General features: G+C 68.5%; 54 protein-coding genes and 1 pseudogene (2 of these 55 only partly in view). 17 read left to right on the forward strand and 38 right to left on the reverse strand.

Annotation, left to right across the window (positions count from 1 at the left end; all coding sequences use genetic code 11):
- Both ABD736_RS13450 and ABD736_RS13455 read left to right on the forward strand, forming a co-directional pair.
- Nucleotides 1-608: the 3' portion of an ABC transporter ATP-binding protein gene (locus ABD736_RS13450; protein WP_344792376.1), read on the forward strand. 217 nt of this gene lie to the left of the window's left edge; 608 of the gene's 825 nt are visible here — the last part of the coding sequence; the start codon falls outside the window, past its left edge; its stop codon occupies nt 606-608.
- A complete protein-coding gene (locus ABD736_RS13455; protein WP_344792377.1) occupies nt 605-1,627 on the forward strand; it encodes an iron-siderophore ABC transporter substrate-binding protein in 1,023 nt (340 codons plus the stop codon). The genes ABD736_RS13450 and ABD736_RS13455 overlap by 4 nt, the downstream gene beginning before the upstream one ends.
- 97 nt (nt 1,628-1,724) lie before the next feature.
- Here ABD736_RS13455 and rbfA read toward each other — a convergent pair whose 3' ends face one another.
- The 4 genes from rbfA to nusA form a co-directional block, all read right to left on the reverse strand.
- On the reverse strand, nt 1,725-2,171 hold the full coding sequence (gene rbfA, locus ABD736_RS13460; protein WP_344792378.1) for a 30S ribosome-binding factor RbfA: 447 nt from the start codon (nt 2,169-2,171) through the stop codon (nt 1,725-1,727).
- A 63-nt stretch (nt 2,172-2,234) separates the two neighbouring features.
- Nucleotides 2,235-5,006, reverse strand: coding sequence for a translation initiation factor IF-2 (infB, locus tag ABD736_RS13465; RefSeq protein WP_344792379.1), 2,772 nt, complete (start codon nt 5,004-5,006; stop codon nt 2,235-2,237).
- Nucleotides 5,007-5,093: 87 nt separating this feature from the next.
- Nucleotides 5,094-5,351, reverse strand: a complete 258-nt coding sequence (locus ABD736_RS13470) for a YlxR family protein (RefSeq protein WP_344792380.1) — start codon at nt 5,349-5,351, stop codon at nt 5,094-5,096.
- A 54-nt stretch (nt 5,352-5,405) separates the two neighbouring features.
- Complete coding sequence (nusA, locus tag ABD736_RS13475) at nt 5,406-6,452, reverse strand: transcription termination factor NusA (RefSeq protein ID WP_344792381.1); 1,047 nt, start codon at nt 6,450-6,452, stop codon at nt 5,406-5,408.
- 120 nt (nt 6,453-6,572) lie between these two features.
- Between nusA and ABD736_RS13480 the strand changes: the two genes are divergently transcribed.
- Nucleotides 6,573-7,175, forward strand: coding sequence for a gamma carbonic anhydrase family protein (locus ABD736_RS13480; protein WP_344792382.1), 603 nt, complete (start codon nt 6,573-6,575; stop codon nt 7,173-7,175).
- A gap of 359 nt (nt 7,176-7,534) precedes the next feature.
- Nucleotides 7,535-8,371 (forward strand): hypothetical protein, encoded by an 837-nt coding sequence (locus ABD736_RS13485; protein ID WP_344792383.1) that lies wholly within the window; start codon nt 7,535-7,537, stop codon nt 8,369-8,371.
- A 40-nt stretch (nt 8,372-8,411) separates the two neighbouring features.
- Here ABD736_RS13485 and ABD736_RS13490 read toward each other — a convergent pair whose 3' ends face one another.
- The 5 genes and pseudogenes from ABD736_RS13490 to ABD736_RS13510 all read right to left on the reverse strand — a co-directional run bounded on the left by ABD736_RS13490 (nt 8,412) and on the right by ABD736_RS13510 (nt 12,865).
- Nucleotides 8,412-9,434 (reverse strand): LLM class flavin-dependent oxidoreductase, encoded by a 1,023-nt coding sequence (locus ABD736_RS13490; RefSeq protein WP_344792384.1) that lies wholly within the window; start codon nt 9,432-9,434, stop codon nt 8,412-8,414.
- A gap of 83 nt (nt 9,435-9,517) precedes the next feature.
- Entirely contained in the window at nt 9,518-10,054 is a 537-nt protein-coding gene (locus ABD736_RS13495; protein ID WP_344792385.1) for a hypothetical protein, read from the reverse strand.
- On the reverse strand, nt 10,041-10,673 hold the full coding sequence (locus tag ABD736_RS13500; RefSeq protein WP_344792386.1) for a DUF5343 domain-containing protein: 633 nt from the start codon (nt 10,671-10,673) through the stop codon (nt 10,041-10,043). Before ABD736_RS13500 ends, ABD736_RS13495 begins: the two co-directional genes overlap by 14 nt.
- 136 nt (nt 10,674-10,809) lie before the next feature.
- Nucleotides 10,810-11,070, reverse strand: a pseudogene (locus tag ABD736_RS13505) (LLM class flavin-dependent oxidoreductase); the annotation flags it as partial.
- 28 nt (nt 11,071-11,098) lie between these two features.
- Nucleotides 11,099-12,865: a proline--tRNA ligase gene (locus ABD736_RS13510; protein ID WP_344792387.1), complete on the reverse strand. Its 1,767-nt coding sequence runs from the start codon at nt 12,863-12,865 to the stop codon at nt 11,099-11,101.
- Between the two features lie 58 nt (nt 12,866-12,923).
- Here ABD736_RS13510 and ABD736_RS13515 point away from each other — a divergent pair, with 58 nt between their 5' ends.
- Complete coding sequence (locus tag ABD736_RS13515) at nt 12,924-14,348, forward strand: RNB domain-containing ribonuclease (protein WP_344792388.1); 1,425 nt, start codon at nt 12,924-12,926, stop codon at nt 14,346-14,348.
- Nucleotides 14,349-14,475: 127 nt separating this feature from the next.
- On the opposite strand, the gene ispG is transcribed toward ABD736_RS13515, so the two are convergent.
- Nucleotides 14,476-15,609, reverse strand: coding sequence for a flavodoxin-dependent (E)-4-hydroxy-3-methylbut-2-enyl-diphosphate synthase (gene ispG, locus ABD736_RS13520; RefSeq protein WP_344792948.1), 1,134 nt, complete (start codon nt 15,607-15,609; stop codon nt 14,476-14,478).
- 62 nt (nt 15,610-15,671) lie between these two features.
- Entirely contained in the window at nt 15,672-16,973 is a 1,302-nt protein-coding gene (locus ABD736_RS13525) for a M50 family metallopeptidase (RefSeq protein WP_344792389.1), read from the reverse strand.
- A 101-nt stretch (nt 16,974-17,074) separates the two neighbouring features.
- Here ABD736_RS13525 and ABD736_RS13530 point away from each other — a divergent pair, with 101 nt between their 5' ends.
- On the forward strand, nt 17,075-18,010 hold the full coding sequence (locus tag ABD736_RS13530; protein ID WP_344792390.1) for a thioredoxin domain-containing protein: 936 nt from the start codon (nt 17,075-17,077) through the stop codon (nt 18,008-18,010).
- A gap of 67 nt (nt 18,011-18,077) precedes the next feature.
- Complete coding sequence (locus ABD736_RS13535; RefSeq protein WP_344792391.1) at nt 18,078-19,016, forward strand: NAD-dependent epimerase/dehydratase family protein; 939 nt, start codon at nt 18,078-18,080, stop codon at nt 19,014-19,016.
- A 236-nt stretch (nt 19,017-19,252) separates the two neighbouring features.
- Here the strand turns inward: ABD736_RS13535 and ABD736_RS13540 are convergent, their stop codons facing one another.
- From ABD736_RS13540 to ABD736_RS13550, 3 genes are read right to left on the reverse strand one after another with little or no spacing between them, the layout of a single operon-like run.
- A complete protein-coding gene (locus ABD736_RS13540) occupies nt 19,253-19,531 on the reverse strand; it encodes a hypothetical protein (RefSeq protein WP_344792392.1) in 279 nt (92 codons plus the stop codon).
- Between the two features lie 56 nt (nt 19,532-19,587).
- A complete protein-coding gene (gene dxr, locus ABD736_RS13545) occupies nt 19,588-20,676 on the reverse strand; it encodes a 1-deoxy-D-xylulose-5-phosphate reductoisomerase (protein WP_344792393.1) in 1,089 nt (362 codons plus the stop codon).
- A 32-nt stretch (nt 20,677-20,708) separates the two neighbouring features.
- Entirely contained in the window at nt 20,709-21,803 is a 1,095-nt protein-coding gene (locus ABD736_RS13550; protein ID WP_344792394.1) for an FKBP-type peptidyl-prolyl cis-trans isomerase, read from the reverse strand.
- A 92-nt stretch (nt 21,804-21,895) separates the two neighbouring features.
- Here ABD736_RS13550 and ABD736_RS13555 point away from each other — a divergent pair, with 92 nt between their 5' ends.
- Together ABD736_RS13555 and ABD736_RS13560 are read left to right on the forward strand one after the other, a co-directional pair.
- Nucleotides 21,896-22,804, forward strand: coding sequence for a hypothetical protein (locus ABD736_RS13555; protein WP_344792395.1), 909 nt, complete (start codon nt 21,896-21,898; stop codon nt 22,802-22,804).
- Between the two features lie 21 nt (nt 22,805-22,825).
- Nucleotides 22,826-23,632 carry a lysophospholipid acyltransferase family protein gene (locus ABD736_RS13560; RefSeq protein WP_344792396.1) on the forward strand — a complete coding sequence of 269 codons (807 nt, stop codon included), beginning with the start codon at nt 22,826-22,828 and terminating at the stop codon, nt 23,630-23,632.
- A gap of 52 nt (nt 23,633-23,684) precedes the next feature.
- Here ABD736_RS13560 and ABD736_RS13565 read toward each other — a convergent pair whose 3' ends face one another.
- A complete protein-coding gene (locus tag ABD736_RS13565; RefSeq protein WP_344792397.1) occupies nt 23,685-24,158 on the reverse strand; it encodes an OsmC family protein in 474 nt (157 codons plus the stop codon).
- A gap of 118 nt (nt 24,159-24,276) precedes the next feature.
- Here ABD736_RS13565 and gabT point away from each other — a divergent pair, with 118 nt between their 5' ends.
- The 3 genes from gabT (at nt 24,277) to ald (ending at nt 27,956) form a co-directional block, all read left to right on the forward strand.
- Nucleotides 24,277-25,638, forward strand: coding sequence for a 4-aminobutyrate--2-oxoglutarate transaminase (gene gabT, locus ABD736_RS13570; protein ID WP_344792398.1), 1,362 nt, complete (start codon nt 24,277-24,279; stop codon nt 25,636-25,638).
- Complete coding sequence (locus tag ABD736_RS13575) at nt 25,635-26,696, forward strand: asparaginase (RefSeq protein ID WP_425555030.1); 1,062 nt, start codon at nt 25,635-25,637, stop codon at nt 26,694-26,696. The genes gabT and ABD736_RS13575 overlap by 4 nt, the downstream gene beginning before the upstream one ends.
- Before the next feature lie 141 nt (nt 26,697-26,837).
- Nucleotides 26,838-27,956, forward strand: a complete 1,119-nt coding sequence (gene ald, locus ABD736_RS13580; protein ID WP_344792399.1) for an alanine dehydrogenase — start codon at nt 26,838-26,840, stop codon at nt 27,954-27,956.
- 8 nt (nt 27,957-27,964) lie between these two features.
- Here the strand turns inward: ald and ABD736_RS13585 are convergent, their stop codons facing one another.
- The 4 genes from ABD736_RS13585 to ABD736_RS13600 form a co-directional block, all read right to left on the reverse strand.
- The gene (locus ABD736_RS13585) at nt 27,965-30,817 is read right to left on the reverse strand and encodes an FtsK/SpoIIIE domain-containing protein (protein ID WP_344792400.1); all 2,853 of its coding nucleotides are present in this window, start codon (nt 30,815-30,817) and stop codon (nt 27,965-27,967) included.
- 101 nt (nt 30,818-30,918) lie between these two features.
- Nucleotides 30,919-31,515, reverse strand: a complete 597-nt coding sequence (locus ABD736_RS13590; RefSeq protein WP_344792401.1) for a hypothetical protein — start codon at nt 31,513-31,515, stop codon at nt 30,919-30,921.
- A 39-nt stretch (nt 31,516-31,554) separates the two neighbouring features.
- The gene (locus tag ABD736_RS13595) at nt 31,555-32,409 is read right to left on the reverse strand and encodes a PP2C family protein-serine/threonine phosphatase (RefSeq protein ID WP_344792402.1); all 855 of its coding nucleotides are present in this window, start codon (nt 32,407-32,409) and stop codon (nt 31,555-31,557) included.
- A 92-nt stretch (nt 32,410-32,501) separates the two neighbouring features.
- Complete coding sequence (locus ABD736_RS13600; protein ID WP_344792403.1) at nt 32,502-33,935, reverse strand: gamma-aminobutyraldehyde dehydrogenase; 1,434 nt, start codon at nt 33,933-33,935, stop codon at nt 32,502-32,504.
- An 89-nt stretch (nt 33,936-34,024) separates the two neighbouring features.
- Between ABD736_RS13600 and ABD736_RS13605 the strand changes: the two genes are divergently transcribed.
- Nucleotides 34,025-34,507 carry an Lrp/AsnC family transcriptional regulator gene (locus ABD736_RS13605; protein ID WP_344792404.1) on the forward strand — a complete coding sequence of 161 codons (483 nt, stop codon included), beginning with the start codon at nt 34,025-34,027 and terminating at the stop codon, nt 34,505-34,507.
- 43 nt (nt 34,508-34,550) lie between these two features.
- On the forward strand, nt 34,551-35,963 hold the full coding sequence (locus ABD736_RS13610) for an aspartate aminotransferase family protein (protein WP_344792405.1): 1,413 nt from the start codon (nt 34,551-34,553) through the stop codon (nt 35,961-35,963).
- A 129-nt stretch (nt 35,964-36,092) separates the two neighbouring features.
- On the opposite strand, the gene ABD736_RS13615 is transcribed toward ABD736_RS13610, so the two are convergent.
- The 7 genes from ABD736_RS13615 to ABD736_RS13645 form a co-directional block, all read right to left on the reverse strand.
- Nucleotides 36,093-36,845 (reverse strand): HAD-IIB family hydrolase, encoded by a 753-nt coding sequence (locus ABD736_RS13615; RefSeq protein WP_344792406.1) that lies wholly within the window; start codon nt 36,843-36,845, stop codon nt 36,093-36,095.
- Nucleotides 36,846-36,978: 133 nt separating this feature from the next.
- Entirely contained in the window at nt 36,979-38,061 is a 1,083-nt protein-coding gene (locus tag ABD736_RS13620; RefSeq protein ID WP_344792407.1) for a DUF4192 family protein, read from the reverse strand.
- A 115-nt stretch (nt 38,062-38,176) separates the two neighbouring features.
- Nucleotides 38,177-40,165 (reverse strand): ABC transporter ATP-binding protein, encoded by a 1,989-nt coding sequence (locus ABD736_RS13625; RefSeq protein ID WP_344792408.1) that lies wholly within the window; start codon nt 40,163-40,165, stop codon nt 38,177-38,179.
- Nucleotides 40,162-41,892, reverse strand: a complete 1,731-nt coding sequence (locus ABD736_RS13630) for an ABC transporter ATP-binding protein (RefSeq protein ID WP_344792409.1) — start codon at nt 41,890-41,892, stop codon at nt 40,162-40,164. Before ABD736_RS13630 ends, ABD736_RS13625 begins: the two co-directional genes overlap by 4 nt.
- On the reverse strand, nt 41,886-42,533 hold the full coding sequence (locus ABD736_RS13635; protein ID WP_344792410.1) for a TetR/AcrR family transcriptional regulator: 648 nt from the start codon (nt 42,531-42,533) through the stop codon (nt 41,886-41,888). The genes ABD736_RS13630 and ABD736_RS13635 overlap by 7 nt, the downstream gene beginning before the upstream one ends.
- Nucleotides 42,534-42,702: 169 nt before the next feature.
- On the reverse strand, nt 42,703-43,677 hold the full coding sequence (locus ABD736_RS13640) for an aldo/keto reductase (protein ID WP_344792411.1): 975 nt from the start codon (nt 43,675-43,677) through the stop codon (nt 42,703-42,705).
- Nucleotides 43,678-43,711: 34 nt separating this feature from the next.
- A complete protein-coding gene (locus ABD736_RS13645; RefSeq protein WP_344792412.1) occupies nt 43,712-44,770 on the reverse strand; it encodes a dipeptidase in 1,059 nt (352 codons plus the stop codon).
- Nucleotides 44,771-44,890: 120 nt separating this feature from the next.
- Between ABD736_RS13645 and ABD736_RS13650 the strand changes: the two genes are divergently transcribed.
- On the forward strand, nt 44,891-45,391 hold the full coding sequence (locus ABD736_RS13650) for a methylated-DNA--[protein]-cysteine S-methyltransferase (protein WP_344792413.1): 501 nt from the start codon (nt 44,891-44,893) through the stop codon (nt 45,389-45,391).
- A 49-nt stretch (nt 45,392-45,440) separates the two neighbouring features.
- Nucleotides 45,441-46,025, forward strand: a complete 585-nt coding sequence (locus ABD736_RS13655; protein WP_344792414.1) for a DNA-3-methyladenine glycosylase I — start codon at nt 45,441-45,443, stop codon at nt 46,023-46,025.
- A gap of 248 nt (nt 46,026-46,273) precedes the next feature.
- Here ABD736_RS13655 and ABD736_RS13660 read toward each other — a convergent pair whose 3' ends face one another.
- The 12 genes from ABD736_RS13660 to ABD736_RS13715 all read right to left on the reverse strand — a co-directional run bounded on the left by ABD736_RS13660 (nt 46,274) and on the right by ABD736_RS13715 (nt 56,747).
- On the reverse strand, nt 46,274-47,038 hold the full coding sequence (locus ABD736_RS13660) for a YaaA family protein (RefSeq protein ID WP_344792415.1): 765 nt from the start codon (nt 47,036-47,038) through the stop codon (nt 46,274-46,276).
- Nucleotides 47,039-47,200: 162 nt separating this feature from the next.
- Entirely contained in the window at nt 47,201-47,464 is a 264-nt protein-coding gene (locus ABD736_RS13665) for a F0F1 ATP synthase subunit epsilon (RefSeq protein ID WP_344792416.1), read from the reverse strand.
- Between the two features lie 3 nt (nt 47,465-47,467).
- A complete protein-coding gene (gene atpD, locus ABD736_RS13670; RefSeq protein WP_344792417.1) occupies nt 47,468-48,940 on the reverse strand; it encodes a F0F1 ATP synthase subunit beta in 1,473 nt (490 codons plus the stop codon).
- 36 nt (nt 48,941-48,976) lie between these two features.
- On the reverse strand, nt 48,977-49,879 hold the full coding sequence (locus ABD736_RS13675) for a F0F1 ATP synthase subunit gamma (protein WP_344792418.1): 903 nt from the start codon (nt 49,877-49,879) through the stop codon (nt 48,977-48,979).
- A gap of 2 nt (nt 49,880-49,881) precedes the next feature.
- On the reverse strand, nt 49,882-51,516 hold the full coding sequence (atpA, locus tag ABD736_RS13680; RefSeq protein ID WP_344792419.1) for a F0F1 ATP synthase subunit alpha: 1,635 nt from the start codon (nt 51,514-51,516) through the stop codon (nt 49,882-49,884).
- Nucleotides 51,517-51,566: 50 nt separating this feature from the next.
- Complete coding sequence (locus ABD736_RS13685) at nt 51,567-52,361, reverse strand: F0F1 ATP synthase subunit delta (protein WP_344792420.1); 795 nt, start codon at nt 52,359-52,361, stop codon at nt 51,567-51,569.
- Nucleotides 52,361-52,915, reverse strand: a complete 555-nt coding sequence (locus ABD736_RS13690) for a F0F1 ATP synthase subunit B (RefSeq protein ID WP_344792421.1) — start codon at nt 52,913-52,915, stop codon at nt 52,361-52,363. The genes ABD736_RS13685 and ABD736_RS13690 overlap by 1 nt, the downstream gene beginning before the upstream one ends.
- A 32-nt stretch (nt 52,916-52,947) precedes the next feature.
- Nucleotides 52,948-53,172 carry an ATP synthase F0 subunit C gene (gene atpE / locus ABD736_RS13695; protein WP_344792422.1) on the reverse strand — a complete coding sequence of 75 codons (225 nt, stop codon included), beginning with the start codon at nt 53,170-53,172 and terminating at the stop codon, nt 52,948-52,950.
- A 46-nt stretch (nt 53,173-53,218) separates the two neighbouring features.
- Nucleotides 53,219-54,016, reverse strand: a complete 798-nt coding sequence (gene atpB, locus ABD736_RS13700; RefSeq protein WP_344792423.1) for a F0F1 ATP synthase subunit A — start codon at nt 54,014-54,016, stop codon at nt 53,219-53,221.
- 203 nt (nt 54,017-54,219) lie between these two features.
- A complete protein-coding gene (locus ABD736_RS13705) occupies nt 54,220-54,693 on the reverse strand; it encodes a Cg1360 family ATP-synthase-associated protein (protein ID WP_344792424.1) in 474 nt (157 codons plus the stop codon).
- Complete coding sequence (locus tag ABD736_RS13710) at nt 54,690-55,880, reverse strand: MraY family glycosyltransferase (protein ID WP_344792425.1); 1,191 nt, start codon at nt 55,878-55,880, stop codon at nt 54,690-54,692. The genes ABD736_RS13705 and ABD736_RS13710 overlap by 4 nt, the downstream gene beginning before the upstream one ends.
- Nucleotides 55,881-55,886: 6 nt before the next feature.
- Nucleotides 55,887-56,747, reverse strand: coding sequence for an L-threonylcarbamoyladenylate synthase (locus tag ABD736_RS13715; RefSeq protein ID WP_344792426.1), 861 nt, complete (start codon nt 56,745-56,747; stop codon nt 55,887-55,889).
- Between the two features lie 143 nt (nt 56,748-56,890).
- Here ABD736_RS13715 and ABD736_RS13720 point away from each other — a divergent pair, with 143 nt between their 5' ends.
- A protein-coding gene (locus tag ABD736_RS13720; protein WP_344792427.1) for an ATP-binding cassette domain-containing protein crosses the window boundary here: on the forward strand, nt 56,891-57,159 show its 5' portion. The gene runs 679 nt beyond the window's last position; the window shows 269 of its 948 coding nt (coding positions 1-269); it begins with the start codon at nt 56,891-56,893; the stop codon falls past the right edge of the window.

Raw genomic sequence — 57,159 nt, forward strand, 5'->3', positions numbered from 1 at the left:
GTGCCGATGTGCGCGGCATCCCCGGTCGCCGCCTCGCCCGCATGCTCGGAATCCTTCCGCAGGAGCCGATCGCGCCAGAAGGCGTCACGGTCGCCGAGCTGGTGATGCGCGGGCGGCACCCGCACCAGGGCGTCTTCGGCGGCCGCAGCCCGCAGGACGAGGCGGTCGTCGCGGAGGCGCTGCGCCTCACCGACACGCTCGAGCTGGCGAGCAGCCGGGTCGGTGAGCTCTCGGGCGGCCAGCGCCAGCGCGTCTGGATCGCCCTCGCCCTCGCCCAGAACCCCGATGTGCTGCTGCTCGACGAGCCGACCACGTTCCTCGACGTCGCGCATCAGCTCGAGGTTCTCGACCTGCTCGCCGACCTGAACGAGCGGCTGGGCACCACCGTCGTGATGGTGCTGCACGACCTCAACCTGGCGGCGCGCTACGCCGACGAGCTCGTGGTCGTCGCCGACGGCCGAGTGCTCGCCACCGGCTCCCCACAATCCGTGATCACCGAACCCTTGCTGCTGCAGGCGTTCGGCCTCTCCGCCCGCGTGATCGACGACCCCGAGACGGGCTCCCCGCTCGTGGTTCCCGCGGCGACCCGACGAAAGGAACACAGATGACCACACGACGTCGACGCCTGATCGGCGCCGCTGCCGCGATCGCCGCGGCGGCCCTCGTGCTGACCGGCTGCGCGGCCGGCGGCGGCACCGGCTCAGAGCCCACGAGCTCGGCCGGGGCATCCGCGGTCACCATCCACGACGCGTTCGGCGACACCGTCATCAAGGCGAACCCGAAGCGCGTCGTGACGCTCGGCTGGGGCTCGACCGAGGCGGCGCTCGCCATCGGCGTCGACCCCGTCGCGATGCCGTTCCAGGCCTACGCGGGCGACAAGAAGGGGGTTCTGCCCTGGATCGCCGACTATGTGAAGCAGCACAAGCTCAAGCTGCCGACGGTGCTGCCGAACACGAGCGACGACCCGCCCTACGAGGCGATCGCCGCGGCGAAGCCCGACCTGATCCTCGCGCCGTACTCGGGCCTGACCGCCAAGCAGGACAAGCTGCTCAAGGCCATCGCGCCGACGGTCGCCTACCCCGACCAACCGTGGGCGACGCCGTGGAAGGACATCATCTCGATCTCGGGGAAGGCGCTCATGGAGCCCGCCAAGGCGGCGCGCGTTCTCGACGGGATCGATAAGCAGATCGCGGATGCCGCGGCCGCCCACCCCGAGTTCAAGGGCAAGACGATCGCAGAGGTCTGGGACTCGCCGCAGGAATTCGACGTCTACAAGAAGGAGGATCCGCGCGTGCAGTTCGCGCTCGACCTCGGCTTCACCTCTGCCCCGAGCGTCGATGCGCTCGCAAACGGGGAGCAGACGTTCTACTACGCGCTCAGCACCGAGAAGGTCGATCAGCTCACGAGCGATGTGCTGGTGTCCTACGGCGATACGGATGCCGCACAGCAGCGGTTCCTCACCTCGAGCTACGGCTCCGGCATGCAGCAGGTGAAGAGCGGCGCCGTCGCGCAGCTGACCGGCCCCGCCTTCATCTCGGCGGTCTCGCCGCCCACCGCGCTCTCGCTGCCGTGGGGCCTCAAGGACTATGTCGCCGCCCTGTCGAAGGCGGCGAAGGCGGCCGGCTGACGGCGGCCCTGGAAGCTCCCGGCGGTTCTGGACGCCGGGTGGATAGCGGAAGGCCCCGGGAGGATCGCTCCCGGGGCCTTCTGTTGAAGCATCCGCCTCAGTCTTCGTCGTCGTCCTCGTCGAACTCGCGCGGCTTCACGTACGGGTCCTCGTCGCCGGCGTACTGGGCGCCCTTGGCGAGCGCCGCCACCTCGGAGTCGCGGGCGGCGGCGGAGCGCAGCAGCTCGTCGATGTGGGCGGCGTTCTCGGGGATCGCGTCGGCGATGAACTCGAGCGTCGGGGTGAGCCGCACGCTGATGTTGCGTCCCACCTCGGTGCGCAGCATGCCGGTCGCAGCCTTGAGGGCTTTGGCCGAGTCGCTGCGTTCCTGCTCGGAGCCGTAGACGGTGTAGAAGACGCTCGCGTGCTGCAGATCGCCCGTCACCCGGACGTCCGTGATGGTCACGAACCCCAGGCGCGGGTCGCGCAGGCCCTTCTCGAGGCGCTTCGCGATCACGACCTTGATGCGGTCGGCCAGCTTCCTGGCGCGTTCCGGATCAGCCATGTGCACTTCCCCTTTCTGAGAGAAGAGCGCGGGGGCCGAGACCGGCCCCCGCGCGGCAGCGCGCTACGCGCGCGGCTTCTCGCGCATCTCGATCGTCTCGATCTCGTCGCCGACCTGGATGTCGTTGAACTTGCCGAGGCCGATACCGGCTTCGAAGTCGGAGCGCACCTCGGTGACGTCGTCCTTGAAGCGGCGCAGCGACTCGATGGCGAGGCCGTCGGCCAGCACCACGCCGTCGCGGATGACGCGCGCCTTGGCGTTGCGCGTGATCGTGCCGCTGCGGACGATGACACCCGCGATGTTGCCCCACTTGGACGAGCGGAACACCTCGCGGATCTCGGCGAGACCCGACTGCACCTCTTCGAACTCCGGCTTGAGCATGCCCTTGAGGGACTGCTCGATGTCGTCGATCGCGTTGTAGATGACCGAGTAGAACCGGATGTCGACACCCTCGCGGGCCGCGCGCTCGCGGGCCTTGACGTCCGGGCGGACGTTGAAGCCCACGATGATCGCGTTGTCGATCGTCGCGAGGTCCACATCGGACTCCGTGATCGCACCGACACCGCGGTGCAGGATGCGCAGCTGGACGCTGTCGTCGACCTCGATCTTGAGCAGCGACTCTTCGAGGGCCTCGACGGCACCCGAGACGTCACCCTTGATGATGAGGTTGAGCGACTCGACCTTGCCCTCCTGAAGGGCGCGGGTGAAGTCCTCGAGGCTGATGCGCTTGCGCGCCTTCGCCAGCTGGGCGTTGCGCTCGGCCGCTTCACGCTTCTCGGCGATCTGGCGGGCGGTGCGGTCGTCCTCGGTCACGATGAAGGTGTCACCGGCGCGCGGCACCGACGACAGACCCTGCACCTGGACCGGGCGGCTCGGCAGAGCCTCATCGACGTTGTCGCCGTTCTCGTCGAGCATCGCGCGGACGCGGCCGTAGGCCGTGCCTGCGACGATCGAGTCGCCGACGTGCAGCGTTCCGGACTGGATGAGCACCGTCGCGACAGCACCGCGGCCCTTGTCGAGCTTGGCTTCGATCGCGACACCGCGGGCGTCCCGGTCGGGGTTCGCACGCAGGTCGAGGCCCGCGTCTGCGGTGAGCAGCACCGCGTCGAGCAGCTCCGTGAGGCCGATGCCCTCGCGGGCCGAGACGTCGACGAACATCGTGTCGCCGCCGTACTCCTCGGCGACGAGGCCGAACTCGGTGAGCTGCTGGCGCACCTTCGCCGGGTTGGCGTCGGGCTTGTCGATCTTGTTGACCGCGACCACGATCGGCACGTCGGCCGCCTGCATGTGGTTCAGCGCCTCGACCGTCTGGGGCATGATGCCGTCGTCGGCGGCGACCACGAGGATCGCCACGTCGCTGACCTGCGCACCACGGGCACGCATGGCGGTGAACGCCTCGTGGCCCGGGGTGTCGATGAAGGTGACGGCACGCTCGGTGCCCTCGTGCTCTGTCCACACCTGGTACGCACCGATGTGCTGGGTGATGCCGCCGGCCTCACCCGCGATGACGTTCGTCTGACGGATCGCGTCGAGGAGGCGCGTCTTACCGTGGTCGACGTGGCCGACGACGGTGACCACCGGGGGCCGGGGCAGCAGGTCCTCATCGGACTCGTCCTCGCGCTCCTGGTCGAGGTCGATGTCGAAGCCCTCGAGGAGCTCCTTGTCCTCGTCCTCAGGCGAGACGATCTGGATCTTGTAGCCGAGCTCAGCGCCGAGCACCTCGAAGGTGGCCTCGTCGAGCGACTCGGTCGCCGTCGCCATCTCACCGAGGTGGAACAGCACGGTCACCAGGTTGCCCGGGCTCGCGTCGATCTTGTCTGCGAAGTCCGAGATCGAAGAACCACGGCGAAGACGGATGACCGTCGAGCCGTCACCGCGGGGAACGCTCACGCCGCCAAGCGACGGAGCTTCCCGCATCTCGAACTCTTGACGCTTCGTCCGCTTCGACTTGCGGGCGCGGCTCTTGCCGCCACCGCGGCCGAATGCGCCGGCCGTGCCGCCGCCGGGGCCACGGCCGCGACCGCCGCCACCACCGGGGCGCGGGCCGCCGAAGCCGCCTGGGGCGCCGCCGGGGCGCTGGAAACCGCCTGCACCGCCACCGGGGCGCTGGAAGCCGCCTCCACCCGGGCGACCGGGACCGCCGGGGCGGCCCTGGCCTGCACCCTGACGCTGGAAGCCCTGGCCGGGGCGCGGGGCGCCCGGACGGGGTGCGCCGGGTCGGGGCGCGCCGGGGCGCGGAGCCTGCGGGCGCGGGATGTTGCCGGGCGACGGGCGCTGGCCCATGCCCTGCTGCGACGCGAACGGGTTGTTCCCCGGGCGCGGCGTGCCGGCGGGGCGCTGGCCCATGCCCTGCTGCGACGCGAACGGGTTGTTCCCGGGGCGGGGGGTGCCCTGGGGGCGCGGCGCGGCGGGCTTCGCCGGGCCGGGAGTGGGTGCCGAGCCGCCGCGCGCGCTGTCGGACGCGGATGCCGCGGGGCGCTCGGCCTCGGGCTTCGCGGCGGCGGGCGCCTCGGTCTTGGCGGGAGCCTCGGCCTGCGCCGGCGCCTCAGCCTTGGGGGCCTCCGCCTTGCGGGCGGGTGCCGGGCGCGGAGCCGTGGGCTTGGCCGGGCCGGGCTTCGCCGACGACGCGGGCGCCTTGGCACCGGCGTCGGACGACGTCACGAGCTCGGGGTGGTCATTGACGTATGCGCGCAGCTTGCGCACAGCCGGGGGTTCGATCGTCGAGGAGGGAGTCTTGACGAACTCCTTCAACTCGCCGTTGAGGATCTCGACCGCCTGCTTGCTCTCGATTCCGAGGTCTTTGGCGATCTCACTCACGCGTGGTTTGGCAGCCACATTTCTCCTGTTCCGAGGCCCACCCTCGGTTCAGGGCAGGCGCTAGTTGTGGACGGGTCTCATTTCGAGCCGCTCATTAGTTGTCCATTAGCCGTTCAGCCTGTTCTCTAGCTGGTGGGTGATCTCGACGGTGTCGAGGACACCCTGCACTCGCAGCGCCCGCCCGAAGGCCTTGCGCTGGAGCGCCTTCTTGATGCATTCCGCACTTGGATGAATCCACGCGCCTCGCCCCGGCATGCGAGCCGACTCATCCACCACGAGGACGGAATCTTGGGCGACGACCCTCAGAAGAGAGGACCGCGGAGCGCGAGAACGGCACCCGATGCACGTTCTGACGGGTTCCATTCTAGACCCCTGTCTTAAGGCGAAACGTCGACGGCGTATTCCGCGACGCCCCTCTTACTGCGCCGAGTCCGGCTGGATGTCGATCTTGGCGCCCGTCAGCTTGGCCGCGAGGCGCGCGTTCTGGCCTTCCTTGCCGATGGCGAGCGAGAGCTGATAGTCGGGCACGAGCGCGCGCACCGCCTTGAGGTTCTCGTCGACGACGTACGCCTTCGTCACCTTGGCAGGACTGAGGGCGGATGCCACGAAGGCGGCCAGATCGGGCGAGTAGTCGACGATGTCGATCTTCTCGTTGTTGAGCTCGGCGGTGACGGCCCGCACGCGCGAGCCCATCTCGCCGATGCACGCCCCCTTGGCGTTGATGCCGGGCTCGACGGCGCGCACCGCGATCTTGGTGCGGTGGCCGGCTTCGCGCGCGAGCGAGACGATCTCGACGAGGCCGCCGGCGATCTCGGGCACCTCGAGCGCGAACAGCTTGCGCACGAGCGCCGGGTGCGTGCGGCTCACGGTGATCTGCGGGCCCTTCAGGCCCTTCGCGACGGAGGTCACGTAGACGCGGATGCGGGAGCCGTGGGCGTATTCCTCACCGGGGACCTGCTCCTCAGGGGGAAGGATCGCCTCGATGGTGCCGAGGTCGACGTGCACCATACGCGGGTTCGGACCCTGCTGGATGATGCCGGCGACGATGTCGCCCTCGCGGCCCTTGAACTCGCCGAGCACCGACTCGTCCTGGATGTCGCGCAGGCGCTGGTTGATGACCTGCTTGGCGGCGAAGGCGGCGATGCGGCCGAAGTCGCTCGGGCTGTCCTCCGCCTCGCCGATGACGTTGCCCTCGTCGTCGTACTCGGGGACGAAGACAGAGACGTGCCCGGTCTTGCGGTCGAGGTGCACGCGTGCGGGCGCCTGCTTGGGCGCGGCATCCGTATGCCCTGCGCTCTGCGCGCCTGCGGTGTGCGCGGGCGCTCCGTGGTGGTGCTGCTCGGCCTGGCCTGTGTGCTTCAGGTAGGCGGTCAGGATCGCCTGCTCGATGATGTGCACGAGCTCGTCGAAGGGGATCTCCTTCTCGCGCTCCATCAAACGCAGGACGCTGAGGTCGATGTCCATGTGCCGGCCTCCTCTGTATTGACTTTCCGGTATTCAGTTCAGCGCAAGGTAGCCCGCGCTCGCGCGCAGGCTAAACATCCACTCTAGACGAGCCCGGGCCGCTGAGCGCTAGCGTGAGGCATGCTCTACGAACATCAGGGAGCGGCGCCGCGCGTGCACCCGACCGCGGTGGTCGCGCCGAGCGCCGTCATCAGCGGCGATGTCGAGATCGGCGAGGGAGTGCAGGTGCTGCACGGGGCCGTCATCACGGCCGAGGGCGGCGGCGTGCGAATCGGCGCGAGCACGATCGTGATGGAGAACGCGGTCGTGCGCGGCGTCACCGGCAATGCCGTCACGATCGGCGACCACTGCCTGGTTGGGCCGCACGCGTATGTCTCGGGCGCGACGATCGAGCCGGAGGTTTTCCTCGCCACCGGCAGCCGTGTGTTCAACGGCGCCGTGATCGGCCGCGGCAGCGAGGTACGGATCGACGCGATCGTGCACCTGCGCACCATGCTGCCGCCGGGGACGACGGTGCCGATCGGCTGGGTCGCGGTCGGCGCTCCCCCGCTGATCACCTCGCCGAACGACCACGAAGCCATCGAGGCCCGGCAGCGGGAGCTGGACTTCCCCGAGTATGTCTTCGGGCTCGACCGGGACACCCCAGATCTCATGGTGCAGCTCACCGAGCGCTACGGCGCTCGCCTCGCGCGCCACGCGGACGACCGCGACGTGTCGGCTTGAATCGGGGGCGGCGCCCACGAGTGGAGGGCCCGACATGCGTACTCTGATGAGCATAGGCAACGTCGAGCCCTCTGACCGCGTGCCATCAAAGACGGTAGAGGCGGAATAGGGAGAGAGTAACACGATTGGTTTCGCGCAAAGTTGATTGGGTCTCGCCCGCGCGATTCGCGCCCTTCCTGGAGGCGTGTGATCAAGACACTGACCTGGCATGGTCGCTTTATGAGTGGAACGCCAAAGTTGCGTCGGCACTTTTCGAGTGTTTTCACCACACGGAGGTTCTTCTGCGAAACGCGATCATGGGGCGGCTTTCAACACTCCACCCGCTCGCATACCCTTGGCAACAAGATCTAGGCAGCGTCGTGAAGGCAGCCGAGCGCCGCATGGATTCCACGACCAAAGTCGCGTCGCCGGACTCGATCATCTCAGAACTTACGCTTGGTTTTTGGACGAACCTTCTAGAGAAAAAGCCAGCAAACGAAGAGCTGTGGCGGCAGCATTTGCGCTTCGTTTTCCCCGGATCGCCAGGTAGTCGGGAATCCGTCCACAAAGCGGTAACCGACATGCGCAACCTTCGGAATCGCTGCGCGCACCAGGACTCTTTGTTGGAATTCGATCCTGGCATCGAATTGAAAAAACTGTTGTCTCTGGTCGAGTGGATTGACCCTGCTGCGCGTACGTGGCTCGAGGGCATGGAGAGCGTCTCGAACGTCACTGGTCAGCGCCCCGTGGCGCCAGCTCGTAACGTCGTAATTGTGGGGGCAAGCGCTGAAATGGCAATCGGGATGTACGAGAAGGTGGCTGCGTACGTTTGCCCCAGCGATCGCTCATTCGCTCAAGTCGATTACATCGGGTTCTATACCAACAAGCAGATTGAGCCATATTTTCCCGCCATAGAAGAGAAAATCGTCCCCACCCGCTGGAACAAAGACGAAGCCGAGCGACTCCGTAATTCGGAGTCACCCGTGGACCAACGTCTCGGGACGGTGATGGGATACGGCCTAAAGAACGGATGGGATGCCGGTGGCCAATTCCAAGTCTTTCTCTTGAGTGCAAGAAACTCGTCGGCGACTATCACCCGCTCAGCGCCGATATTGCACAAGAAGTCAGGACGGGGCTCGGCCTTTGTCCAAAACAAACGCTATTTTTCCCGCGCGGCACTGGCCGCGGCAGTCGACACGAAACACCTAAGCGACTGACGCAGCTGGCGCATTGCCCCGAATTCGGGCTGCGCCGCGCTCAGCGCCAGCCGAGCGCGGGGGCGACGTGCGTCAGGATCGACTCGATCACGTGGGCGTTGTAGTCGACGCCGAGCTGGTTGGGCACCGTGAGCAGCAGGGTGTCCGCGGCCGCGATGGCCTCGTCCTCGGCGAGCTGCTCGACGAGCTTGTCGGGCTCTGCCGCGTAGCTGCGGCCGAAGATCGCACGGGTGCTCTCGTCGATCATGCCGATCTGATCGTGCTCGTCGCGGCCCTGGCCGAAATAAGCCCAGTCCTGGTCGGTCACCAGCGCGAAGATGCTGCGGCTCACCGAGACGCGCGGCTCGCGCTCCCAGCCCTGCTCCTTCCACGCCTCGCGGTAGAGGCGGATCTGCTCGGCCTGCTGCTGGTGGAATGGCCGCCCGTCCTCATCGTTCTTGAGCGTCGAGCTCTGCAGGTTCATGCCGAGCTCTGCGGCCCACTGCGCCGTCGCGTTCGAACCGGCGCCCCACCAGATGCGGTCGCGCAGCCCGGGTGAATGCGGCTCGAGCCGCAGCAGCCCCAGCGGGTTGGGGAACATCGGCCGCGGGCTCGGCTGCGCGAAGCCCTCGCCCTCGATGACCTTGAGGAACACCTCGGCGCGGCTGCGCGCCATCTCGGCGCCGGTCGGGTCATCGCCGGGATCGTAACCGAAGTAGCGGAAGCCGTCGACGACCTGCTCGGGTGACCCCCGCGAGACGCCGAGCTGCAGCCGCCCGCCGGCGATCAGGTCGGCGGCGCCGGCATCCTCGGCCATATAAAGAGGGTTCTCGTAACGCAGGTCGATGACGGCCGTGCCGATCTCGATCTTCGACGTGCGCGCGCCGACCGCCGCAAGCAGCGGGAACGGCGACGCGAGCTGGCGCGCGAAGTGGTGCACGCGGAAGTAGGCACCGTCTGCGCCCAGCTCCTCCGCAGCGATCGCGAGATCAATGGACTGCAAAAGCGCGTCGGATGCTGTTTGGACTCGCGAATGAGGAGAAGGCGTCCAGTGGCCAAACGAAAGGAAACCGATGTTCTTCATGTCGTCTCCGTCGCGCTCGCCGGGCGTAGTCCACGCCGGGCTTCACCCTACTGTGCGAAAGCCGCAAACCCCGCGACCAGTCATTAGTGCGGAGTTTTACCGGCCAACAGGGTGAGGTAATGCAAAACCTCGGACATGTATCCGAGCGTTGAATTTAGGTCGGGGGTGAATGAACTTGGATGGGCGCACTGATTGCGCTTGTTCAACATCGATTGGAGGGCCCTCGTCTCGTTCTTCGTGGCGAGGTGAAGGGGCTGAGCGAGCTCCAGAAGACCGAACTCGGCCTGGTACTCGCGCAGCTCCTCCATTGACGCCACGTGGGTCCAGCCCGGGCGCGCCGCACGAAGCGCCACCATCCCATCGCTTGCAAGGAGATCCTCATAGAAATCCATGAATGCGGCCCACGCCATCACGTGCGCCGCACGATATAGGCCCTGCTCCGCACAACGCAGCGCCTGCCGCATGAGTTCGTCTTGCTTAAGGTTCAGCAGCCCCAACTTGCGGTATGACTCGTCGAGCTGAATCACCCGCGAGCGCGCGCTCTCGATCTGTCCGAAAAGAGCGTGCGCCTCGGCTTCAAACGCAGCAGCGCGAGCGCGCAGGTCGTTAAGCGGAGGCATCCGGGAAGAGATGCTTCTTCATTGCGGCGAAAAACTTGTCGTAGGTATCTGCGTCGGCCGAGGCAGGCAGATGCAGCTCGATGCTGATACTTACCGAGGGTGCCGTTGGAGTCGGGACGCTCAACGCTCCTAGTGCTCCGCTGTGCGTAGCGGTCGTCTCAAGGCGTGGTTCCGACTGACTCACGGACGCTTCTGAGGGCGAGCCAAAGTCTGCCGCGCTGCAAAGCGTTCTAAACGTCTTCACCGCGTGTCCGACCTTCACCTCGTCGTAGCCAGTTTGACTACGAACCCAGTTCCGGATCGCTTCTTCGTCCTTTCGGTACGCGTCGGGATACACGGCAAAAAGGTCTGCATACGCCTGGCGAATACCCTCGGCGAGCACTTTCGGCGCCTGCTTCTTGTCTCGGTAGCTCCGCCAACGAGTCTCCGGGGTGCCTGAGGCGGACAAGAAGCCGATGTGCTTGAGGATCGGGATGATGTAGTTGTCTTGCCCGCTCTTAAATCCAACGCTCTTGAGGTACGTCCGGTCGACCTTGGTCGGGACGCCCGCGGCCTGGATATGGGTCAGAAACCGAGTGATTGAATTGGCACTCGTCGTCAGCGGCAGCTCATTCGCCACGTGCGTCTCCTTTGGCAACAGTGAAGCCGACCATAGCTCACACATGCCATACAGGCGACGCCCCCTCAAGGGGTACGCGACGACCTGAAGCCAGGCCCTACGCCATTTGCCATACGCCAAACGTCAAACGGCGCTACGGGTTCTCGTAACGCAGGTCGATGACGGCCGTGCCGATCTCGATCTTCGACGTGCGCGCGCCGACCGCCGCAAGCAGCGGGAACGGCGACGCGAGCTGGCGCGCGAAGTGGTGCACGCGGAAGTAGGCACCGTCTGCGCCCAGTTCCTCCGCAGCGACGGCGAGGTCGATCGACTGCAGCAGGGCGTCGGATGCCGAGCGGGTCTGCGAATGGGGCGACGGGGTCCAGTGGCCGAAGCTCAGGAATCCGATTCTCTTCACAGTTCGTCCAACCCGCGCGCCCGCGCCCTTATGCCTGCGTGAACTGCGCGACCGCGTCGGCGATCGCGATGGTCTCGCGCTCGCCTGTCGCGCGGTTCCACAACTCGACCTGACCGTCTGCGGCACCGCGCCCGACGACCAGCACGCGCGGAACGCCGATGAGCTCGGCGTCGCCGAACTTCACGCCGGGCGAGACCTTGGGGCGGTCGTCGTAGAGCACGTCGAGGCCGGCCGCCTCGAGCTGCGCGATGACGTCCTCGGCGATGCCGTAGACCGCGTCGTCCTTGCCCGTCGCGACCACGTGCACGTCGAAGGGCGCGACGGATGCCGGCCAGATCAGGCCCTTCTCGTCGTTGTTCTCTTCGGCGATGATCGCGAGGATGCGGGTCACGCCGATGCCGTACGAGCCCATCGTGACCGTGACGAGCTTGCCGTTCTCGTCGAGCACCTTGAGGCCGAGCACCTCGGCGTACTTGCGGCCGAGCTGGAAGACGTGGCCGATCTCCATGCCACGCTCGAGCGTGACGGGGCCCGAGCCGTCGGGCGCGGGGTCACCTTCACGCACCGCGGCGACCTCGACGATGCCATCAGCGGTGAAGTCGCGGCCCGCAACCAGGCCGAAGACGTGCTTGCCCGGCTCGTTCGCGCCCGTGATCCACGCGGTGCCGTCCGCGACGCGCGGGTCGAGCAGGTAGCGGATGCCGCTCGTGCCCTTTTCGCCGAGCACGGCCTGCTCGCCGCGCACGGGCCCGATGTAGCCCTTGACGAGCTCGGGGTGCTTCCTGAAGTCCTCGTCGGTCGCGGCCTCTACCTCACCCGGCGCAAAGGCGACCTCGGCACGCTTATCGTCGACCTCACGGTCGCCGGGGACGCCGACGACGACCAGCTCGCGCGTGCCGTCGAGGTGCGTGACAGCGAGCACCACGTTCTTGAGGGTGTCGGATGCCTGCCACTCTCGATCCTCGCGAGGATGGTCGGCGTTGGCCGCGGCCACGAGCGTCGCGATCGTGGGGGTGTCAGGGGTGTCGAAGACCTGCGCCGGCGGCAGCGTGTCGAAGGCGACGGGAGCCACGGGCTCAGTGTGGAACGCCTCGACGTTCGCGGCGTAACCGCCGGCCGACTGCACGAAGGTGTCCTCACCGACGGGGGTGGGGTGCAGGAACTCCTCGCTGCGAGAGCCGCCCATGGCGCCGGCATCCGCCTGGACGATGACATAGCTCAGGCCGAGGCGCTGGAAGATGCGCTCATAGGCGCTGCGCTGCTTCTCGTAGGAGGCGTCGAGGCCGGCATCCGTGTAGTCGAAGGAGTACGCGTCCTTCATCGTGAACTCGCGGCCGCGCAGCAGACCCGCGCGAGGGCGCGCCTCATCGCGGTACTTGTCCTGGATCTGGAAGATCGTGAGCGGCAGGTCCTTGTACGACGAGTACAGGTCCTTCACGAGCAGCGTGAACATCTCCTCGTGTGTCGGCGCGAGCAGATAGTCGCCGCCCTTGCGGTCCTGCAGGCGGAAGAGCAGGTCGCCGTATTCGTCCCAACGGCCGGTCGCGTCATAGGGCTCACGGGGAACGAGGGCGGGGAAGTGCACCTCATGGGCGCCCGCGGTTGCCATCTCTTCGCGGATGATCCGCTCGATCTTGGCCTTCACCTTGAGCCCCAGCGGCAGCCACGAGAAGACGCCGGCGGAGGTGCGCCGAATGTAGCCGGCGCGCACGAGCAGCTTGTGGCTCGTGACCTCTGCGTCGGCGGGGTCTTCGCGCAGGGTGCGCAGGAAGTAGTTGCTAAGGCGAGTGGGCACGGGTCAAGTTTTCCACATCAGCCTTCGTGGCTTGCGCGGGCCCGGATAGCCTCGTGGCATGGCGCGGCGCAGCTCTCGACTCTCGGCATCTGCGGCGCAGAGCGAGCTCGCAGAGGCGCTCGCGGCGTTGCGGGCCGAGCTCAAGGTGCCGGGAGAGTTCCCACCCGCGGTGCTGGCCGAGGCGGAGCAGGCATCCCTCGCCCCACTCGGATCGCTGCCCGACCTGACTCACCTTGAGTTCCTGACCATCGACCCGGCCGGGTCGACCGATCTCGATCAGGCCATGCACCTTGCAGTGACGGATGCCGGCTTCGAGGTGGACTACGCGATCGCCGACGTGCCGTTCTTCGTGGCGCCTGGGGGCGTGCTCGATGACGAGACACGTCGCCGGGGGCAGACGCTCTACGCGCCCGACGGGCGGATCCCGCTTCACCCGCCCGTGATCTCGGAGGGCGCCGGGTCGCTGCTGCCCGGTCAGGTTCGGCGGGCGTTCGTGTGGCGCTTCGCGCTCGCGCCCGATGGGGCGGTGAACGAGACCTCGCTCACGCGCGCGCTCGTGAGGTCGCGCAGGCAGTGGTCGTACGACGAGGCGCAGCGGGCCCTCGACGACGGCACCGCTCCCCCAGCGCTCGCGCCGCTGCCGGCGATCGGGAAGGCGCTGATCGCCCAGGAAGCCGCGCGCGGGGGCGCCTCGCTGAACACCCCCGATGAAGAGATCGTGCTGACGCCCGACGGCTACGGCGTCGAGCGACGCGTTCCGCTGCCGATCGAGGATTGGAACGCGCAGCTCTCACTGCTGACCGGCATGGCCGCGGCGACGATCATGCTCGCCGGCGGCGTGGGGATCCTTCGCACGATGCCCCCTGCCGACGACGCAGCCGTCGCCGCGTTCCGGGCGCGCACTGAACTGCTGGGGCTGCCATGGGCCGAGGGCACCGAGTACGGCGAGTACCTGCGCAGTCTCGACCGCTCTCAGCCGCGGGCCCTGGCAGTGCTGCAGGCGGCGGCCTCGCTGTTCTGCGGCGCCGGGTATGAGGCATTCGACGGCGCGCCGCCGAAGCAGCCTGTGCAGGCGGCACTCGCGGCACCGTATGCGCACGTGACCGCGCCACTGCGGCGGCTCGTCGACCGATGGGGGCTCATCGTCTGCGAGGCGCTGGCAGCGGGGAATCCGGTGCCCGACTGGGCGCGCGCGTCGCTCACCGAGCTGCCGCACATCATGAACATGACCACGTCTCTGTCGGGGCGATTGGATGCCGGCGCGCTCGACCGCGTCGAGGCGGCTGTGCTCTCGGGCAGGGTCGGCGACGAATTCGACGCGGTGGTGCTGGCGCAGAACCACACGCGAACGCGGATTCAGCTGGCCGAGCCTGCGGTCGAGGCATCCGTAGACGCGATCGTGGGAAACCCAGGCGACGCCCTGCGCGTGCGCCTGGTCTCGGCCACGATCGCGACCGGCATGCTGGTGTTCGCGCCGGTCTAAGCATCAAGCCGCGCGATCGTCGCGGCCCAGCTGAACGTCATGCCGAGACGTGCGAAAACGCGGATCCGCGCGCGTGAAAGCGCCGTTTCGGCCCGTCTCGGTGACAGGACGGCGGGCGGATGCTTCGCTAGTGCCCGACGGTGACGGAGGGCTCGCCGACCGGGGCGTCAGCGCCCATCTCGTCGGCGATGCGCTGCGCCTCGGCGATGAGGGTCTCGACGATCTCGGCCTCCGGCACGGTCTTGATGACCTCGCCCTTGACGAAGATCTGGCCCTTGCCGTTGCCGGACGCCACTCCGAGATCGGCCTCCCGAGCCTCGCCCGGGCCGTTCACGACGCAGCCCATCACGGCGACGCGCAACGGCACGGTGACGTCCTTCAGGCCCTCGGTGACGTTGTTCGCGAGCGAATAGACGTCGACCTGGGCGCGGCCGCACGACGGGCACGAGACGATCTCGAGCTTGCGCTCGCGCAGGTTCAGCGAGCGCAGGATCTGCAGGCCGACCTTGACCTCTTCGACCGGCGGCGCGGAGAGCGAGACGCGGATCGTGTCGCCGATGCCCTCGGCGAGCAGGATGCCGAACGCGGTCGCCGACTTGATCGTGCCCTGGAACGCCGGGCCGGCCTCGGTCACGCCGAGGTGCAGCGGCCAGTCGCCGCGCTCGGCGAGCAGGCGGTAGGCCTTCACCATCACGACCGGGTCGTTGTGCTTGACCGAGATCTTGAAGTCGTGGAAGTCGTGCTCTTCGAAGAGCGAGGCCTCCCATACGGCGGATTCGACGAGCGCCTCTGCCGTCGGCTTGCCGTATTTCTGCAGCAGGCTCGGCTCGAGCGACCCGGCGTTCACGCCGATGCGCAGCGAGACCCCTGCGGCCTTCGCGCGCCGCGCGATCTCGCCGACCTGGTCGTCGAACTTGCGGATGTTCCCGGGGTTCACGCGCACGCCTGCGCAGCCGGCGTCGATCGCCGCGTAGACGTAGTTCGGCTGGAAGTGGATGTCGGCGATGACCGGGATCTGGCTCTTCTTCGCGATGATCGGCAGCGCCTCTGCGTCATCGCGGCTCGGCACCGCCACGCGCACGATGTCGCAGCCAGAGGCGGTGAGCTCGGCGATCTGCTGCAGCGTGGCGTTGATGTTCGTCGTCGGCGTCGTGGTCATCGACTGCACGCTGACGGGGGCGTCACCGCCGACCAGCACCTTGCCCACCTTGATCTGGCGGGACTTCCGGCGGGGGGCGAGGACCTCGGGCGCCGTCGGCATGCCCAGATTGATTGCTGCCACGAGAGCCAGTCTAGGTAAGCGGGTGCACGAACGCTGGGTACCTACCCAGCGCTGATCGGCTTCACCAGATCGGCGTAGGCGAGCAGCAGCTCCATCGCGATCAGCACGCTGACGACGCCGAAGGTAAGCGGCAGCAGCCGCGCCATGTCGACGTGCTTCGGCTTGCGGCCGCGGCGGAAGATCGCGAAGAACCACCGCTTGCCCTGCTCCCACAGCGCACCGAGGATGTGGCCGCCGTCGAGCGGCAGCAGCGGCACGAGGTTGAACACGAACAGCGAGATGTTGAGCGCCGCGATGATCGACAGCAGCCACTCGAGCCGCGCGATGAGCGGCGTGGTGGTGTTGCTCGCGATGTCGCCGGCGAGGCGGCCGACGCCGATGAGACCCACCGGCCCGTTGGCGTCGCGCGCCTGCGTTCCGAAGGCCGCGTTCCACACCTGCACCATGCGGTTCGGCAGGTTGAGGAAGACGCCGGTCGTCTGCGACAGCTGCGTGCCGACGGCGCTCGGAACCGAGCTGACCGGCTGGCGCACGTAGCCCTGTGCGAAGGCGAAGCCGACGACCCCGGCCTGCACGGTCTTCTCGTGGCCCTGGTCGTCGGTGATCGTCTTGCTCGACAGCACCGGTTTCATCGACAGGGTCACGTCGTGCCCGTCGCGGCGCACGACGACCGAGATCTGCTTCCCGGCCGCATCGCCGATGAGATTGGATGCCTTCTCGAAGTCGTTCCCGATCGCGTGACCGTCGACGCTGACGATCCGGTCGCCTGCCTTCAGGCCGGCGAGGGCGGCCGGTGCGACCGGGTCGTCGTCGGTGCACGTCGTCGACGTGCTGGTCGCGGGCTTCAGGCACTGCGACACCGAGTCGACGACGGGGATGCTGGAGGGCACGCCCACTCCGACGGTGATGATGCCGATCACCACGATGGCGATGACGAGGTTCGCGAACGGCCCCGCGAACATGATGATGATGCGCTTCCACGGGGCCGCGGCATAGAACGCGCGGTGCTCCTCGCCCTGCGGGACGGTCTCTGCGCTCGACTGCCGTGCGCTGTCGATTAGCTGCGCGAGGCGGCCGCGACGCGGCTGCTCGCCGTCGGGCCCTGGCGGGAACATGCCGATCATCGCGATGTAACCGCCGATCGGAAGCGACTTGACGCCGTATTCGGTCTCGCCCTTCTTCCGGCTCCACAGCGTGTTGCCGAAGCCGATCATGTACTGCGTGACCTTGACGCCGAAGATCTTGGCCGCCGTCAGATGACCGAGCTCGTGCAGGCCGATCGAGACGCCGATGCCGACGACGATCACGACGATTCCGAGCAGGAACAGCAGGACGGATTCCACGCGCCGAATGTAGCTGAACCGCCTAGGAAGCTGCCGCAAGACAGCTATGTGTGACGCGGTGGTCTGGGGCAGGCATCCCTCGCTCACATAGGCTTCATCTCGTGACGAATCCCGATCGCCCGACGAAGGCCCAGCGCCAGAACGCCGCACGTGAAAAGGCCCGCATCATGCGGGAAGAAGCCAAGCGCAAGCAACGCCGCAACAGGTTCTTCCTGCAGGGGGGCATCGGCCTCGGCATCCTGGCCGTGATCGTGATCGCGGTAGTCGTGATCGTCAACGTGTCGCGGCCCACGTCGAACGCCGGGCCCAAGAACATGAAGAGCGACGGCATCGTGCTCACCAGCACGACCGAGTACGTCGCCACCCCGGGCATTCCTCACGGCGGCAAGCCCACGCCGACCACGCAGCCCGACGACGGCCGCGCGCACATCACGATCTATGAAGACCTGCAGTGCCCGGTCTGCCAGGCGTTTGAGGAGTCCAACGACTCGCAGATCGCGCAGTGGCTCGATGCTGGCAGTGCGACGCTCGAGATCCACCCGATCTCGCTGCCGAACCTCGACGCGGCGTCGCAGGGCAACCACTACTCGAGCCGCGCGGCCAGCGCGATCGGCTGCGTCGCGCAGTACTCCCCTAGCAAGTTCTTCGCCGTGAACAAGGCCTTCTACGACAACCAGCCGGAAGAGGGCGGTACCGGCAAGACCGATGCCGAGATCATCTCGACGATCAAGAAGGGCGGCGCGAGCAGCTCGGCGATCAGCTCGTGCGTGAAGGACACGCGGTTCAAGGGCTGGGTGCAGGCCGCGAGCGACCGCGCCCTGAACGGCACCTCGATTCCGAACTCCAGCATCAAGCAGATCCAGGGCACCCCGACGATCATCGTCAACGGCAAGGAGTTCCAGCCGCCGCAGACGCAGGCCGGCTGGGGCGACACGGCGGCCTTCCTCTCGTTCGTGAAGTCGACCGTTCCCGGTTGGTCGCCGGACGGCTCGGGCTCCGGTTCGACGCCGACCCCGTCGCCGACCACTGCGGGCTGATCGGCCGCATCGCGCAACTTTTTCAGGGGGCTGGCCCGCCGCTATCGGCGCGGGCTAGCCTCCTGCCATGTCCGGCTCGTCTCACGTCGTGGTGGGCGCGGGCCTGATCGGCCGTCGCGTGGCGCAGCGACTTGTCGAACGCGGCGATCGCGTCACCCTCGTCACGAGGCGCGGCACCGAGCTTCACGGCGCGCGATCAGTGGCGGCGGATGCCTCAGACGCCGCCGCGCTGACGGCTGCGAGCGACCACGTCAGCACCCTCTTCCTGTGCGCCAACCCGGCGGTCTACAGCGCCGAGGAGTGGGCCAAGGTGTGGCCCCCGATCTTCCGGGCGGCCATCGCCGCGGCGCACGAAGCCGCCGCGGGCCTCGTCGTGATGGGGAACCTGTACCCGTACGGACAGTCGGACGGCCCGATGACCGAGCACTCCCCCGAGCTCACGACGAGCCCGAAAGGCCTGATCAGGAAATCGGGGTGGGAGCTGGTCAAGGCGGCGCACGATGCCGGCGAGCTGCATGCGGTCGAGGTGCGGGCGTCTGACTACTTCGGGCCGGGCGCAGGCCAGACCGCGATGCTCGGCGAGCGCTTCTTCGTGCCCGTGCTGGAATCGCGCACGGCCCGCGTGGTGGGCGACCCCGCGCAGCCGCACAGCTGGAGCTACCTCGACGACATCGCCGCGACGCTCGTCGCCGCCGCGGACTACCGCGGCGACTGGGGCCGCGTCTGGCATGTGCCGAGCGGCGCGCCGCACAGCGAGCTCGAGATCGCCGAGACGGTCAACGAGTGGTTCGGCACGCACGGCAAGGTCGCCCCGATTCCAGAACTCGCGCTGCGCACGCTCGCGCTGTTCAGCCCGCAGCTCAAGGGCGTCCTCGACGAGAGCTATCAGTTCACGCATCCGTTCGTCCTCGACTCGAGTGAGACAGAACGGATGCTTGGCGTGCACGCGACCCCGTGGGAGACCGCCCTGCGCGACACCGCCCAGAGCTATCGCAAGCTCTTCTAGCGCGCGGCGGCTAGCCCAAAGCGGCAATGAGCTGGTCGGCCGTGGCGCGGGTCCGCTGTTCTCTTCGGCGCGACGACTCGAAATGTCGGAATGCGCAGCGAGAACGGCATTTCGGGTCGTATGACGGGATGCCTGCCCCTCGCGACGACCTGAACTGCCGCAATCTGACGCCAAAACCGCATTACGGGTCGTCGCAGGAAGCAAGGCAGCGGCGCACGAGCTGCACGTCTCCGCAACTAAGTGAGGGATAGGCCGCCGGTATCGATCTCCTCGCCGAGCAGCACGAAGAACTGATCCACCCAATCAGCCGCATCGGCAGCATCCGTATAGAGCCAGCGTTGCGGCTTTCCGGAGGACGGTAGATCAACGGTCAGCCGGCGCGAATTGCCGCGGCGGTTCTCGATCATCAAGTCAGCGTGACCAGAACCGTGGAGAACTTCGGCGATTCCGTAGCCGCCCATCTGCCATTCACCGCGACGGCGCAGTTCCGCGACGATCGCCTCATCGGAGTTCATGGCTGATCTTGTCGTGAAGCGCCTCCGGCGACAACCGTCAGTGAGTCGGCCATGGCTCAACGACCCGCGGCGGCGATGAGCTGGTCGGCGGTCGCTCGGGCCCACTCCTCGGCGGCGGCGAGCGACTCGCGGCTCAGAGCGCCCTGCGGCTCATGCGCGTCGACCACCCGCTGCACGGTGTCGACGATGTCGAGGAATCCGATCTTGCGGTCGTGGAAGGCGTAGACGGCCTGCTCGTTCGCCGCGTTGAACACGGCAGGGTACGTGCCGCCGGCCTCGCCGACCCGCTTCGCGAGGGCGACCGCGGGGAACGCGGCGTCGTCGAGCGGCTCGAAGGTCCAGGCGTGCGACTGCGTCCAGTCGATCGGCGTGCCCACCCCCGCGACCCGATGCGGCCAGTCGAGGCCCAGCGAGATCGGAAGGCGCATGTCAGGCGGGCTCGCCTGGGCGAGAGTCGACCCGTCGACGAACTCGACGAGCGAGTGGATGACCGACTGCGGGTGCACCGTGACCTCAATGCGCTCGAACGACACGTCGAAGAGCAGGTGCGCCTCGATCACCTCGAGCCCCTTGTTCACGAGCGTCGCCGAGTTCGTCGTGACCATCAGGCCCATGTCCCACGTCGGGTGCGCGAGCGCCTCGCTGGGGGCCACGTCGGCGAGCGACTCGCGCGAGCGGCCCCGGAATGGACCGCCCGAGGCCGTGACGATCAGACGGCGCACCTCGTCGTGCGTGCCGGAGCGCAGCGCCTGCGCGAGCGCCGAGTGCTCAGAATCCACGGGCACGAGCTGACCGGGCTGCGCGAGGCCCGTGACCAGTTCGCCGCCGACGATCAGGCTCTCTTTGTTGGCGAGGGCCAGCGTGCGGCCGGTCTCGAGAGCCGCGAGCGTCGGGCCCAGGCCGACCGAGCCGGTGATGCCGTTGAGCACCACGTCGGCGTCGACCTCGCGCACCAGCGCCTCGGCCTCTGCGGCACCGAGCGCCGTGTGGGCGACGGAGAATTCGGATGCCTGAGCGGCGAGCCCTGCGGCATCCGTGCCCGCTGCCAAGCCGACCACCTCGAAACGGTCGCGGTTGCCTCTGATGACGTCGAGCGCCTGCGTTCCGATGGAGCCGGTCGAGCCGAGGATGATGACGCGTCGCACGGAACCATCATGCCGGGTGCCGGCGGCTCGGCTCAGTCGCAGGTGGTGCCCTGTGCGCCGGAGGACTGCACCTGCGCCGCCGTCATGTCCACGCCGAGGATGTCGACGACGAAGATCAGCGTCGAGTCCTTGGTGATGGTCTTCTGGCCGCTCGGCGGGTTGCTGCCGTAGCCGTCGGCCGGCGTCATGACGACCTCGACCTGCGACCCGACGGTCTGCCCCTCGAGCGCCTTCGCGAAGCCCTTCACGACCCCGGTCGTCGGGAACGCGCTGGGCACGGAGGCGAAGTCGCAGCCGTGTGAGGTGCCCCAGCTCTGGTCGAAGATCTTGCCGCTCTTCCACTCGGTGCCCTGGTACTGCACCGAGACGAGGTCACCGCTCGCGACCTTCGCGCCGGTGCCCTTCTTCAGCACGGCGACCTGGGTGGTCGACGGCGGCGTAGATGACTTGTCGTAGCTCACCTTCGGAGTGCCGTCTGCGGCATCCTTCACGGCCGGCATGCCGGGCTTCGCCGGCTGCGGCGCGCCCGTGGCCTTGTCTGCCTTCGCCTCGAGGATGTCGCCGACGAAGACCAGCGTGTCGCCGGGCTTGACGCTGCCATCGCTGAAGTCGCTGGTGACCGTCTTCGCGCTGCCGAAGGCGGTCGACGCTTTCGCGGCGTAGACGATGCGACTGCCGACGGGCTCGCAGCCGAACATGCGGGTGAAGCCCGGCGCCTGGCTCGAGGCGCCGAGGCGCAGCGCGAACTGGCCGCGGTCGGCGCCCCAGCCCGAGGGCGCCTGCAGAGTCGCGCCGCTCGTGGCGTCGTAGGCGGCGAAGCCGATGACCACCTTCGTGCCCGCCTTCACGTCGTCGCCGCTGCCCTTGGTCACGACGGTGCGCTGCTCGGACTTCGCCGAAGCACCCTTGGTCACCTTGACCGTCGGCGTGCTGCCCTGCGCGCCGCTGATCTGCACGCCGTCGCTCACTGCGCCCGGCTTCAGGGAGCAGTCGACCGACACGGTCTTGGCGGTGCTCGACGTCGGCTTCGGGGTGCTCTTGGTCTTCGCGTCGCCACCGCCCGCGCAGGCGGTGAGCAACAGGGCGGACGCCGCCGCGAGGACGACGATGGACAGCGATTTGCGCACGAAAGAACTCTCGGTAGAAGACGTGGGGAGCTCACAGTCTGCACCACGGACTTATCCGGAGTCTCAAGATCGGGTGCACGTAAGGTGGGCGCGTGCAGGTCAGCCGAGCCACCGTCTGGACAGCCCGGGCCGCCGCGGCGGTCGTACTGCTCGTCATCGCGACGGCACTCACAACACTCACTGTGCAGACCGCGCACGAGAACGCGGCGGCCACGGCGCCCCACGTGACGCACCTCACCAAGAAGACGAAGCTGCCGCCGTTCGAGGCGGGTGACCTGATCAGCGACGACTCGTTCTTCAATGCCGACGCCATGACGCGTGAGGGCGTGCAGCAGTGGCTGCTCGAGATGCCGTGCACGCCGCGCGACAACTCCCCCTGCCTCGCGTTCTTCCACCAGAAGACCGAGACACGCGCGGCGAACGCGAACTGCTCTCGCTATGCCGGCGCCGCCGACGAGACCGCGGCCGCGATCGTCACAAAGGTGGCGCACGCCTGCGGCATCAGCCCCCGCGTGCTGCTGGTTCTGGTGCAGAAGGAGCAGTCGCTGGTCACGCACCCCAGCGCGTACGGCTATCAGCGGGCGACCGGGTATGCCTGCCCCGATACGGCGAAGTGCGACGAGAAGTACTTCGGATTCTTCAACCAGCTGTACTCCGCCGCATGGCAGTTCCGCGAGTACGGCAACCCCGACGATCACTGGAAGGTCAGGCCCGGCACCGTGAAGGTGCAGTACTCGCCGGATGCCTCGTGCGGGGCATACCCGGTTCACATCGCGAACCAGGCCACAGCGGATCTGTATCTCTACACGCCCTACCAGCCCGACGCCTTCACGCGCGCTCACCCCGACGGGCCCGCGCACGGCTGCTCTGCCTTCGGCAATCTCAACTTCTTCCGCCTCTACAGCGCCTGGTTCGGCGACGCCCGAGCCGTGCGATTCCCCGAATGGTGGGGGCCGTGTCTCGACAATGTCGACGGCATCGCATGCCGCACGGGGCATTGAACTGCGATTACCCTTGGCGGAATGGCACTCGAAGCTGACCCCTCCGAGGCGGCGGCCGGCCGCGATGCCGATCTCGAGGACAAGGTCGAGGCATCGCCCGATATCAGTCACGCCAACCGTGGGCTCTATACCCTCGCCAGGCTGACCATTGCGCCGCTCGCGCGGGCGATCTTCCGGCCCCGGGTGATCGGCAGGCACAACGTTCCGAAGCGCGGCCCGGTCATCATCGCGAGCAATCACCTGTCGTTCATCGACTCCGTCGCCATTCCGATGGTCGCGCCGCGCCGCGTGCGGTTCCTGGCCAAGTCGTCGTATTTCGACGGCACCGGCTTCCGCGGCGGACTGTCGCGACTGTTCTTCAGCTCGGTCGGCGCGATCCCCGTGGTGCGTGGGGCCGGATCTGCAGCGCAGGCAGCGCTCGATCAGTCGCGCCGCATCATCGAGTCGGGGGACGCATTCGCGCTGTACCCGGAAGGGACACGCTCGCTCGACGGGCGGCTCTACAAGGGCCGCACGGGCGCCGCGTGGCTCGCACTCACGACCGGTGCCCCCGTCGTTCCCGTCGGGCTGAAGCGCACGAACGACTTCCTGCCTGTCGGTGCCAAGATCCCCCGCCGGGTGCGGATCACGGTCGAGTTCGGCAAGCCGCTCGACCTCACGCACTTCGGGCCCGCCGACTCAGGTAAGGCGCGCAGGCTCGCGACGGACGAGATCATGGCCGCGATTCAGAAGCTCTCGGGGCAGGAACTCGCGGGCGCCTACAACGAGGCGCCGCCGAGCGGCACCGTCGAGCGCGTCAAGCGGATGTTCCACCCGGAGCGGCTCTAGCGCACACGGTCGCCCCGAAGCACGCGAGGTGCGGCCTCGGCCGAAGAGCCGCTCAGCCGGCGACGGTGATCGACGGCTCGTGGCCGACGGGGAAGTTCACCGATGATGCGATGAAGCACATGCGCTGAGCCTCGTGGTGCAGCTCTTCCGCAAGGGCTAGCTGCGAGGCATCCGTGATCACCACGCGCGGTCGCAGCGTCGCGGACGTAAAGTGGCCGCCTCCGTCTGGCGTCTGCTGCATCGTGCCGATCGCGTCGTCGTCGTACGAGACGACGGTGACGCCCGCGACCATTGCTGCGTGCAGATAGCTGAGCATGTGGCACTGCGACAGCGCCGCGAGCAGCAGTTCTTCGGGGTTCCACCGATCGCGATCGCCGCGGAATGCGGGGTCCGAGCTGCCGGCGATGTCGGCTTTGCCCGCCGCGCTGACCGTGTGCTCACGGCCGTAGTCGCGGTAGCCGCTGGTGCCCGTTCCCCGATTCCCGCTCCAGCTGACCGTGACGGCGTAGTGATGCTCGAGTGCCATGGCGCCAGTCTGGCACTTCGCCGACATGGCTCGGGGCGGTGCGGCGCGGGGCGGCGCGGTGGCACGCGGGACCGCCCGCCGCCGAGGCCCGAACGGGGGCCGCGGCTAGGATTTCCGCATGAGCTCCACGACGACTGCTCCCCCCGCCGAGTACACCCTGCCGCAGGAGCGCCGCGTGGTCACCGAGATCCCCGGCCCAAAGTCACGTGAGCTGCACGCCCGCCGGCAGGCCGTCGTCGCAGCGGGGGTCTCGAGCGCTCTGCCGGTCTACATCCAGCGCGCGAACGGCGCCTTCCTGGAAGACGTCGACGGCAACCGCTTCCTCGACCTGGGCGCGGGCATCGGCGTCACGACCGTCGGGCACACCCAGCCCGAGGTGGTCGCCGCCGCCACCGCCGCGCTCGGCTCACTCACGCACGGCATGGCGACGATCACGCCTTACGAGTCGTATGTGCAGGTCGCCGAACTGCTCGCCACGCACACCCCCGGGGACTTCCCGAAGAAGTCGATCCTCGTGAACTCGGGCGCCGAGGCTGTCGAGAACGCCGTGAAGATCGCGCGCAAGGCCACGGGGCGGCGCGCGGTCGCGGCCCTCGAGCACGCCTACCACGGCCGCACCAACCTCACGATGGCGATGACGTTCAAGGCGATGCCGTATTCGGCGGGCTTCGGGCCGTTCGCACCCGATGTGTACGCCGTGCCGGGGTCCTACCCGTTCCGGGATGGCCTGAGCGGGGCGGATGCCGCCGCCCGCACGATCCTCTACCTCGAGAAGCACATCGGCGCCGCAGATCTCGCCTGCCTCGTCGTCGAGCCGATCCAGGGTGAGGGCGGCTTCATGGTTCCCGCAGACGGGTACCTTCCGGCCCTTCAGCAGTGGTGCACCGACAACGGCGTGGTCTTCGTCGCCGATGAGATCCAGACGGGCATGGCGCGCACCGGCGCGTACTACGCGAGCGAGCACTTCGGCCTCGTTCCCGACGTCGTGCTGACCGCGAAGGGCATCGCGGGCGGCCTACCGCTCGCCGCCGTCACCGGCCGAGCCGAGATCATGGATGCCGCGCACCCCGGTGGCCTCGGCGGCACCTTCGGAGGCAACCCCGTGGCGTGTGCCGCGGCCGTCGCTGTCTTCGAGCAGATCGAGAAGCGGCGCCTCTTCGCCGAGGCACAGCGCATCGAGACGACCTTCCGCCCCATGCTCGAGCAGCTTCGCGCCAAACACGACGTCATCGGCCATGTGCGAGGCATCGGCGCGATGCTCGCTATCGAGCTCGTGGAACCGGGCACTCGAGAAACCACCAAGACACCACACGCGACGGCGGTGAGCGCGATCATCGCGCACGCCGCGCAGAACGGCGTCCTGCTGCTCTCGGCCGGGACGTACGGCAATGTGCTGCGCTTCCTGCCGTCGCTCGCGGTCACCGACGCGCACCTGGCCGAAGCTGCCGGAATCATCGACGAAGCGCTGGCGGCACTGTGAGCGACCGCATCCAGACCCCGGCGCACGGCCTCTCCGGCCTCTCCGACCTCACCGGCGCGACGAGCCGCGCCGACCAGACCGCCACCCTTGCCGCCTCGGCTGAGCTCGCGGTCGTCGTGCGCGGCGACTTCATCGAATCGCGTCACGCCGGCAGCGCGGTCGTTCTCGGACAGGAGGCCGCGGTGCTGCGCACCGTCGGCGACCCCGACGCCCCGGTGTTCGCGCGCTCGTCGCTCAAGCCGATCCAGGCTCTGGCCGCGCTCTCGGCCGGTGCCGAGCTGGAGGGCGCCGAGCTCGCCGTCGCGGCGGCGAGCCACACGGGCACCCCTGCCCACGTCACCGCAGTGCGCAGCATCCTCGCAAAGGCTCAGCTGCCCGCGACCGCGCTGCAGTGCCCCGCTGTCATGCCCGCCGACGCCGAGGCGCGTGCCGGAGTGCGTGCGAGCGGCGGCGGCTCCGAGCCGATCTACATGGAGTGCTCCGGCAAGCACGCCGCGATGCTGCTCGCGTGTGTGGCGAACGGGTGGGACATCGACGGCTACCTCGACCCTGAGCACCCGGTGCAGAAGCACATCGTCGACACGATCGAGCGACTCACGGGCGAGAAGGTCGCCAACGTGGCGGTCGACGGCTGCGGTGCGCCGACCTTCGCCGTCTCGCTGACCGGGCTCGCCCGCGGCATCCAGCGCATCGCGACGGCCCAGGCGTCGTCGCCGTTCGCGCTCTACAAGAAGGCGGCCGCCGTCACGCAAGCCGTACGCGACTTCCCGTGGGCGATCCACGGTCAGGGCCGCAGCGACAGCGTGCTCGTCGAGCGGCTCGGAGTTCTCGCGAAGCGCGGCGCAGAGGGCCTGCAGGTCGTGGCGGCGCCGGATGGCACCACGGTCGCGCTCAAGGTCCTCGACGGAGCGCATCGGCCCGCGACCGTCGTCGCCCTGACACTGCTCGTCAAGGCTGGAGCGCTCAGTGCGGCTTCCGTCGCCGCTGTGCTGCCTGACGTGGTCGGCGCAGTCCTCGGCGGCGGGCGCCCGGTCGGCGAAGTCCGCCCCGTCGTCTGACACGCGCAACCGATTCCGCCGCCTGCGCTGCCAGCAGAGACGGATTCCGTCGAAAACCGCACGCGATGCTGTCGATCTCGCCCCCTCCCGGGGTAGCCTGTGGGCTGGCCCACGAGGCCGGTCACCGACGACAGGAGCGACATGCGCATCGCAGTACCCCGCGAGATCAAGGACAACGAATACCGCGTGGCGATCACGCCCTCCGGCGTGCATGCGCTGACCGGCAACGGCCACCGGGTCGTCGTCGAGGCCGGCGCCGGGCTCGGCTCGTCCATCACGGACGATGAGTTCCGCGACGCGGGCGCCGTCATCGAAGCGGATGCCGCCAACGTCTGGGCCGACGCCGAGCTCGTGCTCAAGGTCAAGGAGCCGATCGCCTCGGAGTACGGCTACTTCCGCGAGGGGCTCGTGCTCTTCACCTACCTTCATCTCGCCGCCGACCGGCCGCTGACCGACGCGCTCGCGGCCGCCGGGGTCACCGCGATCGCCTATGAGACGGTGCAGCTTCCCGGGCGACAGCTGCCGCTGCTCGCGCCGATGAGCGAGGTCGCCGGGCGACTCGCGCCGATCGTCGGCGCGAACACTCTCATGAAGCCTGCCGGCGGCGTCGGGCTGCTCGTTCCTGGCGTTCCCGGAACACGGCCGGCCGACGTGGTGATCATCGGCGGCGGCGTCGCCGGCTCGAACGCCATCACGACTGCCGTGGGCCTCGGAGCGCAGGTCACCGTGCTCGACACCAACATCGAGAGGCTGCGCCAACTCGATGACCTGTACCAGGGCCGCATCAAGACCATCGCATCGAACCCCCTCGAGATCGAAAAGGCGGTCACCGCCGCCGACCTCGTCGTCGGGTCGGTGCTGATTCCCGGCGCGAAGGCGCCCAAGCTCGTCACGAACGATCTCGTCGCCCGCATGCGCCCCGGCAGCGTTCTCGTCGACATCGCGATCGATCAGGGCGGATGCTTCGAAGACAGCCACCCGACGACCCACAGCGCCCCGACCTTCCGGGTGCACGACTCGATCTTCTATTGCGTGGCCAACATGCCGGGCGCGGTCGCCAACACCTCCACTTACGCGCTTACGAACGCGACGCTTCCCTATCTGCGCGCCATCGCGGCCCACGGGTGGCGCGCGGCGCTGGCCGCCGACCCGGCACTCGCGCTCGGACTCAACGTGCATGCCGGCGCCGTCGTCAACGAGGGCGTCGCCACCGCGCACGGGCTTGAGCTCGGCTCGCTGGGGTCCGTGCTCGCGGCCTAGCAAAGAGGTCACGCCGCCTCCAATACGCAGCGGCGCATGCGCCCGTCGGCGAAGATCAGCCAGCCGGCGCCCGAGCCGGGCGCGAGCGGAGGCGGCAGCGCACGGCTGCGCGTGAGCGCGCGCACGTCCGCCGCGTCGCAGCCGGCGAACACGACCGGATGCCGCGCCTTCAGCGTGGCGAAGAGAGACCACCTTCCCATCCAGGCGTCCGGATCACCGACAAGCAGCACGCCCGTCGGCAGACGCCCGTCAGCGAGCAGCGCCTCCGGCGTGAGCGCGCCCATCGCTGGCGGTTGCGTCAAGTCGATGACCGCCTCCGCCGGCAGTCCCGCCGCCCGCGCCCGCGAGACGACGCGCGCGGGGGCGCGACTGACCAGAACGGTCGCGCTCCCACGCGCGGGCACGAGCGGCACCCGCGTCGGCGGCTCGCCCGGCTCCGACACGCGCCTGCCGTCGACGGTCTCGAGGTGCGGGCCGGGCGCGAGGAACTGCACGCGCCTACCGCGCCAGATGCCGCCGCCGGCCGGCATCCCCTCGTCCCACAGCTCAGCCGGGGCGCCGGCGAGCACGTGGTCCTGGCGACTCGCCTGGCGCAGCAGCACCGTCTCGCGCGCGAGCCTGAGAGCGCCCCGCAACGGACCCGTCTGGCGCTGCGCCGCGACGACCGGGTAGACGCCGGCGGCCGGCCCGTCGCGAAGGATGCGTGACAGCCGATCGCACCACGCCACCGCGTACTCCTCACCGAGCCGCGCGCAGATCGCATCGGCGTCGTCGATGGCGAGCACCAGTGGCGAGGCATCGGCTGCCCCGGCATCCTCGCAGCGCTCGGCGGCGGCCTCGACAGCGTCCCAGGCCTGCTCGCGGTCGGCGCCGACGACGATCGACTCGACACCGGCGGACTCCGCCAGCAGCCGCAGCACGCTCGACTTGCCGCTACGGGCCGCGCCCAGCACGACCACCGGGGCCTCCTCCGGCCGGAACTGCAGCATGGCGCGCTGCTGCTGATCGGGCAGATCGGCGAGCCCGACGACCTGCGGCCCTGCCTCGGCCGGCAGGTCGCCGCGCGTCAGCACCGCAGGCAACGGGTCGAGCCAGGGCCTGCGCGGCGGCGCGTGGCGACCGGTCGCCGTGGCGAGCTCGCCGAGGTCGGCGCTCGTCGTCCGCGCGATCTGCACCTCGGTCGCGGCGCCGTCGATCGAGAGGATGCAGCGGCCGGGTGTCGACGCAGAGAGTCTGGCCGCGGCATCCGTGCCGACGACCCACCTGCTGTCGGCCTCTGACTGCACGCGCAGGCTCAGCCGCAACGGGCAATTGGCGACCAACGCGTCGCGCATCACGCCCGCGGGCCGCTGCGTGGCAAGGATGAGGTGGATGCCGAGCGCACGCCCACGCGCGGCGATGTCGGTGAATAGGCCGCCGAAGTCGGGGAACGCGTCGATCATCGCCGCGAACTCATCCACGAGGATGACGAGGCGCGGCAGCGCACCCCTCGCCTCGGCCACGTCGCGCACGCCGAGCCGAGCGAGCTCGGCCTCTCGGCGCCGAAGCTCGGCCGACAGACTGCTCAGGGCTCGCGCCGCCTCGCCGTGCTGCAGGTCGGTGATCACCCCGACGACGTGCGGCAGCACCGCCAGCGGCTGGAAGGCGGTTCCGCCCTTGAAGTCCACCAGCAGCACGACGACCTCATCGCTCGACCTGCCAGACACCATGCCGGCGACCCAGCTGACCAGCAGCTCGCTCTTGCCGCTTCCGGTGACACCCGCCACCACCGCGTGCGGCCCGTGCGACACGAGGTCGACCTCGGCGATGCCATGCAACGTGCGGCCGATCGAGGCACGCAGGCCGAGACCGCCCGCGGCCGGGAGGTCACCGAACGCGACCTCGCTCGGCAGGCTGCGCGACGCCGCACCGAGGCCGAGGCCAGCGGCGCGCGACGCGAGCGTCGCAGCGAAGCGCTCGGCGTTGGCCCGTGAGACGAGCTCGGGCTCGACGGCTGCCTCGAGCAACTCACGTTCGCGCGGAACGGCACCGCCCCAGGAGCCCCCACCGCGCACGGCGCCGCTCGGAAACACCTCGACCGCGGCGACGATCGGCGAGCTGAGCGAGACCACCGCGGTGAACCCCGGCGGCACGAGCCGGGCGTCGGCGAAGACACCGAGGCGGGGCACGACGCCGCCGGCGGGCGCGGTGTGGTGCGGCAGCTGCTCGAGCCAGTCCCATTCGCCCAGGGCGCGGCCCGCGGCATCCATCAGCTCGGGCGGCGCAAGACGGCCGGGTGGCAGTGAGGAATACAGCTGAACGACGAGCCCGCGCAGATACGCCCGCGCGAGCACCTCGGGCCCGCAGACGGCGACGCCGCTTTCCGGACGGGCCACCACGGGCGCGCACTCAAGCCGGCCCGCCGCGCGCTGCAGCTCGAGCTCGTCGGCCTCGCGCGCGTCACCCGAGACGGCCACCGCACTGGCGACCGTGCCGAGCCCCAGGCTCACGACGGCGTCCTCACCCTTCCACAGGCGTGTTCCATCGAGCCCGTCGAGGGCAGCGGCGGCGCCGGGCGTCGACCGAAGGAGAGCGCGGCGCTCGGCCTCGTGCGCCGCCTCCAGCCGCTCGCGCAGCCGCGCCAGCTCGCCGGCTCGTTCGGCCGCTGCCGTGCGACTCTCGCGCCCGCGCCCACGACGCCCCTCGACCAGCGACATCACGGCCGCGACCGGCCCGAGAGCGGCGAACGCCAGCGAGTACGGCGAATGCGTCATGAGCCACAGGGCACCGGCCATCACGACCGGCGTCACGAAGGCAGCCCACGACATGCGGGCGGGTCGCGGCGCGGGTGGCTTCGGCGGAAGGGCGAGCGAGGTGGTCACCTGCCCAGGACAGCACGGCCCAGGCATCCGCCATCGCCCCGAATCCCCGAAATGTGGAGAGCGCACGCAACCCCGCACCTGTGCTGGGGAAGATGCGTGAGTCAGCCCACGATCAGATACTGATCGCCCAGTTCGACGCGCGACCCACGGGCCACGCGGTAGCGGCGCCCCGGCTCGCACTCACGGCGCAGGCCGTCCGCGCCGATGATCGCGGTGCCGTTCGACGAGAAGCGGTCGAGCACCCACAGCTCATCGCCCTCGACGCCGAACTCAAGATGCGTCTTGGACACCGAGCGCCCGGGGTCCGCGAGCGCAATGAGCTGATCGAAGCTCTCCCCCGGGACAGCGGCCGGCTTGCGGCCGACGAGGCCGCTGCCGGCGACGATCACGCGCTCGCCCGTCGACGCCGCGAGAACCCACGTGGGCACCGGCGTCGACAGGTCGCCCTGGTCGGGCAGCGCCGAGGGCTCGATGACCGCAGGCGTCGGCGCCGCGGCTTTCCGCCGCGCCGCAGACTCGCTGATCGTGCGCAGCACCGAGGCGGTCACGACCTGCGTGTCCGTGGGCCGGTTGTCGTCGACCGGGCGGCGCAGATAGGGCGTCGCCTCGACCGCGCTGCCGCATTCGCCGCAGAAGATCGCGCCCTCGAAGAGCTCGCTTCCGCACACGCGGCATGTCAGTGCTCCGGTCCCCTGCACGACCTCACGATAACTCGCGCACTCGGGAACGACGCGAGGTCACGCCGTGACCGGGCCGGTTCGCGCGTGCCTGTCGTCGCCCCCAGTTCGGGGCTTCACCGAAGCGAGCTCTGGTGTTCCGAGCACATCGACCACCACCACGCTGACGTTGTCACGCCCGCCGTTGCCGAGCGCGGCGTCCATCAGTCGCCGCGAAGTATCGGCGGCCGACGTGCCGATCGACAGGAAGTGACGGATGCCGTGCTCGGTGAGCTCCTTCGTCAGACCGTCCGAGCACACGAGCAGGCGCGACCCCGCGACGATCGGGATCAGCCAGAAATCCGGAACGGGGTCCTCGTTGAAGCCGACGGCACGGGTGATCACGTTCGCGTGCGGGTGCACCTCGGCCTCTGCCGGGGTGATCAGCCCACGGTCGAGCAGCTGCTGCACGATGCTGTGGTCGACCGTGAGCTGTTCAAGCACGCCGCTCTCGAGCTGATACACCCGCGAGTCGCCGATGTTGAACACGAGCCAGTAGGGCTCGCCGTCGCGCAGCGTGAGGGCGATTCCCGTCACCGTCGTGCCGGTGCCCAGATCGGTCACGCCGACGCCCTCACTCATGTCCCCGACAGCGGCCCGCAACGCGTCGCTGATCTCGGGCGGGTCGATGAAGCGCCGGCCGAGCTGCTCAGACAGCCGCTTGATGACCGCCGAGCTCGCGAAGTCGCCCGCCTCGTGGCCGCCCATGCCGTCTGCGACCGCGAAGATCGGGGCGCGCGCCAGCACGCTGTCCTCGTTGACCGCTCGGCGGTGGCCGCGATCGCTCGCCGCAGACCACGAGAGCGTGATGCGCGCGCCCTCGCGCTCAGGCACGACGATGTCGTGCCGACGGCTGCTGCGACCGATTTGAGTCACAGAGGTCTCCCGACGATGGAGTGGGTCAGTGGTCGCAGACAGCCTAGTCAGTCGACGGCATCTGAATCAGCATCCGTTCAGCCCTTGTTGACTTACTCACCAATAAACGACATGACGTGCTTGATGCGCGTGTAATCCTCGAAGCCGTACTGCGACAGGTCCTTGCCGTAGCCCGAGTGCTTGAACCCACCGTGCGGCATCTCGGCCACGATCGGAATGTGGGTGTTGATCCACACGCAGCCGAAGTCGAGATTCTTGGCGAAGCGCATGGCGCGGCCGTGGTCGCGCGTCCACACGGAGGACGCGAGGCCGTACTGAACGCCGTTCGCGTGCCGCAGCGCCGCGGCCTCGTCGCGGAACGTCTGCACGGTGATGACCGGGCCGAAGATCTCGGTCTGGATCTGCTCGTCGTCCTGCTTCAGCCCGTCGAGCACGGTCGGCTCGATCAGGAATCCCCGCTCGCCCCTGCGCGCGCCGCCCGTCACGACGTTCGCGTGGTCGGGCAGTCGCTCGAGGAACCCCATGACGCGCGCGAACTGGTCCGCGTTGTTGACGGGGCCGAAGAAGGCGCCGTCATCGCCCGGCAGGCCGACCGGCGTGTTCTCACGCGCATAGGCCGCGAGCGCCGCCACGAACTCGTCGTGGATGCGCTCGTGCACGAGCACGCGCGTGGCCGCCGTGCAGTCCTGCCCTGCGTTGAAGTAGCCGGCGCTGGCGATACCCTCGACGGCCTTGTCGATGTCGGCGTCGTCGAACACGATCACGGGCGCCTTGCCGCCGAGTTCGAGATGGACGCGTTTGAGATCGAGGGATGCCGCACGCGCGACTTCCATTCCCGCTCGAACCGACCCCGTGATCGACACCAGCTGGGGCGTCTTGTGGTCGATCATCGCGGCACCCGTGCCGCGGTCGCCGACGATCACGTTGAGCACGCCGGCCGGCAGGAACTCGGCGGCGACCTCGGCGAGCAGCAGCGTCGACTGCGGGGTCGTGTCCGACGGCTTCAGCACCGTCGTGTTCCCCGCGGCGAGCGCCGGCGCGAACTTCCACACCGCCATGTTCAGCGGGTAGTTCCACGGCGTCACCTGGCCGACGACGCCGATCGGCTCGCGGCGCACGAAGCTCGTGTGGTCCTTCATGTACTCCGCCGCTGCACGGCCCTCGAGGTTCCGCGCGGCGCCGGCGAAGAAGCGGATCTGGTCGACCGAGAGCAGGATCTCGTCGGCCACGAGGTTCGCGCGCGGCTTCCCCGTGTCCTGCGACTCCAGATCGGCGAACTCGTCGGCGCGGCGCTCGAGTTCGTCGGCGATGCGGAAGAGGGCGAGCTGGCGTTCCCCGGGGGTCGTCTCACGCCAGGTCTCGAACGCGTCGGAGGCAGCTCGGAAGGCTCGATCGACGTCTTCGGGCGACGAGATCGGCGCTTGCGCGTATTCCTCTTCGGTCGCCGGGTCGATCAGCGACAGGGTGTGTTCGGCCGAGGCATCCGTGTATTCGCCTGCGATGAAATTCTTCAGCGTGCGCGTCATGCGGCAGACTCTACCGATTTCGTTGCAAACCCGCGCCACCTCATACGGATTCACTTGCCGGCACCCGACTGCACTGACAGAATCGACGTATGTCGACTGCTCCGCGCGCCGCCGCGCCCCGCGCCCAGTCACTCGATGCCGTCTCGAAGTCGATCATCGAGCAGCTGCAGGAGGACGGCCGCCGCTCGTACGCCGAGATCGGGAAGGCCGTCGGCCTGTCAGAGGCCGCGGTGCGCCAGCGGGTGCAGAAGCTTACCGAGTCCGGCGTCATGCAGATCGTCGCCGTCACCGACCCGATGCAGCTCGGCTTCTACCGGCAGGCGATGATCGGCATCCGCGCCAGCGGCGACACGCGTGTCGTCGCCGAGCGGCTGGCGGCGCTCGACGCCGTCGACTACGTCGTGCTCACCGCGGGCGACTTCGACATCATCGTCGAGGTCGTGTGCGAGAGCGACGACGAGCTGATCTCGCTGCTCAACTCCGAGATCCGCGCCATCGAGAACGTGGTCTCCACAGAGACCTTCGTCTACCTCCGGCTGCAGAAGCAGCACTACAACTGGGGCACGCGCTGAGCCCTCGGCTCAACGCCGCCCGACAAGGGGAATCGAGCAACTCATGACCGACACGATCGCTCCCACCACCGTCTACACCGAGGCCGAAGACGCCGCACTGCGCGCCAAGGCGAAGGACCACCTGTGGATGCACATGTCCTCGCAGGGACCCATCGAGGCCGGGCAGACGCCCATCATCGTGCGCGGTGAGGGCCACACCATCTGGGACACCCGCGGCAAGTCCTACATCGACGGCCTCGCCGGCCTGTTCACGGTGAACGCCGGCCACGGGCGCCGCCGCCTCGCCGAGGTCGCCGCGAAGCAGGCCGAGCAGCTGGCCTTCTTCCCGCTGTGGTCGTATGCACACCCTGCGGCGATCGAGCTCGCCGACCGGCTGGCCGATTTCGCGCCGGGTGACCTGAACCGGGTGTTCTTCTCGACCGGCGGCGGCGAGGCGGTCGAGACCGCGTTCAAGCTCGCGAAGAACTACTGGAAGCTCGTCGGCAAGCCCGGCAAGCACAAGGTGATCTCGCGGGCGATCGCCTATCACGGCACCCCGCAGGGGGCGCTCGCGATCACGGGCCTTCCGGGGCTCAAGCAGCAGTTCGAGCCTCTGACGCCCGGCGGGTTCCGCGTGCCGAACACCAACTACTACCGCGCGGAAGAGAACGGCTTCCCCGGCGGCACCGAAGAGGAGTTCGGCCTGTGGGCTGCCGAGCGCATCCGCCAGGCGATCGAGTTCGAGGGCGAGGACTCCGTTGCGGCCGTCTTCCTCGAGCCCGTCCAGAATTCGGGCGGATGCTTCCCGCCGCCGCCCGGGTATTTCCAGCGTGTTCGCGAGATCTGTGACGAGTACGACGTGCTGCTGGTGTCTGACGAGGTGATCTGCGCCTTCGGCCGCATCGGCTCGATGTTCGCCTCGGTCGACTTCGGCTACCAGCCCGACATGATCACCTGCGCGAAGGCGCTGACCTCCGGCTACTCCCCCATCGGCGCGACGATCGTCAGCGATCGCATCTACGAGCCGTTCCGCACCGGCGAGAACAACTTCCTGCACGGGTACACCTTCGCGGGGCATCCGGTCTCAGCCGCCGTCGCACTCGAGAACCTCGCCATCTTCGAGGAAGAGGGGCTCAACCAGCGCGTCGTCGACAACTCGCCGCTGTTCCGCGCCGAGCTCGAGAAGCTGCTCGAGCTGCCGATCGTCGGCGACGTGCGCGGCGCAGGGTACTTCTTCGGCATCGAGCTCGTGAAGGACAAGGCGACGAAGGAGACCTTCACCGCCGAGGAGTCCGAGCGGCTGCTCAAGGGCTACGTCTCGCACGAGCTGTTCGAGAACGGGCTCTACTGCCGTGCCGACGACCGGGGCGACCCCGTCATCCAGCTCTCGCCGCCGCTGACCGTCGGGCCCGCGGAGTTCGTGCAGATGCGCGAGATCCTCGAGGGTGTGCTGAAGGACGCCTGGGCGAAGCTGTGATCAGCTGAAGCGATCGGATGCCGCGACTGCGGTGATTTCGGCGTAGGGCGCACGTTTTTTGGCAGAACGTGCGCCCTTCGGCGATTCGTCCGCGCGAACTTGCCCCGCAGGAGCACTACCCGACCGGCGCTACGCGAGCAGCGACTCGAGGTACTGCACCGTGTCCTGCCAGCCGGTGACGGCGTGGGTGCGGACGCCCGTGCGGACCACGGGGTAGTCGTTGCCGTCGGGGTCGAGGCGGTCGCCGACGAAGATCATGTCGTCGATCGAGATGCCCGAGACCTCGGCGAGGCGCTCCATCGCGTAGCCCTTGTCGACGCCTTTGCGTGTGATGTCGATCGACGTCGAGCCGCCCGAGCGCACCGAGAGCTCGGGCAACTGGGATTGAACGGATGCCGCCAGCCGATTCTTCTTCTCGCCGGTGGGGTCCCACGCCTTCTTCGGCTCGACGGGCGCCTTCTGACCGAGGGCGGAGAAGGTGATCTGCGACCCGCGGTCCTCGAGGATCGGGCCCCAGGTCTCAGTCTCCCAGTAGCCGAACTCCTTCGCGGTGTTCTCGATCGCGGCGAGCGCGGCCGACTTCTCCTCGGGATTGAGCCCGTCCTCGTACTGCATCACCCACGCGCCGCCGGTGTAGCGCCAGTACTGCGTGCCGGTGACCGGCATGAGGAACAGCCGGCCGAGGCCCTCCGGTGAAGCATCCGTCAGTCGCTCGATCACCTGCTCGCGGAACTGTCCGATCTGGCCGCCCGAGATGATGGCGACGGATGCCTGCTCGAGCAGCCGCGCGAGAACAGCGGCCACCGCGTCAGGCAGCGGCGACTTCGACGGAGCGAGCGTGTCGTCGAGGTCGAAGGCGATCAGCTCGGCGTCGATGGGCATGCGAATGACTCTCTGCGGTGTGCGACGAGGGATGACGAGGGATTGGCTCGATCGTATCGGCAGCACCTCGGCGGCGGCGCTGACGGATTGCCGGGTTGCCACGACCTCCGCGTCGATCCGGTCACCGTGACACTCACTCGCTGAGTTCCGGCATGACGTAGGCCCAGCCGGGCAGGTGACCTTGCCGCAGCACGCTCTGCAGCAGTTCGGCCAGGCCGTAGCTCGGGTCGAGCTCGCGCGCGCGGTCGACGAAGTGACCGGCCACGGAGCCGCGACCCTGCGACCAGTGCAGCCACGCGAGCACCGTGAGCGGCATATGCGCGACGTCATCCGGAGAGAGCGCGGAGACCTTTGCCATCAGGGCGATCGCGCGGGCGATACGGCCACGGTCGGGCGGCTCGGCACTGCCGATGCCCATCAGGTCGAGGGCGATGGTGTCGTCGCCGGGGCCGATCTCGCCGTCTTCGATGCGCCCGGCCTCATCGAGCAGCTCAAGCCCGCGGTCAGGCCCCCACGCCCAGGTGAACAGCACGGCGTCGCGCAGTTCCGGATAGAGCAGCACCGGCATGATCGCCGCGAGCTCGTCGCTGTCGGCGCTCGACGGGTCGAGCGCTACGAACTCTTCCGCCGCGATGATCGGCCGCAGCACCTCGGTGTCGCGGATTGCTCGATCGATCGCCGCATCGAACGCCTGCCGTGCGAGGTAGCCGACCACAGGCAGCTCGGCGAGCTGCTCAGGAGCCTCGGCCGCAACCTCGCACCCTTCCGCGCCGAGCGGCGCCTCGGCCAACTCGTCGAGCGCGTGGGGGATGCCGGCGTCATGCCCGTCGTAGGCGCCCCACGCATCCTCGGCGACGCAGAGCGCGTCGTGCACGACGAAGCCCGAGTCGAGCAGGCGGTGAATGAGAGGGCGAATGAAGGATGCCCGCGGCACATCGCCCCCGCTGTCGAACGGCTCGCCCGCGAAGACCACGATGAGCATCCGCTTCACCTCTGGCACCTTGCAGAGCATGCCGACGAGCGAGGTGATGAAGCGCTTCTCGACCTTCGGCGGCGCAGGCTCGGGCAGATCGACCCGCATGGTCGACACCCGGCCGTCGTCATGGGTGTTGAGGAAGACGATGCTGCGGCTCGGCCGGTAGCCGAGCAGGCGGGGCACCGCCGCGACGACGTCGCGTGAGCTGCGAAGGCGGATGAGCGGAGCGGTCTCGGTCATGCACGCCAGCTTCGGCGAAGCATCCGTTGCCTCACGCAACGTTGCTCGCGAAAGTGGCACAACTCAGCCAGGCACTCGCCTGTGGAGGGCGAGTGCGACCGAAATCCGGGTCCGCCTACACCTCGTCGACCGCCGCGCCCGCGAACTGCGCCTGGTACAGACGCGAGTACGCTCCGCCCGCCTCGAGCAGCGAGGCGTGCGTACCCTGCTCGACGATGTCGCCGTGCTCCATGACCAAGATCAGGTCCGCGTCCCGGATCGTCGACAGCCGGTGCGCGATCACGAACGACGTGCGCCCGGCGCGCAGCGCGCTCATCGCCTGCTGCACGAGGACCTCGGTGCGCGTGTCGACCGAACTCGTCGCCTCGTCGAGGATCAGCACAGAGGGCCGCGACAGGAACGCCCGAGCGATGGTCAGCAGCTGCTTTTCGCCGGCCGAGACGTTGGCGCCTTCGTCTTCGAGAACCGTGTCGTAGCCGTCGGGCAGCGAGTGCACGAATCGGTCGACATAGGCGGCGCGAGCGGCATCGAGGATCTCCTCTTCCGAGGCATCCGGCCGCCCATATGCGATGTTCTCGCGGATCGTGCCCGCGAACAGCCAGGTGTCCTGCAACACCATGCCCATCACATTGCGCAGCTCTTGCCGGCGCAGGTGACGCGTGTCGACGCCGTCGAGCGTGATGCGGCCGGAGTCCGGGTCGTAGAACCGCATCATGAGGTTGACGAGCGTCGTCTTGCCGGCGCCCGTAGGGCCCACGATCGCGACCGTCTGGCCCGGCTCGGCGACCAGGTTCAGCGAGGTGATCAGGGGCTTATCGGGGGAATACGAGAATGCGACGTCTTCGAAGGCGAACCGCCCTGTCACGGAGCGCAGCGGCTCGGCATCCACATCGTCAGGAACCTGCTCATCGGCATCCAGCAGCCTGAACACGCGCTCGGCGCTGGCGACGCCCGACTGCAGCAGGTTCGCCATCGACCCGAGCTGCGTGAGCGGCTGCGTGAACTGGCGCGAGTACTGGATGAACGCCTGCACGCTGCCGAGTGAGAGCGATCCGCTCGTGATGAGCAGGCCGCCGATCACCGCGATCACGACGTAGACGAGGTTCCCGACGAACATCATCGCCGGCATGATGATGCCGCTGACGAACTGGGCGCCGAAGCTCGCGTCGAACAGCTCGTCGTTCTTGGCGGCGAAGCGCGCCTCGACCTCGCGGTGCCGGCCGAACACCTTGACGAGCGCGTGGCCGCTGAACGCCTCTTCGATCTGCGCGTTGAGCTGCCCCGTGTGCTTCCACTGCGCGACGAACTGCTTCTGCGAGCGCTTCGCGATCTGCTGCGTGACGACGATGGTGAGCGGCACCGTGACGAGCGCGATGATCGCGAGCTCCCACGAGGTCCAGAACATGAACGCGAGCACGCCGATCACCGTGAGCAGCGACTGCAGCAGCTGGCTCATCGTCTGCTGCAGGCTCTGCTGCACGTTGTCAATGTCGTTGGTCACGCGCGAGAGGAGCTCGCCGCGAGGCATCCGGTCGAAGTACGACAGCGGCAGGCGGTGGATCTTCGCCTCCACATCGCGCCGCAGCGCGAACGTGACGCGCGCGACCACGCCGTTCATGATCCAGCCCTGCGCCCAGCCGAAGACCGCCGCGACGACATAGAGCAGCAGCACCCACATCAGAAGGTGCGCGAGCGCCGTGAAGTCGATGCCCTGGCCCGGCGTGAAGTCGATGTGCCGCAGCAGGTCGGCGAGCTGCTGATTGCCCTGCTTCTCGAGCCCGGCGACCACGTCGGCGCGCGACGTACCGGCCGGAAGGTGCGTGAATTGGCGCCCGATGAATCCGGCGAACACGATGTTCGTCGCGTCACCGAGAAGCTTGGGTCCGACGACGGTGAAGGCGACGGATGCCGCACCGAGAATCGTCACCAGCACGACCGCCAGGCGCTCACCGCGCAGGCGGCCGAGCAGCCGCTTCGCCGACGGCCCGAAGTTCGAGGCCTTCTGTGCAGGCATGCCCATGCCCATCGGGCCGCCGCCCCCGGGACCGCGACCCGCCGCGGGCGCCGGTGCGGCGGGCGCCGGTGCTGACTTCTGCTCGCTCATCGCGCCTCCTCAGCGGTGAGCTGCGAGCTCACGATCTCTGCGTACGTCTCGTTGCTTTCCAGCAGCTCATCGTGCGTGCCCGAACCGACGATGCGGCCGTCGTCGAGCACGATGATGCGGTCCGCGCCCACGATCGTGGACACCCGCTGGGCGACGATCACGAACGTCGCGTCCTGCACCTCTCTCTTGAGCGCGGCGCGCAGCCGGGCATCCGTCGCGAGGTCGAGGGCGGAGAACGAGTCGTCGAACACATAGATCTCGGGCCGCTTCACCAGCGCGCGAGCGATCGCGAGCCGCTGGCGCTGGCCGCCCGACACGTTCGTGCCGCCCTGCGCGATCGGGGCGTCCAGCCCGCCCTCCATCTCGCGCACGAAATCGGATGCCTGCGCGATCTCGAGTGCGCGCCAGAGCTCTTCCTCCGTCGCATCCGGCTTGCCGTAGCGCAGGTTGCTCGCGACGGTGCCAGAGAACAGGTAGGGCCTCTGCGGAATCAGGCCGATGCGGCTCCACAGCAGCTCGGGATCGAGCTCGGCGACGTCGACGCCGTCGACGTAGACGGTGCCGCTGGTCGCGTCGAACAGCCGCGGCAGCAGGTTCACGAGTGTCGTCTTGCCGGCGCCCGTCGAGCCGATGATCGCGATCGTCTGCCCCGGCTCTGCCCGGAACGAGATGTCGGTGAGGACCGGCTGCTCGGCACCCGGGTAGTGGAACCCGACCTCGAACAGCTCGATCGTGCCGCGCTCGGGCAGCTCGGTGACGGGGTTCGCCGGCGCCTCGATCGACGGCTCGGTGTCGAGCACCTCGCCGATGCGTCCGGCCGAGACTGCGGCCCGCGGCACCATGACCGCCATGAACGTCGCCATCATGACCGACATGAGGATCTGCGCCAGGTAGGCCAGGAACGCGGTGAGCGCGCCGATCGGCATCCCGTCCTGCACGCGGAACGCACCGAACCAGATCACGGCGACGCTCGACAGGTTGAGGACCAGCATGACGATCGGGAACATCGTCGTCATCCACCGGCCGGCGTTCAGCGCAGCCTCCATGACGTCCTTGTTGACGGTGTCAAAGCGCTCCGTCTCGATGTCTTCACGCACGAACGCGCGCACGACGCGGATGCCGGTGAGCTGCTCACGCAGCACGCGGTTGACCGCGTCGATGCGTCCCTGCATCTTCCGGAACCACGGCACCATGCGGCTGACGACACCGCCGACGCAGATCAGCAGCACGGGCACCGCCACGGCGATGATCCACGACAGCTGCCCGTCCTGCTGCACGGCGAGAATAACGCCGCCGATCGCCGTGATCGGAGCGGAGACCATCATGGTGCAGCCCATCAGCACGAGCATCTGGATCTGCTGCACGTCGTTCGTCGACCGCGTGATGAGGCTCGGCGCGCCGAACACCTGCACCTCGCGCTCGCTGAACGCGCCGACGCGCGTGAACACATTGAGCCTCATGTCGCGGCCGAGGCTCATGGCCGCGCGGGCGCCGAAGTAGACCGCCGTGATCGAGCAGGCGACCTGTGCGAGCGTCACGAGCAGCATCCACGCCCCGACGCGCATGATGTAGCCGGTGTCGCCCTTCGCGACGCCGTTGTCGATGATGTCGGCGTTGAGCGTCGGCAGGTAGAGCGCCGCCAGCGACTGGGCGAGCTGGAACACCAGCACCCCGACGAGCAGCTTCCAATGCGGGCCGAGATGGCGCCGCAGCAGGGTGATCAGCATGGTGCGTCTTCTTTGTTGTGAGAGGTGACGGATGCCTGCATAGCGGGCGCCTCGCCCGCGATGCCGTTGACGGCGAGGTCGATGAGCTCGTCGAGCTCGATGGGCATGGACGCCTGAAAGACCTCGATCGACGAGGCGAAGGCCAGAAGGCGCAGGAACGGAGCGACCCTGTCGGCGGGCACGCGCAGGCGGTCGAGCTCGGGCTCGAGCAGTTCGGTGACGATGCTCGTGTAGTCGGCGCGCGTCGACGGGCGTCGCTCGGGCGGCCCGCTGCGGCCGAGGGCGGCCATCATCGTGAACATGCCGTGGAAGCGGTCCTGCAGAGCGGCGACCACCTGGCGCACGGTGAACTCGAGCGAGACGTTCGGGTCGATGCGGCGCAGCTGCTCGCGCAGCGGCTCGGGGTCGAGGTACTTCGTGACCGCGGCCTCGATGACGGCGTCCTTGTCGCCGAACGCGCGGAACACGGTGCCCTCGGCGACGCCGGCCGCCTCGGCGATCTGGCGCGAGGTGACCGCCACGCCGTGCGCCATCACGAGCGGGATCGCGGCGTCGACGATCTGCGCGCGGCGGTCTTCGGGGCTCATCGCCGGGGCGCGCCGCGCCGGGGCCGCCTCGGCCGAAGCATCCGTTCTGGTCACCCGCTCACTGTAGTGAGTGAGCACTCACTCGGCAATAGGCAGTCGCTCGTGCGCCCGTCTGGCGCTTGGTTGTGCCCGTTCGGCGCAGCTGCGCCCGCCATACCGGCCACATTCGCGCCCTCCGGCCACAGTTCACCGGAACACACTGCGCGGCGCACGCGGCGTGCGGCTACACGTAGTCCGCGAAGATGCGCGAGATCTCGGCGACCTCGTCGGCTGACGGGTGCCAGGCCGTCGCAGCCTCGGCGTTCGCGACGATCTGCTCGGGCTTGGTCGCTCCCGCGATCACCGAGGTGAGGCCCGGCTGCGCGAGCAGCCAGCCGAAGGTCGCCTGCAGCATCGTGATGCCGCGGGCGTCGGCGAACGCCTGGTACTCGTCGATCAGGTCCCATGGGGCGTCATCGACGATGTTGCGCCGCCCCTGCATGATGCGACTGTCGGCGGGGCCGCCCTCGCGGCTGAACTTGCCGGTGAACAACCCGTTCTGCAGCGGGAAATAGGGCAGGAAGCCGAGGCCGTACCTGTTCACGGCCGGCAGCACCTCGCGCTCGGCACCACGCACCAGCAGGTTGTAGTGGTTCTGCGCCGAGATGAACTTCGGGTGCCCGTGCAGCACCGCCTGGTACTCGGCGTCGGCGATCTGCCAGCCCGCGAAGTTGGAGTGGCCGATGTAGCGCACCTTGCCTTCGGTGATCAGGTCGTCGAGCACGGACAGGGTCTCTTCGATCGGCGTCGATTCGTCGGGCCGGTGCAGCTGGTAGAGGTCGATCCAGTCGGTCCCCAGGCGGGAGAGCGACGACTCGACGGCGCGGCGCACGTAGCGGCGCGAGGCGCGGGCGCCCCAGTCAGGGCCGTTCGCGCCGTCCATGTCCATGCCGAACTTGGTCGCGAGCACGATGCGGTCGCGCTTGCCCTTGAGTGCGTTGCCCATCAGCGTCTCCGACAGGCCCTTCTCGCCACCGCCGTAGACGTCGGCGGTGTCGAACAGGGTGACACCCGCGTCGATGGCGGCATCGATGACCGCATTCGTGCCCTCTTGCGTCTGGGTCGCCGTGCCGGGCCGGCCGAAGTTGTTGCAGCCGAGGCCGACGGTCGAGACGACCAGGCCGGAGGCGCCGAGGGTGCGGTATTCGATTTCTGCCATGACTCGAGCCTAGGCAGAGCCGCCGACACTCTTCTTATGCGGATGCCTCGAATGCGGCATCCGTCGCCTTCAGTACACGCGTGATGTTGCCGCCTGCCAGCGCGGCGAGGTCGTCGGCGCTCCACCCGCGGCGCGCGAGCTCGGCGAGCAGATTCGGGTAGTCGCCGGTGTCCTCGAGCCCTTCAGGGAACTCCGGGGAGCCGTCGAAGTCGCCGCCCACGCCGATGTGCTCGACGCCGGCGACGTCGCGCGCGTGCTCGACGTGGTCGGCGACGTCGGCGACCGTGACCCGCGGCTTCTCGCCCTCGCGGCCCGACTCGGTCCACTCCTTGTAGGCGGTCGAGACGAACTGCGGCACGAAGGTGATCATGACGACGCCGCCGTTGGCCGGCATCCGCTCGAGAACGTCGTCGGGCACGTTGCGCACGTGATCGGTGACGGCCCGGCATGAGCTGTGGCTGAAGATGACGGGCGCGGATGCCTCGTCGAGCGCATCGTGCATCGTGGTCGGCGCCACGTGCGACAGATCGACGAGCATGCCGAGCCGGTTCAGCTCGCGCACGAGCTCCCGGCCCCGATCCGAAAGGCCGCCGTGCTGCGGTTCATCGGTCGCGGAATCCGCGAACTCGGTCGTGAGCCAGTGCGTGAGGGTCAGGTAACGCACACCGAGCCGCGCATACTGCCGCAGCACCGCGAGCGAGCCATCGAGCTGGTGGCTGCCCTCCGCGCCGAGGAAGCTGGCGACGGTTCCCACCTGGCGCGCCCGCTCGAGATCAGCGGCGCTGCGGGCCAGGGTGAAGTGCTGCGGGTGGCGTTCGGCGAGGCGTCGCACGAAGTCGATCTGCTCGAGGGTCTCACGCACGGCGACGGCACCGGCGCGTCGGTCTTCGACGTAGACGGACCAGAACTGGCCACCCACTCCCCCGCGCTTCAGCCGCGGCACGTCGGTGTCGAACGCGTCACCCAGCGGCTCGTCGAGGCCCTCGACCGAGTAGTCGCGCTGGTCCCTGACCTCCCACGCCCAGTCGTTGTGGCCATCGATGATCGGATGCTTCGCGAGTGCGTCTCGGACCGTGTCCTGCGGGTCAGCCATGCCTCATTCTGTCGTGTCGTGCGACCGATCTTCCCCAGCACAGGCCAGCGCGCCGCGAGCTTCTCAACCGATGTCCGATTCCCGCGAGCCGGTGTCGGTGGCCGCGGTTACTGTCGAGACATGACCACCGCGATTCCCCTCTTCCTGGCGCGCACCGATTCGCCGATCGGCCGCCTCGAGCTGACCAGCGACGGCGACGCCGTCACGTCGCTGTCGATCGCCCGCGACGGGCACCTTCCCCTCGAGACCCTGCCCGAGAACTCGAACGCCGTGCTCGACGAAGCGGTACGGCAGCTCTCCGAGTACTTCGGCGGCACACGCACCGCGTTCGACGTGCCGCTGCACCTCCGGGGCACGGACTTCCAGAAGTCCGTCTGGGCGATCCTCGCGCGGCTGCCCTTCGGCGAATACACGTCATACGGCGAGATCGGCCACGAGCTCGGCCTGCTGACCGCGGGGCGCGCCGTCGGGGGTGCGGTGGGGGCGAACCCGGTGCCGCTGCTCATCGGCTGCCACCGCGTGCTGTCCTCCGCCGGCCGGGTCACCGGCTACAGCGGCGGCGAAGGGATCCCCACAAAGCTGTGGCTGCTCGCCCACGAGGGAATCACGCTCGCCGCATGAGCGTATCGACGTTGCCGGGAATTGCCCCGCGCGTGGGAGCGCGCGAAAAATGACTGCGTATCGCGACGCCGTTGAGGGCGCAGACGGGAAGTGGCGGTGCGCCTGGTCGGTCTCAACCCCCGAATACATCGCCTATCACGACGATGAGTGGGGGTTCCCGCTGAAAGACGAGCGGCGTCTGTTCGAGAAGATCTGCCTCGAGGGATTTCAGGCCGGTCTCTCGTGGATCACGATCCTGAAGCGGCGCCCCACCTTCCGGGCCGCTTTCGCCGACTTCGACCCCACCATCGTTGCGGAGTACGGCGAAGACGACATCGAGCGGCTGCTCGCCGATCCGGGCATCATCCGGCACCGCGGCAAGATCGAGGCGACCATCAACAACGCCCGCGCCATGCTCGCGCTCGACCGACCGCTGGTCGAGCTGGTGTGGTCGTTCGCGCCCGAGCCGGGCTCGCGCCCGCGGCCTCAGTCGTTCCTCGACGTGCCCGCAGTCACACCCGAGAGCACCGCGCTCAGCAAAGCGCTGCGGAAGCGGGGCTTTCGCTTCGTCGGGCCGACCACGATGTACGCGCTGATGCAGTCCGCCGGTCTGGTCGACGACCACGTGGCGGGGTGCTGGCGCGCGACCGGCTGAGGCGGCCGCGACACAGGTCAGTCAGGTCGAGGCGCACCCCTAGGCGCGTCTCAGTCCCATCGACCCACGCGTCTCGCGACTGCCCGACCGCAGCGCGAGACTAAGGGAGACCGTGGGGCGGCAACCGATTCGCGCGTGCGCCTCGACCCGACTTGTAATGAGCATATCTCACCTACGGCCTCGGGCAATGGCTGCGACTACCCCCGTTCGCGGCGCGCCGACGACCGACAGCCTCAGCCGGCCACGCGCTATGCGGCCACAGTGACGAGCGTGACCGTTCCCGCGTGCCGGGCATCCGTCGCATCGCCCGGCTCCAGCCGGAAGCCATGCGCAGCGCCCCACTCGACAAACTCGGCGACAGAGGTCGGCGTCTCGCCGCTTGCGGCATACGCTCGCGCGAGCTCGCCCTTGGCGTGCTTGTTGAAGTGATTGAGCGCACGGCGCCGACCGTCCGCGCCCTCGGCGACCACCTCGAGGCGGATGCCGTGCGGCACCGGCCCCAGCGCGGAGTAGCCCTGCGATCGCGCGTCGAGAACGAGGCCGCTCTCATTCGCGAGCGCCTCGGCCGCGGCATCCGCCCACAGCGCCTTCAACCGCACTCCGGGAAGACGCGAATCGTGCGACAGCCGGTAGTCGGGAATCTCATCCAGAGCCCCGATCGGGCCGAGCACCGCCGAATGGATCACGACGTGCCGCCCGAGGTGCTCACGCGCTTCCTGCGGCAACGACGCCGCGTCGAGCGCGTCGTAGAGCACCCCCGTGTAGCGATCGGCGGCCGGCAGCAGCTCAGACGTCTCGAGGGCCCGGTTCTTCGCGACCTCGTGGTGCTGCTTCACGCCGAGCTTCAGCGCCTTGACCGCGGCCTCGTGGTCTTCGGCGAGGGCGGCGACCGCGTCGAGGGTGGCCCGGCGGGCATCCGTCAGCATCGGGAAGCGCAGGCTCGACAACGCGAGCCGCGAGCCGGGCGCGCCGCCCGCGCGCTTGGTCTCGGACGGGGGCAGAAGAAGGAGCAAATCGGATTCCTGCGATGAAGGGGGCTCGATACGCGCGGCTCCGCGCGCGCTAGTCGACCACCGGTGGAATGCGGAAGTCCCGCCCCGGCGAGCGGGACGGGACTTCCGTTGAGAGAGACAGACGAGCGTCGTGCGCCGGGCTAGGACCGGCACAGCATGGGTTCAGACCAGCTCGGCCTTGGAGGCGACGATCGTGACGATGTCGGCCGCGACCGAGAAGTAGCCGCCCTCGGCGTTCGCCGTGATGCGCTCACCGCCCGGCAGCGTCAGGCGCACCTGGCCGCTGGCGAGCAGTGCGAGCACGGGCTCGCGGCCGGGTAGCACGCCGATCTCGCCGTCAGTGGTCTTGGCGACGACCATGGCCGCCTCGCCCGACCACACCTTGTGGTCTGCGGCGACCACGCTGACGTTGAGCAGCTTCGCCATGGCCTACGCGTTCTCCTTCTGGATCTGCGCCCACTTCTCTTCCACGTCGGAGATGGCACCGACGTTGAAGAACGCCTGGACGGCGACGTGGTCGAACTCGCCCTTGGCGATCGCGTCGAACGACTCGATGGTGTCCTTGATGGGAACCGTGGAGCCCTCGACACCGGTGAACTTCTTCGCCATGTAGGTGTTCTGCGAGAGGAACTGCTGGATGCGGCGAGCACGCTCGACCGTGATCTTGTCCTCTTCGGAGAGCTCGTCGACACCGAGGATCGCGATGATCTCCTGCAGCTCCTTGTTCTTCTGCAGGATCTGCTTCACCGTAGTGGCCACGCGGTAGTGGTCCTCACCGATGTAGCGCGGGTCGAGGATGCGCGAGGTCGAGGCCAGCGGGTCGACCGCGGGGTACAGACCCTGCGAGGCGATCTCACGCGAGAGCTCGGTGGTCGCGTCGAGGTGCGCGAAGGTGGTCGCCGGGGCCGGGTCGGTGTAGTCGTCGGCCGGCACGTAGATCGCCTGCAGCGAGGTGATCGAGTGGCCGCGCGTCGAGGTGATGCGCTCCTGCAGAACACCCATCTCGTCGGCGAGGTTCGGCTGGTAGCCCACCGCGGAGGGCATGCGGCCGAGCAGCGTCGACACCTCGGAGCCCGCCTGCGTGAAGCGGAAGATGTTGTCGATGAACAGCAGCACGTCCTGCTTCTGGACGTCGCGGAAGTACTCGGCCATGGTCAGCGCCGAGAGGGCGACGCGCAGACGCGTCCCCGGCGGCTCGTCCATCTGGCCGAACACGAGAGCGGTCTTGTCGAAGACGCCGGCCTCGTCCATCTCGTGGATGAGGTCGTTGCCCTCACGGGTGCGCTCGCCGACGCCGGCGAACACCGACACACCGCCGTGGTCCTGCGCGACGCGCTGGATCATCTCCTGGATGAGAACGGTCTTGCCGACGCCCGCGCCGCCGAACAGGCCGATCTTGCCACCCTGCACGTACGGCGTGAGCAGGTCGATGACCTTGATGCCGGTCTCGAACATGGTCGTCTTCGACTCGAGCTGGTCGAACGAGGGCGCCTTGCGGTGAATCGGCCAGCGCTCGGTGATCTCGATCTTCTCGCCGGGCTGGGCGTTGAGGACCTCGCCGGTCACGTCGAAGACACGGCCCTTGGTGACGTCGCCGACGGGCACCGAGATGGGAGCGCCGGTGTCGCGCACCTCCTGGCCGCGGACGATGCCGTCGGTCGGCTTCAGCGAGATGGCGCGCACGAGGTCGTCGCCGAGGTGCTGCGCGACCTCGAGCGTGATCTCGCGGGCCTCTTCCTCGTCGCCCGTGAAGCTGATGGTGGTCTTGAGGGCGTTGTAAACCTCAGGGATCGCGTCGTGGGGGAACTCGATGTCCACGACGGGACCGGTGACGCGCGCAACGCGGCCGACGCCGGGCGCGGTCTGTGCGCCCGTGCCGGGGGTCTCGGCGGTGATGGTCATTGTTGTCTCTCTCTGTCTCTCAAACAGGCTGTGGGGTCAGGACGCGAGGGCGTCGGCGCCGCCGACGATCTCGGAGATCTGCTGCGTGATCTCTGCCTGACGTGCGTTGTTGGCGAGGCGCGTGTAGTTGGTGATCAGCTTGTCCGCGTTGTCGGATGCCGACTTCATCGCCTTCTGCGTGGCGGCGTGCTTCGACGCCGCAGACTGCAGCAGGGCGTAGAAGACGCGGCTCTCGATGTATGCCGGAAGCAGCCGGTCGAGCACCGTCTCGGCGTCGGGTTCGAACTCGTACAGCGGGGCGACGCCGTCGACGTCTGGCACCGAGTCGTCCTCGAGCTTGCCCTCGATCTGCAGCGGCAGCAGCCGGCGCACGGTCGGCGTCTGCGTGATCGAGCTCACGAAGCGGTTGAACACGCCGTGGATCTCGTTCACGCCGCCGTCGGCCTCTTCACGGGTGAAGAGCTCGATCAGCTTGTCGCTGATCTCCTTCGCGAGCTCGAACGAGGGCTGGTCGGTCTCGCCCGTCCAGCTCTCGAGGTACGCCCGCTTGCGGAACGCGAAGTAGCCCACCGCCTTGCGGCCGATCAGGAAGTACTCCACCTCTTTGCCCTGCTCTTTGAGCAGCGCCTCGAGCTGCAGCGCCTGGCGGATCACCTGCGAGTTGAATGCGCCGGCAAGACCGCGGTCAGACGTGAAGACCATGATCAGCGCGCGCTTGATCGACTTCGGCTCGGTCGTCAGGATGTGCTCGACGTTCGAGCGGTGTGCGACGAGCGCCACCGCCTTCGAGATCTCCTGCGTGTAGGGACCGGCCTCGTTCACGCGAGCGAGCGCCTTCGCGATGCGGCTCGCGCTGATGAGCTCCATCGCGCGGGTGATCTTCTTCGTCGTCTGCGCGGACCGGATCTTCGACCGGTAGATGCGAAGCTGAGCGCCCATGACTAGCGGTTCCCGGCGATCTTCTCCTGCTCGACAGCGTCGGCGTCGAGCGCCTCGTGCTGCTCAGAACCGGGGGCGGCCAGGGGCTGGCCCTTGCCGGTCTGGAACTCGAGCTTGAACTTGTCGATCTGCGAGGAGATCTCGGCGACCGTCTCGTCGGAGAGCTGGCCGGACTCACGCAGCGTGTCGAGCACCTTGGTGTTGCGACGCAGGTGGTCGAGCAGCTCGCTCTCGAAGCGGAGGATGTCCTCGACCTCGATGTCGTCGAGCTTGCCGTTGGTACCGGCCCAGATCGAGACGACCTGCTCCTCGACGGGGTACGGCGAGTACTGCGGCTGGCGCAGCAGCTCGGTCAGACGCGCACCGCGCTCGAGCTGACGGCGCGACGCCGCGTCGAGGTCGGAAGCGAACATCGCGAACGCCTGCAGCGAGCGGTACTGGGCCAGCTCGAGCTTCAGCGTGCCGGAGACCTTCTTGATGTGCTTCAGCTGCGCGTCGCCACCGACACGCGAGACCGAGATACCGACGTCGACCGCCGGGCGCTGGTTCGCGTTGAACAGGTCGGACTGCAGGAAGATCTGGCCGTCGGTGATCGAGATCACGTTGGTCGGGATGTAGGCCGAGACGTCGTTCGCCTTGGTCTCGATGATCGGCAGACCGGTCATCGAGCCGTGGCCGAGGTCGTCGGACAGCTTCGCGCAGCGCTCGAGCAGGCGCGAGTGCAGGTAGAACACGTCACCCGGGTATGCCTCGCGGCCCGGCGGGCGGCGCAGCAGCAGCGACACGGCGCGGTAGGCCTCAGCCTGCTTGGTCAGGTCGTCGAAGATGATCAGGACGTGCTTGCCGCCGTACATCCAGTGCTGGCCGATGGCCGAGCCGGTGTAGGGGGCGAGGTACTTGAAGCCGGCCGGGTCCGAGGCGGGGGCCGCGACGATGGTGGTGTACTCCATCGCGCCGGCCTCTTCTAGGGCGCCCTTCACCGAGGCGATGGTCGAGCCCTTCTGGCCGATCGCGACGTAGATGCAGCGCACCTGCTTGTCGGGGTCGCCGGTCTCCCAGTTGGCCTTCTGGTTGATGATCGTGTCGATCGCGATCGCGGTCTTGCCGGTCTGGCGGTCGCCGATGATCAGCTGGCGCTGGCCGCGGCCGATCGGGATCATCGCGTCGATCGCCTTGATGCCGGTCTGCATCGGCTCGTGCACCGACTTGCGCTGCATGACGCCGGGCGCCTGAAGCTCGAGGGCGCGGCGGCCCTCGGTCGCGATCTCACCGAGGCCGTCGATCGGGTTGCCGAGCGGGTCGACGACGCGGCCGAGATAGCCGTCGCCGATGCCGACCGAGAGCACCTCGCCGGTGCGGGTGACTTCCTGGCCCTCTTCGATGCCGCCGAACTCGCCGAGCACGACGACGCCGATCTCGTTCTCGTCGAGGTTCAGCGCGAGGCCGAGGGTGCCGTCCGCGAAGCGGACGAGCTCGTTCGCCATGACGCCCGGAAGACCCTCGACGTGGGCGATGCCGTCAGCGGCGTCGAGCACGTGGCCGACCTCGGTGGCGGTCGCCTTGCTGGGCTCGTACGACGTGACGAAGTCCTTCAGCGCGTCCCGGATCTCGTCGGGGCTGATGGAGATGTCTGCCATGTTGTTCCTTTTGTAAGCGAGGCGGCTGGCCTCAGCGGTGAAGACCGGTGTTATGCGAGCTGGAGCCGCACGTCGGAAAGACGCGTGGCGACGCTCGAGTCGATGACGTCGTCGCCGACCCGCACGCGCAGGCCGCCGATGAGCTCGGGGTCGATGACGGAGTTGAAGGCGATCGCCTTGCCGTAGCGCTTCGAGAGCGCCGCGCGCAGGCGGTCGAGCTGGGCGGCGGTGAGCGGCTGCGCGCTGGTCACGGTGGCGAGGACGGCCTGCTTCTGGTCGGCGACCGTCTGCTGGGCCCAGCGCAGGGACTCACGGATGCCGCGGCCGCGCGGGTCTGCGACGAGCTGCCGCACGATCGCAACGGTCTGCGCCGAGGCCTTCGTCTGCAGCAGCCGCTCAACGACACCGACCTTGGCGGCCGGGTCGGCGAGCTTGCTGCGCAGAGCGAGCTCGAGCTGGGCGTCGCCGGCGACGGCGCGGCCGACCGCGAACAGCTCGTCGCTGATCGAGAGCGACTCAGGAGCCGAATCCGCGATCGCGCGCACGCCAGCCTCTTCGAGACCGTCGACGATGTCGCCGGGCTCCGACCAGCGCTGCTGCGCTGCGGTGCTGAGAACGGCGAGCGCCGCCCCGGACACCTTGCCGGCGAAGACGCGCTCGACGAGCGCCTTCTTCTCGGCCGGCTCGGCCGTCGGGTCGGCGACCGCGCTGCGAAGCTGCACCGAGGAGCCGAGCAGACGCGCGAGCGAGAACAGCTCCTCGCCGGCGCCGAGGTCGGCAGCGCCGCCCTGCTGCGCGAGGGTGTCGCGCACAGCGGTCAGCGCTTCGCGGGTGGCACTGCCCATCAGGCCTGCGCCCCCGCCTTGCCCTCGCTCGCCTCGAGCTCGGCCAGGAAGCGGTCGACGATGCCCGCCGCCTTGTCGTCGTCCTTCAGCGATTCGCCGATGACGCCGGAGGCCAGGTCGATCGCGAGCGTGCCGACCTCGCTGCGCAGCTGCGCGGCGGCCTGCTTGCGCTCGGCCTCGATCTGAGCCTGAGCAGCCTGGGTGACGCGGGCGGCCTCGAGGGTCGCCTGCTCCTTCTGCTCGGCGATGATCCGCTTGCCCTCTTCACGAGCCTGCTCCTTGATCGAAGCGGCCTCGGTGCGGGCATCCGCGAGCTGTGCCGTGTACTGCTCGAGCAGGGCCTCGGCCTTGTTCTGCGCCTCGTCGGCCTTCGCGATGTTGCCCTCGATCGCCGCGGCGCGGTCGTCGAGCAGCTTGGTGAAGCTCGGGATGAACTTCCACACGAAGAACACGACGACGACCACGAAGCACAGCGCCGCCCAGATGAGGTCGGACCACTCCGGGATCAGCGGGTTCTTCGTCGCCTCCGCCGCAGCTACGACTGCGTGAACCATCACGCCTCCTTATTGCTTGGTGCTGGCGGGGGTCAGGACGTGAAGATGAAGTACGTCGCGATACCGATGAACGCGAGCGCCTCGGTGAACGCGATACCGATCCACATCAGAACCTGCAGGCGCGAGGCCAGCTCGGGCTGACGGGCGACACCCTCGATCGTCTTGCCGACGACGATGCCGACGCCGATGGCCGGGCCGATGGCCGCGAGGCCGTAACCGACGGTGGCGATGTTGCCGGAGATAGCAGCGATGTCCACTGTGTGTGTTTTCCTTCCGTGATCAGGACGGCGGGTGCCGGCCCGGTTAGTGCTCGTCCGCCACTGCCAACTGAATGTAGACAGTGGTGAGGATTGCGAAGACGTATGCCTGCAGCAGGCCGACCAGCACCTCGAAGAGCTGGAAGGCGAAGCCGAAGGCCAGGGTGCCGAGGCCGAAGGCCTTGAGCGCGATGGGTGCTTCGATGAAGAAGAAGGTCGTCGCGGTGAAGAACAGCACCAGCAGCAGGTGGCCGACGATCATGTTCATCAGCAGTCGCAGCGTCAGCGTGATGGGACGCACGATGAACGTCGAGATGAACTCGATCGGGGTCACGATGATGTACAGCGGCCACGGGACGCCCGCGGGGAACAGCGCGTTCTTGAAGAAGTGGCCGGTGCCCTTGCGCACGCCTGCGTAGATGAACGCCACGTAGGACACCACCGCCAGCAGCAGCGGCACACCGATCACGGAGGAGCCGGCGATGTTCATGAACGGGATGACACCCGTGATGTTCATGAACAGCACGAAGAAGAAGATCGAGGCGATCAGCGGGAAGAAGCGACGGCCGTCCTTCTTGCCGAGGAGGTCTTCGACGACGCCGACGCGGATGAAGTCGAGGCCCATCTCGACGACCGACTGGAAGCGGCCAGGCACGAGCTTCATCGAGCGCGTGCCGATCCAGAACAGGACGATCAGGGCGATGGTCGCGACGACGCGGATCAGCATCACGCGGTTCATCTCGAAGACCGTGCCCTGGAACAGGACCCCGCCCGGGAAGAACTCGTCGATCGAGGGGCCCTGGAACTGACCGTCGTTGGCCGAGGACGAAACCAACAGGTTCACAGCGTTACTGAACAGCGCTATCTCCTGATTCAGGCACCGAGCGCCCCGATGAAAGGGCGACGATGGAGTTATGCCGAGCCCTGCGCGGCATATGCCGCGGAGCAGGCAGGGGGATCGGAATCACTCTACAAGACAATCGGGATGCGTTCGAATCAATCGACTGTCAATCGGCGCGGATTCCTCGCCATTTGCCGAACAGAGCCCTATTCTTTCTCGCCCGATTCGGACCGACCGCGCTCACCGGGGCCGACGGCGATCGGAATCCGGCTGCGGATCACGACCACGACATCGACGAAGAGCGAGCCGAGCACGCCCGCGATGATCGACAGGAACAGCACGTAGGCGTTGACCCACGGCTGGTGCCGCAGCAGCACCGCGATCACGATGAAGACGATGAACTTGATGATCCAGCCGCCGAGCACGATCGCGAAGAAGATGCCGGCGAAGAGCTCGCCGCCCGCGTAGCGATTGGCGAACAGGATGCTTGCCGCGGTGATGCCGAGGAAGACGAGGCCCATCGCCGCACCGATCAGCGCGCTCGTGACGCCCACTCCCCCGGCGAAGATCGCGCCGAGCACGACGGCGACCACGGCGATCGCCGCGACGATGATGGCGTCCCATTTCAGGGCGGTGCGCATCACCTGGTTGACGGCGGATTCCGGGCGCGGGGCGGTCATGAGGCCTCCTCTTTCTGGACGACCTCGATCGTCGGGTCGATGCCGTGCGCCTCTGCTGCCAGGACGGTGCGGCGGCGGCCGAGCGGCGCAAGAGTGACGACGGTGCACGCCAGCAGCCCCACGACCACGAACGCGATCGCCACCCACGTGGGCACGGTCGGCGAGAACGAGAACAGCAGCATGCCGATCGAGACGACCGCCGTCCATGCGTAGAAGATCAGCACCGCGTGGAAATGCGAGTGGCCCATGTCGAGCAGGCGGTGGTGCAGATGCTTGCGGTCGGCCGCCATCGGCGACCGCCCCGCGTTGACGCGCCGGATGACGGCGAGCCCGAAGTCGAGGAACGGCACGATCAGCACCGCCAGCGGCAGCACGATCGGCAGGAACGCGGACAGCAGGTGGGTGCGGCCGACGACATGCTGCAGCGTCGACGGGTCGAACTGGCCCGTCACCGCGACTGCGCTCGCCGACATCAGCAGCCCGATGAGCAGGGCACCGGCGTCGCCCATGAACATGCGTGCGGGGTGCCAGTTGAGCGGCAGGAAGCCGACGCACGCGCCGATCAAGATCGCGGTGATGACGGATGCCAGAGAGAAGTAGTTCATCGGGCTCGTGCGGACCGTGATCGAGTACGTGTAGACGAGGAACACGCAGTTCGCGATCAGTGCGACGCCGACGACCAGTCCGTCGAGCCCGTCGATGAAGTTGATGGCGTTCATCGTGAGCACGATCACGATGACCGTGATGATGACGCTGGTGAGGGGCGACCACACCGTGAGACCGCCGATCGGCAGCGACAGGATCTGCACGCCCGACCAGGCGACGAGCCCGGCGGCCACCATCTGGCCGGCGAGCTTGGTCATCCAGTCGAGGTCGACGAGGTCGTCGACCACGCCGATCACGACGATGAGCAGGCTGCCGCCGAGGATGCCGAGAACGGGCTTCGGGTCGTTGAAGACGATCTGCAGCAGCGGGAACCTGCCCGAGAACTGCCACGCGGCGCCGAACGCGATGAGCACGCCGAAGAAGATCGCGACGCCGCCCAGGCGGGGCGTCGGCCGCGTGTGCACGTCGCGCTCGCGGATCGCCGGATAGAGCTTGAAGCGCAGCGCGAGGCGGTAGACCGCCCACGACAGCCCGAAGGTCACGAGCGCGGTGAAGAGACCGAGCAGCGCGAGAAGGGTCATAGGGCGTCAGGCTTCCGGGTCGGAGCCCGCTGCGGCCTCGGTGTCGGCGGCGGCCGCATCCGCCTCGGCGGCCGGCTCGTCGGAGTCGGCCTGGACCGGCTCGGCGGGCGCAGCGGTGTCGTGCGCCTCCGAGGACCCATCGCCCAGGGCGGCCTCGGCCGCCGCTGCCTCGACCTGCTCGGGGGTCTCGAGCTTGTCGCCGATCACCGCGCGCAGCTGATCGGCCGAGACGACGCCCTGGCGAAGAATCCGCACCCCGCGTCCGTCCGCGAGCCCCGTGACGTCGACGATCGTCGACGACTCGCTCGCCCCCGTCTCGGTGACGCCGTCGTAGGCGGCGCCGGCGAGGCCCGCGTCGAGGTAGACCTCGATCGCGTCGCCCAGCATCTCTTCGGCGGCCACGGCCGTCTTGGCAGCGGGCAGACCTGTCTTGTTGGCGCTCGACACCGCGAGCGGGCCGGTCTCACCGAGCAGCTCGAGGGCGATCTTGTGGTCGGGCATGCGCAGGGCGACGGTGCCGTGCGTCTCGCCGAGGTCCCAGATGAGCGACGGCTGGGCGGTGAAGACGATGGTGAGGCCGCCTGGCCAGAACGCCTCGGCCAGCTGTCGAGCCTCGTCCGGCACGTCCGCGGCGAGCGCGTCGAGGGTCTTGAGGTCGCCGATCAGCACGGGAGGCGGCGACTGCCGACCACGGCCCTTGGCGTCGAGCAGCCGCTGCACGGCGGCCGCGTTGAACGCGTCGGCTGCGACGCCGTACACCGTGTCGGTGGGGATCACGGCGAGCTCACCGCGGCCGAGCGCCTGGCGGGCCAGGCGGGTTCCGGTGAGCAGTTCGTCGGGGTCTGAGCAGTCGTAGATCGAGGGCATGACAGCCGAAGTCTACTTATGACTTGCTTGCAACTCGCTTCGCGCCGCTGGCAGGTCTTGACGCGGCATCCGTAACTGCTTATGGTCTACGCAATGTGTATGTCATACACATTCATCTATCCCCTAAGCAGAAAGGGCCGATCATGGACCCGAATGCAATCGAGGTCGTCGCGCTGCGGAAGCGCTACGGCCGCCGCTGGGTGCTCGACGGCGTCGACTTCGCTGCGCGCCGTGGCACCGTGCTCGCGCTGCTCGGCCCGAACGGCGCGGGCAAGACCACCACTGTGGGCATCCTCAGCACCCTGCTGCGCGCCGACGGCGGCACGGCCCGCGTCTGCGGGCACGACGTCGCGCAGGCGCCCGATCGCGTGCGCCGCAGCCTGAGCCTCACCGGGCAGTACGCCGCGGTCGA

This window comes from Gryllotalpicola daejeonensis, from assembly GCF_039538145.1.
Taxonomy (GTDB): Bacteria; Actinomycetota; Actinomycetes; order Actinomycetales; family Microbacteriaceae; genus Gryllotalpicola; species Gryllotalpicola daejeonensis.

Coding starts and splice junctions, on each gene's coding strand:
- ABD736_RS13455 (WP_344792377.1), top strand. CDS start 605: ATGACCACACGACGTCGACGCCTGATCGGCGCCGCTGCCGCGATCGCC.
- rbfA (WP_344792378.1), bottom strand. CDS start 2,171: ATGGCTGATCCGGAACGCGCCAGGAAGCTGGCCGACCGCATCAAGGTC.
- ABD736_RS13470 (WP_344792380.1), bottom strand. CDS start 5,351: ATGGAACCCGTCAGAACGTGCATCGGGTGCCGTTCTCGCGCTCCGCGG.
- nusA (WP_344792381.1), bottom strand. CDS start 6,452: ATGGACATCGACCTCAGCGTCCTGCGTTTGATGGAGCGCGAGAAGGAG.
- ABD736_RS13480 (WP_344792382.1), top strand. CDS start 6,573: ATGCTCTACGAACATCAGGGAGCGGCGCCGCGCGTGCACCCGACCGCG.
- ABD736_RS13490 (WP_344792384.1), bottom strand. CDS start 9,434: ATGAAGAACATCGGTTTCCTTTCGTTTGGCCACTGGACGCCTTCTCCT.
- ABD736_RS13495 (WP_344792385.1), bottom strand. CDS start 10,054: ATGCCTCCGCTTAACGACCTGCGCGCTCGCGCTGCTGCGTTTGAAGCC.
- ABD736_RS13515 (WP_344792388.1), top strand. CDS start 12,924: ATGGCGCGGCGCAGCTCTCGACTCTCGGCATCTGCGGCGCAGAGCGAG.
- ispG (WP_344792948.1), bottom strand. CDS start 15,609: ATGCCGACGGCGCCCGAGGTCCTCGCCCCCCGCCGGAAGTCCCGCCAG.
- ABD736_RS13535 (WP_344792391.1), top strand. CDS start 18,078: ATGTCCGGCTCGTCTCACGTCGTGGTGGGCGCGGGCCTGATCGGCCGT.
- ABD736_RS13540 (WP_344792392.1), bottom strand. CDS start 19,531: ATGAACTCCGATGAGGCGATCGTCGCGGAACTGCGCCGTCGCGGTGAA.
- ABD736_RS13560 (WP_344792396.1), top strand. CDS start 22,826: ATGGCACTCGAAGCTGACCCCTCCGAGGCGGCGGCCGGCCGCGATGCC.
- ABD736_RS13565 (WP_344792397.1), bottom strand. CDS start 24,158: ATGGCACTCGAGCATCACTACGCCGTCACGGTCAGCTGGAGCGGGAAT.
- gabT (WP_344792398.1), top strand. CDS start 24,277: ATGAGCTCCACGACGACTGCTCCCCCCGCCGAGTACACCCTGCCGCAG.
- ald (WP_344792399.1), top strand. CDS start 26,838: ATGCGCATCGCAGTACCCCGCGAGATCAAGGACAACGAATACCGCGTG.
- ABD736_RS13600 (WP_344792403.1), bottom strand. CDS start 33,935: ATGACGCGCACGCTGAAGAATTTCATCGCAGGCGAATACACGGATGCC.
- ABD736_RS13605 (WP_344792404.1), top strand. CDS start 34,025: ATGTCGACTGCTCCGCGCGCCGCCGCGCCCCGCGCCCAGTCACTCGAT.
- ABD736_RS13610 (WP_344792405.1), top strand. CDS start 34,551: ATGACCGACACGATCGCTCCCACCACCGTCTACACCGAGGCCGAAGAC.
- ABD736_RS13615 (WP_344792406.1), bottom strand. CDS start 36,845: ATGCCCATCGACGCCGAGCTGATCGCCTTCGACCTCGACGACACGCTC.
- ABD736_RS13620 (WP_344792407.1), bottom strand. CDS start 38,061: ATGACCGAGACCGCTCCGCTCATCCGCCTTCGCAGCTCACGCGACGTC.
- ABD736_RS13625 (WP_344792408.1), bottom strand. CDS start 40,165: ATGAGCGAGCAGAAGTCAGCACCGGCGCCCGCCGCACCGGCGCCCGCG.
- ABD736_RS13630 (WP_344792409.1), bottom strand. CDS start 41,892: ATGCTGATCACCCTGCTGCGGCGCCATCTCGGCCCGCATTGGAAGCTG.
- ABD736_RS13640 (WP_344792411.1), bottom strand. CDS start 43,677: ATGGCAGAAATCGAATACCGCACCCTCGGCGCCTCCGGCCTGGTCGTC.
- ABD736_RS13645 (WP_344792412.1), bottom strand. CDS start 44,770: ATGGCTGACCCGCAGGACACGGTCCGAGACGCACTCGCGAAGCATCCG.
- ABD736_RS13650 (WP_344792413.1), top strand. CDS start 44,891: ATGACCACCGCGATTCCCCTCTTCCTGGCGCGCACCGATTCGCCGATC.
- ABD736_RS13655 (WP_344792414.1), top strand. CDS start 45,441: ATGACTGCGTATCGCGACGCCGTTGAGGGCGCAGACGGGAAGTGGCGG.
- ABD736_RS13665 (WP_344792416.1), bottom strand. CDS start 47,464: ATGGCGAAGCTGCTCAACGTCAGCGTGGTCGCCGCAGACCACAAGGTG.
- atpD (WP_344792417.1), bottom strand. CDS start 48,940: ATGACCATCACCGCCGAGACCCCCGGCACGGGCGCACAGACCGCGCCC.
- ABD736_RS13675 (WP_344792418.1), bottom strand. CDS start 49,879: ATGGGCGCTCAGCTTCGCATCTACCGGTCGAAGATCCGGTCCGCGCAG.
- atpA (WP_344792419.1), bottom strand. CDS start 51,516: ATGGCAGACATCTCCATCAGCCCCGACGAGATCCGGGACGCGCTGAAG.
- ABD736_RS13685 (WP_344792420.1), bottom strand. CDS start 52,361: ATGGGCAGTGCCACCCGCGAAGCGCTGACCGCTGTGCGCGACACCCTC.
- ABD736_RS13690 (WP_344792421.1), bottom strand. CDS start 52,915: ATGGTTCACGCAGTCGTAGCTGCGGCGGAGGCGACGAAGAACCCGCTG.
- ABD736_RS13705 (WP_344792424.1), bottom strand. CDS start 54,693: ATGACCGCCCCGCGCCCGGAATCCGCCGTCAACCAGGTGATGCGCACC.
- ABD736_RS13710 (WP_344792425.1), bottom strand. CDS start 55,880: ATGACCCTTCTCGCGCTGCTCGGTCTCTTCACCGCGCTCGTGACCTTC.
- ABD736_RS13715 (WP_344792426.1), bottom strand. CDS start 56,747: ATGCCCTCGATCTACGACTGCTCAGACCCCGACGAACTGCTCACCGGA.